Origin of the sequence: Streptomyces zaomyceticus (genome assembly GCF_014656215.1) — a bacterium.
Lineage (GTDB): Bacteria > Actinomycetota > Actinomycetes > Streptomycetales > Streptomycetaceae > Streptomyces > Streptomyces zaomyceticus.
This window is the reverse complement of sequence record NZ_BNBZ01000001.1, coordinates 112,999-170,669: the sequence shown is the minus strand read 5'-3', so window position 1 is coordinate 170,669 and position 57,671 is coordinate 112,999. Positions and strand designations below refer to the sequence as shown.

45 protein-coding genes and 3 tRNA genes (2 of these 48 only partly in view) are annotated in these 57,671 nt (G+C 72.3%); 21 read left to right on the top strand and 27 right to left on the bottom strand.

Features of this window, described 5'->3' with window-relative positions; genetic code table 11:
* The 5 genes from IE311_RS00760 to IE311_RS00740 form a co-directional block, all read right to left on the bottom strand.
* Positions 1-195, bottom strand: the start of a protein-coding gene (locus tag IE311_RS00760) for an MFS transporter (protein WP_189829520.1). It extends 1,290 nt beyond the left edge of the window; the window shows 195 of its 1,485 coding nt (coding positions 1-195); its start codon is at positions 193-195; its stop codon lies off the left edge, out of view.
* A gap of 78 nt (positions 196-273) precedes the next feature.
* Entirely contained in the window at positions 274-858 is a 585-nt protein-coding gene (locus IE311_RS00755) for a TetR/AcrR family transcriptional regulator (protein ID WP_189829519.1), read from the bottom strand.
* Positions 859-895: 37 nt separating this feature from the next.
* Entirely contained in the window at positions 896-1,249 is a 354-nt protein-coding gene (gene nirD, locus IE311_RS00750) for a nitrite reductase small subunit NirD (protein ID WP_189829518.1), read from the bottom strand.
* Positions 1,246-3,792 carry a nitrite reductase large subunit NirB gene (gene nirB, locus IE311_RS00745; RefSeq protein WP_373313714.1) on the bottom strand — a complete coding sequence of 849 codons (2,547 nt, stop codon included), beginning with the start codon at positions 3,790-3,792 and terminating at the stop codon, positions 1,246-1,248. Before nirB ends, nirD begins: the two co-directional genes overlap by 4 nt.
* A 1-nt stretch (position 3,793) precedes the next feature.
* Positions 3,794-4,993, bottom strand: coding sequence for an NAD(P)/FAD-dependent oxidoreductase (locus IE311_RS00740; protein WP_189829517.1), 1,200 nt, complete (start codon positions 4,991-4,993; stop codon positions 3,794-3,796).
* A gap of 208 nt (positions 4,994-5,201) precedes the next feature.
* Between IE311_RS00740 and IE311_RS00735 the strand changes: the two genes are divergently transcribed.
* Genes IE311_RS00735 through IE311_RS00725 form a run of 3 tightly spaced genes read left to right on the top strand, consistent with a single transcriptional unit; the run spans position 5,202 to position 7,837 of the window.
* Positions 5,202-6,707 (top strand): ferredoxin reductase family protein, encoded by a 1,506-nt coding sequence (locus IE311_RS00735; RefSeq protein ID WP_373313713.1) that lies wholly within the window; start codon positions 5,202-5,204, stop codon positions 6,705-6,707.
* The gene (locus IE311_RS00730; RefSeq protein ID WP_189829516.1) at positions 6,700-7,014 is read left to right on the top strand and encodes a hypothetical protein; all 315 of its coding nucleotides are present in this window, start codon (positions 6,700-6,702) and stop codon (positions 7,012-7,014) included. Before IE311_RS00735 ends, IE311_RS00730 begins: the two co-directional genes overlap by 8 nt.
* 37 nt (positions 7,015-7,051) lie before the next feature.
* Entirely contained in the window at positions 7,052-7,837 is a 786-nt protein-coding gene (locus IE311_RS00725) for a sulfite exporter TauE/SafE family protein (protein ID WP_189829515.1), read from the top strand.
* A gap of 4 nt (positions 7,838-7,841) precedes the next feature.
* Here IE311_RS00725 and IE311_RS00720 read toward each other — a convergent pair whose 3' ends face one another.
* The 3 genes from IE311_RS00720 to IE311_RS00710 all read right to left on the bottom strand — a co-directional run bounded on the left by IE311_RS00720 (position 7,842) and on the right by IE311_RS00710 (position 10,087).
* On the bottom strand, positions 7,842-8,459 hold the full coding sequence (locus IE311_RS00720; protein ID WP_189829514.1) for a class F sortase: 618 nt from the start codon (positions 8,457-8,459) through the stop codon (positions 7,842-7,844).
* Between the two features lie 85 nt (positions 8,460-8,544).
* Entirely contained in the window at positions 8,545-9,051 is a 507-nt protein-coding gene (locus IE311_RS00715; RefSeq protein ID WP_189829513.1) for a hypothetical protein, read from the bottom strand.
* A 274-nt stretch (positions 9,052-9,325) separates the two neighbouring features.
* Positions 9,326-10,087, bottom strand: coding sequence for an aminotransferase class IV (locus tag IE311_RS00710; protein WP_189829512.1), 762 nt, complete (start codon positions 10,085-10,087; stop codon positions 9,326-9,328).
* 189 nt (positions 10,088-10,276) lie between these two features.
* Here IE311_RS00710 and IE311_RS00705 point away from each other — a divergent pair, with 189 nt between their 5' ends.
* From IE311_RS00705 to cutA, 4 genes are read left to right on the top strand one after another with little or no spacing between them, the layout of a single operon-like run.
* Positions 10,277-10,906: an NADPH-dependent FMN reductase gene (locus IE311_RS00705; protein ID WP_189829511.1), complete on the top strand. Its 630-nt coding sequence runs from the start codon at positions 10,277-10,279 to the stop codon at positions 10,904-10,906.
* A gap of 12 nt (positions 10,907-10,918) precedes the next feature.
* Positions 10,919-12,652, top strand: a complete 1,734-nt coding sequence (locus IE311_RS00700) for an ABC transporter ATP-binding protein (protein ID WP_189829911.1) — start codon at positions 10,919-10,921, stop codon at positions 12,650-12,652.
* Entirely contained in the window at positions 12,649-14,658 is a 2,010-nt protein-coding gene (locus tag IE311_RS00695) for an ABC transporter ATP-binding protein (protein ID WP_229901652.1), read from the top strand. Before IE311_RS00700 ends, IE311_RS00695 begins: the two co-directional genes overlap by 4 nt.
* A complete protein-coding gene (gene cutA / locus IE311_RS00690) occupies positions 14,655-15,374 on the top strand; it encodes a divalent cation tolerance protein CutA (RefSeq protein WP_189829510.1) in 720 nt (239 codons plus the stop codon). The genes IE311_RS00695 and cutA overlap by 4 nt, the downstream gene beginning before the upstream one ends.
* A gap of 28 nt (positions 15,375-15,402) precedes the next feature.
* Here cutA and IE311_RS00685 read toward each other — a convergent pair whose 3' ends face one another.
* From IE311_RS00685 to IE311_RS00675, 3 genes are all read right to left on the bottom strand, one after another.
* Positions 15,403-17,511: a molybdopterin oxidoreductase family protein gene (locus tag IE311_RS00685; RefSeq protein ID WP_189829509.1), complete on the bottom strand. Its 2,109-nt coding sequence runs from the start codon at positions 17,509-17,511 to the stop codon at positions 15,403-15,405.
* A gap of 173 nt (positions 17,512-17,684) precedes the next feature.
* Complete coding sequence (locus tag IE311_RS00680; RefSeq protein WP_189829508.1) at positions 17,685-18,374, bottom strand: SanA/YdcF family protein; 690 nt, start codon at positions 18,372-18,374, stop codon at positions 17,685-17,687.
* A gap of 39 nt (positions 18,375-18,413) precedes the next feature.
* The gene (locus IE311_RS00675) at positions 18,414-19,136 is read right to left on the bottom strand and encodes an aquaporin (protein WP_189829507.1); all 723 of its coding nucleotides are present in this window, start codon (positions 19,134-19,136) and stop codon (positions 18,414-18,416) included.
* 179 nt (positions 19,137-19,315) lie between these two features.
* On the opposite strand from IE311_RS00675, the gene IE311_RS00670 reads away from it, so the two are divergent.
* The 5 genes from IE311_RS00670 (at position 19,316) to IE311_RS00650 (ending at position 26,217) form a co-directional block, all read left to right on the top strand.
* Positions 19,316-20,287, top strand: coding sequence for a sirohydrochlorin chelatase (locus IE311_RS00670; protein WP_229901651.1), 972 nt, complete (start codon positions 19,316-19,318; stop codon positions 20,285-20,287).
* 35 nt (positions 20,288-20,322) lie between these two features.
* Positions 20,323-21,705, top strand: a complete 1,383-nt coding sequence (locus IE311_RS00665) for a deoxyguanosinetriphosphate triphosphohydrolase (RefSeq protein WP_229901650.1) — start codon at positions 20,323-20,325, stop codon at positions 21,703-21,705.
* Between the two features lie 129 nt (positions 21,706-21,834).
* On the top strand, positions 21,835-23,094 hold the full coding sequence (locus IE311_RS00660; RefSeq protein WP_189829506.1) for an NAD(P)/FAD-dependent oxidoreductase: 1,260 nt from the start codon (positions 21,835-21,837) through the stop codon (positions 23,092-23,094).
* Positions 23,095-23,160: 66 nt separating this feature from the next.
* The gene (dnaG, locus tag IE311_RS00655; protein ID WP_189829505.1) at positions 23,161-25,059 is read left to right on the top strand and encodes a DNA primase; all 1,899 of its coding nucleotides are present in this window, start codon (positions 23,161-23,163) and stop codon (positions 25,057-25,059) included.
* 78 nt (positions 25,060-25,137) lie between these two features.
* On the top strand, positions 25,138-26,217 hold the full coding sequence (locus tag IE311_RS00650; protein WP_373313712.1) for an RNA polymerase sigma factor: 1,080 nt from the start codon (positions 25,138-25,140) through the stop codon (positions 26,215-26,217).
* Here IE311_RS00650 and IE311_RS00645 read toward each other — a convergent pair.
* From IE311_RS00645 to IE311_RS00625, 5 genes are all read right to left on the bottom strand, one after another.
* A complete protein-coding gene (locus tag IE311_RS00645; protein WP_229901649.1) occupies positions 26,214-27,407 on the bottom strand; it encodes a TerD family protein in 1,194 nt (397 codons plus the stop codon). The genes IE311_RS00650 and IE311_RS00645 overlap by 4 nt on opposite strands.
* A 63-nt stretch (positions 27,408-27,470) precedes the next feature.
* Positions 27,471-29,423, bottom strand: a complete 1,953-nt coding sequence (locus IE311_RS00640) for an ABC transporter ATP-binding protein (protein ID WP_189829503.1) — start codon at positions 29,421-29,423, stop codon at positions 27,471-27,473.
* A complete protein-coding gene (locus tag IE311_RS00635; RefSeq protein WP_189829502.1) occupies positions 29,423-31,156 on the bottom strand; it encodes an ABC transporter ATP-binding protein in 1,734 nt (577 codons plus the stop codon). The genes IE311_RS00640 and IE311_RS00635 overlap by 1 nt, the downstream gene beginning before the upstream one ends.
* Before the next feature lie 74 nt (positions 31,157-31,230).
* Positions 31,231-32,670 (bottom strand): FGGY family carbohydrate kinase, encoded by a 1,440-nt coding sequence (locus tag IE311_RS00630; RefSeq protein WP_189829501.1) that lies wholly within the window; start codon positions 32,668-32,670, stop codon positions 31,231-31,233.
* A 30-nt stretch (positions 32,671-32,700) separates the two neighbouring features.
* The gene (locus tag IE311_RS00625; RefSeq protein WP_189829500.1) at positions 32,701-33,012 is read right to left on the bottom strand and encodes a YtxH domain-containing protein; all 312 of its coding nucleotides are present in this window, start codon (positions 33,010-33,012) and stop codon (positions 32,701-32,703) included.
* 181 nt (positions 33,013-33,193) lie between these two features.
* Here IE311_RS00625 and IE311_RS00620 point away from each other — a divergent pair.
* The 4 genes from IE311_RS00620 to IE311_RS00605 all read left to right on the top strand — a co-directional run bounded on the left by IE311_RS00620 (position 33,194) and on the right by IE311_RS00605 (position 36,143).
* Positions 33,194-33,266, top strand: a tRNA-Asn gene (locus IE311_RS00620).
* Positions 33,267-33,271: 5 nt separating this feature from the next.
* Positions 33,272-33,344, top strand: a tRNA-Asn gene (locus IE311_RS00615).
* 166 nt (positions 33,345-33,510) lie between these two features.
* A tRNA-Ile gene (locus IE311_RS00610) sits at positions 33,511-33,587 on the top strand.
* Positions 33,588-34,319: 732 nt separating this feature from the next.
* Complete coding sequence (locus IE311_RS00605; protein ID WP_189829499.1) at positions 34,320-36,143, top strand: hypothetical protein; 1,824 nt, start codon at positions 34,320-34,322, stop codon at positions 36,141-36,143.
* A gap of 19 nt (positions 36,144-36,162) precedes the next feature.
* On the opposite strand, the gene IE311_RS00600 is transcribed toward IE311_RS00605, so the two are convergent.
* The 6 genes from IE311_RS00600 to IE311_RS00575 form a co-directional block, all read right to left on the bottom strand.
* Positions 36,163-36,861, bottom strand: coding sequence for an 8-oxoguanine DNA glycosylase OGG fold protein (locus IE311_RS00600; protein WP_189829498.1), 699 nt, complete (start codon positions 36,859-36,861; stop codon positions 36,163-36,165).
* Between the two features lie 176 nt (positions 36,862-37,037).
* The gene (locus IE311_RS00595; RefSeq protein ID WP_189829497.1) at positions 37,038-37,346 is read right to left on the bottom strand and encodes a hypothetical protein; all 309 of its coding nucleotides are present in this window, start codon (positions 37,344-37,346) and stop codon (positions 37,038-37,040) included.
* Between the two features lie 226 nt (positions 37,347-37,572).
* The gene (locus tag IE311_RS00590) at positions 37,573-38,904 is read right to left on the bottom strand and encodes a chloride channel protein (RefSeq protein WP_189829496.1); all 1,332 of its coding nucleotides are present in this window, start codon (positions 38,902-38,904) and stop codon (positions 37,573-37,575) included.
* A 218-nt stretch (positions 38,905-39,122) separates the two neighbouring features.
* Positions 39,123-40,547: a DUF2252 domain-containing protein gene (locus IE311_RS00585; protein WP_189829495.1), complete on the bottom strand. Its 1,425-nt coding sequence runs from the start codon at positions 40,545-40,547 to the stop codon at positions 39,123-39,125.
* A gap of 292 nt (positions 40,548-40,839) precedes the next feature.
* Positions 40,840-42,894: a phosphocholine-specific phospholipase C gene (locus tag IE311_RS00580; protein WP_189829494.1), complete on the bottom strand. Its 2,055-nt coding sequence runs from the start codon at positions 42,892-42,894 to the stop codon at positions 40,840-40,842.
* A gap of 232 nt (positions 42,895-43,126) precedes the next feature.
* Entirely contained in the window at positions 43,127-43,543 is a 417-nt protein-coding gene (locus tag IE311_RS00575) for an organic hydroperoxide resistance protein (protein WP_189829493.1), read from the bottom strand.
* Between the two features lie 115 nt (positions 43,544-43,658).
* Here IE311_RS00575 and IE311_RS00570 point away from each other — a divergent pair, with 115 nt between their 5' ends.
* From IE311_RS00570 to IE311_RS00555, 4 genes are all read left to right on the top strand, one after another.
* Entirely contained in the window at positions 43,659-44,141 is a 483-nt protein-coding gene (locus tag IE311_RS00570; protein WP_189829492.1) for a MarR family winged helix-turn-helix transcriptional regulator, read from the top strand.
* 62 nt (positions 44,142-44,203) lie between these two features.
* Positions 44,204-44,650 (top strand): GNAT family N-acetyltransferase, encoded by a 447-nt coding sequence (locus tag IE311_RS00565; RefSeq protein ID WP_189829491.1) that lies wholly within the window; start codon positions 44,204-44,206, stop codon positions 44,648-44,650.
* Positions 44,651-44,754: 104 nt separating this feature from the next.
* On the top strand, positions 44,755-45,951 hold the full coding sequence (locus IE311_RS00560; RefSeq protein ID WP_189829907.1) for an MFS transporter: 1,197 nt from the start codon (positions 44,755-44,757) through the stop codon (positions 45,949-45,951).
* Positions 45,952-46,106: 155 nt separating this feature from the next.
* Positions 46,107-49,796: a S8 family serine peptidase gene (locus tag IE311_RS00555; RefSeq protein ID WP_189829490.1), complete on the top strand. Its 3,690-nt coding sequence runs from the start codon at positions 46,107-46,109 to the stop codon at positions 49,794-49,796.
* A 72-nt stretch (positions 49,797-49,868) separates the two neighbouring features.
* Here the strand turns inward: IE311_RS00555 and IE311_RS00550 are convergent, their stop codons facing one another.
* The 4 genes from IE311_RS00550 to mreB all read right to left on the bottom strand — a co-directional run bounded on the left by IE311_RS00550 (position 49,869) and on the right by mreB (position 55,421).
* Positions 49,869-51,290, bottom strand: a complete 1,422-nt coding sequence (locus IE311_RS00550; protein WP_373313733.1) for an acyl-CoA synthetase — start codon at positions 51,288-51,290, stop codon at positions 49,869-49,871.
* Between the two features lie 136 nt (positions 51,291-51,426).
* Positions 51,427-52,662 carry an MFS transporter gene (locus tag IE311_RS00545; protein ID WP_189829488.1) on the bottom strand — a complete coding sequence of 412 codons (1,236 nt, stop codon included), beginning with the start codon at positions 52,660-52,662 and terminating at the stop codon, positions 51,427-51,429.
* A gap of 75 nt (positions 52,663-52,737) precedes the next feature.
* Entirely contained in the window at positions 52,738-54,267 is a 1,530-nt protein-coding gene (locus IE311_RS00540) for a GAF domain-containing sensor histidine kinase (RefSeq protein WP_189829487.1), read from the bottom strand.
* Between the two features lie 92 nt (positions 54,268-54,359).
* Positions 54,360-55,421: a rod shape-determining protein gene (mreB, locus tag IE311_RS00535; RefSeq protein WP_189829486.1), complete on the bottom strand. Its 1,062-nt coding sequence runs from the start codon at positions 55,419-55,421 to the stop codon at positions 54,360-54,362.
* A 252-nt stretch (positions 55,422-55,673) separates the two neighbouring features.
* Here mreB and IE311_RS00530 point away from each other — a divergent pair, with 252 nt between their 5' ends.
* Complete coding sequence (locus IE311_RS00530; protein ID WP_189829947.1) at positions 55,674-56,753, top strand: SCO2400 family protein; 1,080 nt, start codon at positions 55,674-55,676, stop codon at positions 56,751-56,753.
* 69 nt (positions 56,754-56,822) lie between these two features.
* On the opposite strand, the gene IE311_RS00525 is transcribed toward IE311_RS00530, so the two are convergent.
* On the bottom strand, positions 56,823-57,671 hold the 3' end of the coding sequence (locus IE311_RS00525; RefSeq protein WP_229901648.1) for an FG-GAP repeat domain-containing protein. 2,220 nt of this gene lie beyond the right edge of the window; only the last 849 of its 3,069 coding nucleotides appear in the window; its start codon lies off the right edge, out of view; its stop codon occupies positions 56,823-56,825.

The following is a 57,671-nucleotide window of genomic DNA, read 5'->3' as shown; positions in this document are numbered from 1 at the left end:
GATGAGCGTCATCTGCACGGCCCCGAGGAGCGCGAAGGCCCCGCGTGTGCGGCGCCCGCCGTTCGTGAACCCGCCGTTCGTGAACCCGCTGTTCGTGAGCCCGTCGTTCGTGAGCCCGTCGTTCGTGAGCCCGCCGTTCGTGAGCCCGTCGTTCGTGAGCCCGCCGGGCTCGCACGCGTTCGTCGTCGACGGCATTCCCCGCCCCCCCTTTATTTGACCGTACGTTCCAGAATGAGGGCCGAAGAAAGGGCGCCCCCCGTGGGCGCCCCTCCCTCAGTCCAGCAGGCTCAGCGCCTGTTCCGCCGCGTCCCTGACCCTGGCCGGGTCGCTCGACGCCTTCCCGACCACCCGGATCCCCTGGAGCAGCACCAGAAGCATCCGCGCCAGGGCCCGCGGGTCCCGGCCGGCCGGGAGCTCGCCCCCGGCGCGGGCCCGGGCGAGCGCCGCGTACAGCAGCGTCTCGACCTGCTCCCAGCTGAGCTCCACCCGGCGCGCCACCGCGGTGTCGTGCGGCCCCAGTTCCGCCGCCGAGTTGGTGACGAAGCAGCCGTTCAGCCGCTCTCCCTCCGTCGACGCCTCGGCGGCGAAGCGGCGGACGAGCGTGCGGACGGCCGGCAGGGCGGGGCCCGGCGCGGACAGCTCCTCGACCAGGCGCGGGTCGCGGGTCTCCAGGTAGCGGTCCATGGCCTTCAGGTACAGCTCGTGCTTGTTCCCGAAGGTCGCGTAGACGCTGGCCCGGCCGACGCCGAGGTGCTCCACGAGGTCCGACATCGTCGTCGCCTCGTAGCCGCGCGCCCAGAACAGCTCGAGGGCGGCCTGGAGCGCGGCGTCGGGATCGAATTCCTTGGTCCTGGCCACCAGAAGACCGTACGACTTTCTGAAACGATCGGTCAAGTTACTTGGTGCGCACCTGGTACACCGCCACCGCGACCTCGTCGTCGTCCAGGCACCGTCCCGTCTCCAGGTCGAAGCGCTGCTTCAGGAGGGGCGACGCCACGAACGGCCGCCCGTCGGCCGAGCCGACCAGCCCCCGGGAGAGCACCTGCGCCCCCGTGAACGGGTCACGGTTGTCGATCGCGTACAGCCGCCCCGCCCGGTCCCGGAAGACCGCCGCCTGCCGGCCGTCCGGCAGCAGCGCCGCCACACCCCGGCCCGGGGTCAGCCGGGACTCCTCGCACACCGTCACCCAGGAGTCGGGGGAGGGGGAGATCTCGAGCGTCGTCGTCGTGAGGGTCGTGAGGGTCGTCATCGGGAGGAAGCCCCTTCCAGCGTGCTGTTCGTCCTGCCGAGCGTCAGGATCGTGAGGTCCGGCTTGATCTGGTCGCGCTCCGGCACGAAGCGGACCGACGGGTCCGGAGCGTCCGGCGCGTTCACGAAGGAGACGAAGCGCCGCAGCCGGTCCGGGTCGTCGAGGGTCTGCGCCCACTCGTCCTGGTAGTCGTCCACGTGCGCCGCCATCAGCCCCTCCAGCTCCTCGCAGAGCCCGAGCGAGTCGTGCACCACCACGTCCTTGAGGTGGTCGAGGCCGCCCTCCAGACGCTCCAGCCAGGTCGACGTCCGTTCCAGGCGGTCCGCCGTCCGGATGTAGAACATCAGGAACCGGTCGATGAGGCGGATCAGTTCGGCGTCCGACAGGTCCTGGGCGAGCAGATCCGCGTGGCGCGGGGTCGCGCCGCCGTTCCCGCCGACGTACAGGTTCCAGCCGTTGGCCGTCGCGATGATCCCGAAGTCCTTCGACTGCGCCTCGGCGCACTCGCGGGCGCAGCCGGAGACCGCCGACTTGAGCTTGTGCGGGGCGCGCAGGCCCCGGTAGCGCAGCTCCAGCTGGATCGCCATCTTCACCGAGTCCTGCACGCCGTACCGGCACCAGGTCTGCCCGACACAGGACTTCACCGTGCGCAGCGACTTGCCGTACGCGTGCCCGGACTCGAAGCCCGCGTCGACCAGACGCGTCCAGATCGCCGGCAGCTGGTCCACCCGGGCGCCGAAGAGGTCGATCCGCTGACCGCCGGTGATCTTCGTGTAGAGGCCGAAGTCGCGGGCCACCTCGCCGATCACGATCAGCCGGTCCGGGGTGATCTCGCCGCCGGGGATGCGCGGCACCACCGAGTACGAGCCGTTGCGCTGCATGTTGGCGAGGAAGTGGTCGTTGGTGTCCTGGAGGGAGGCCTGCTCGCCGTCCAGGATGTAGCCGTTGTTGAGCGAGGCGATGATCGAGCCGACGGTCGGCTTGCAGACCTCGCAGCCCTCGCCGCCCCGCGCCTCCTGGCGCCCGTGCGAGTCGAGCAGCGCCGCGAAGGAGGTGATCCGCAGGGTGCGGGCGATCTCGTACAGCTCGCTCCGGCTGTACGAGAAGCAGCGGCAGAGCCCCTTGTCCGTGGGTGCCGGCAGCAGCTTCTCGATCACCTTCACGCAACTGCCGCAGCCCGTACCGGCCTTGGTGCACTTCTTCACCTCGGCGAGCGAGGAGCACTCGCCGATCGCGTGCTTCGTGACGTTGTGGCAGGAGCAGATGACCGCGTCGTCCGGCAGCGCCGACGGGCCGAGCGCCACCGGGGCGCCCGCACCGGCCGGAAGCACCAGCTGCTCGGGGGAGACGGGCGGCACGGTGCCGGTGAGCGGGCGGAGCAGACCGTACTGCTCGGCGTCGCCGACCAGGACACCGCCGAGGAGGACGCCCTCGCCGCTCACGACCAGCTTCTTGTAGACACCCGACCGGGAGTCGGAGTACACGACGTCGAGACAGCCCTCGGCCGTGCCGTGCGCGTCGCCGAACGAGGCGACGTCCACGCCGAGCAGCTTCAGCTTGGTCGACATGTCGGCGCCCGTGAAACCGTCCCCGGCCTCGTCCGCCAGGGCCGCGGCCACCGTCTGCGCCATCTCGTAGCCCGGCGCCACCAGGCCGTACACCCGCCCGTCGGTGGCGAGCGCGCACTCGCCGATCGCGAAGACCGCCGGGTCGGAGGTGCGGCACTGCTCGTCGACCGCGATGCCGCCGCGCTCCCCGACGGTCAGGCCGCAGTCGCGGGCCAGCTGGTCCCGGGGCCGTACACCGGCCGAGAACACGACCATGTCCGTGGCCACTTCGGAGCCGTCCGAGAGCTTCATGCCCGTCACGGCGCCGTCCGCCGTGACGACCTCCTGCGTACCCGTCCCGGTGTGGACGGTCAGACCCATCCGCTCGATCGTGCGGAGCAGCGCGGCGCCGCCGCCCTCGTCGACCTGCACCGGCATCAGCCGCGGCGCGAACTCCACGACATGGGTGTCGAGCCCGAGGCCCTTCAGCGCGCCCGCCGCCTCCAGGCCGAGCAGCCCGCCGCCGACGACCGCGCCGGTCGTCGCCGTCTTCGCGTACTCCTCGATCGCGAGCAGGTCCTCGATCGTCCGGTAGACGAAGCAGCCGCGGGCGTCCTTGCCGGGCACCGGCGGGACGAACGGGTACGAGCCGGTGGCGAGGACGAGCGAGTCGTACGCGAAGACCCGCCCGGACCGGGCGGTGACCGTACGGGCCTCCCGGTCCACCGACTCCGCCGGGTCACCCACGTAGAGCTCGATGCCGTGCTTCTCCATGAAGCCGTCCTCGACCATCGACAGGTCGTCGGGCGTCTTCCCCGAGAAGTACGAGGTCAGCTGTACACGGTCGTAGGCGGGACGCGGTTCCTCGCAGAGGACCACGATCCTGGCCCGCTCGGTGACTCCACGGTCGGCGAGCGACTCCAGGAACCGCTGGCCGACCATTCCGTGGCCGACCAGGACGATCGTCGGGGTGTGCGCGGTCATGTCAGCGCTCATGTCAGGAGCCTCCGTCGTGGGTGAGCAGGTGGAGCAGGGGGGCCTGCGGGAGGGCTTCGTCGCCCTCCCAGGCCCGGGCGAGCGCGCCGACCGCGGCCAGGTCGCCGAGGAGGACGCCCCCGACGAGCCGGTCCCCGCGGACGACGACCTTGCGGTACGCGCCCCGGGTCGCGTCGTTGAGCTGGACGACGTCGTCGCCGGGCAGCGCCGTGACCTCGCCGAAGGCGGCGAGGTCGAGCGGGGTGGCGCCGCCGAGGGTGAGACGGGTGAGGGCGCGGGTGCCGGTGTAGCGGGCGTCGGCGTCCGCGGCGGTCTCCGCCAGCAGCACCTCCGCCAGCGTGTCCGCCTGTTCCAGGGCCGGGCCCGCCAGGCCGTAGACGCGGCCCGCGTGTTCCGCGCAGTCGCCGACCGCGTGGATGTACGGGTCGGAGGTGCGCAGTGCGTCGTCGACCACGATCCCGGTGCCGACGTCGAGACCCGCTTCCCGGGCCAGCGCCACCCTCGGGCGGACCCCGCAGGCCAGGACCACGACCTGGGCGTCGAGCACGAAGCCGTCGGCGAGTTCGACCGCCGTGACCTCGCCGTCCCGCTGCCGCAGACCGCTCACCCGGCACTCCGTGTGCACCTCGACCCCGAGGGACTCGACGTGTTCGCGGAGCAGGGCCGAGGCGTGGACGTCCAGTTGGCGCTCCATCAGCCGTTCGCCCTGCTGGGTCAGGACCACCTCCGCGCCCAGCGCGGCAAGGGCCCGCGCCGCCGAGACCCCGAGGAGTCCGCCGCCGATGACCACCGCCCGCGCCCCGGGCCGTACCCGGTCGCGCAGCGCCAGGCAGTCGTCGAGGGTGCGGAAGGCGTGGACTCCCTCCGGCAGCTCCGCGCCGCGCAGTCCGCGCAGCGGCGGCAGCACCGGGTTGGAGCCGGTGGCGAGGACGAGCCGGTCGTAGCCGACGAGCGAGCCGTCCGCGCACTCCACCGTCCGCGCCGCCCGGTCGATCCGCACCGCCCGCACCCCGAGCCGTACCGGCTCACGGGTCTCGGGCAGGGCGATCACCTCGGGGGCGTACCGCCCGGCGAGGACGTCGGCGAGCAGCACCCTGTTGTACGGGGCGTGCGACTCCTCGCCGAGGAGGGTGACGGGCAGGCGCTGGGCGAGCCGGGCGCCCGCCGTTCCGCCCCCGACCACCACGATCCGTGTACTCATGACGGGAAGCGTGCGCGGCCGGTGTTACCCGACGGCATCCCGACTGTTTCCCGTACGGAACGCTGATCTCCGTCCCCGGCCCCGCCCGCTGTGAGGCCGGACGGGGCGGCCGTCAGGATTAACCGGTGGTCAGGCTCGGCTCAAGCCAGGCTTAAGGATCGGGGGGAGCGGGCTGAGCTGGGGGTTCCCGTATACGGGCGGACCTAGGGTGCCGGATGTGACCACCGAGGCCAGCCACCCTCTCTATGTCCCCCTCCGCCCCGAGCCGTTCCCCACCGCGCCGATGACCGTCCCGCCGATACCGGCCCCGCCCGTGCCGACGGCCCCCTTCCAGGCCGGTCCCGTGCCGTCCGGGCCCGTCCGGGCCGCGCCCGTACCGGCAGCACCGGCCGCGCCCGTACCGGCGCTCAGGCTTCCTCCCGAGCGGCTGCGGGACGCGGTCCTCGCCGGCGCCGGCGCCGTGGCCCTCGTCTGGGGCGTCCAGGCCCGGCCCTCCGCCCGGCTCGACGCCCTCTTCGCGACCGGCGCCCACCTCACCGGTCTCCTCGCCGGATACGGCGTCCTCGTCCTGCTGCTCCTCATGGCCCGCGTCCCCGCCGTCGAGCACGGCGTCGGTGCCGACCGGCTCGCCCGGTGGCACGCCCTCGGCGGCCGGTACGTCCTCGGCCTGATCGGCGCCCACGCGCTCCTCGCCCTCTGCGGTTACGCCGTCCACACCCACACCGACCTGGTCACCGCCACCGGGGACCTCCTCGCGTACGGGGCGATCGCCGCCGCCACCGTCGGCACCGCCCTGTTCGCCGCCGTCGGGATCACCTCGGCCCGGGCCGTACGGAGCAGGGTGCGACACGAGACCTGGCGGGCGGTCCACCTCGGCGCGCTCCTCGCCGCCGCCCTCGGTTTCGTCCACCAGCTCGCCGGACCCGATCTCGCGAGCAGCCTCCTCACCCGCTGGCTCTGGTCGATGGCGCACGGCACCGTCGCCGTCCTCCTCCTCTGGTACCGGCTCGTCGTCCCCGTCCGCGCCGCCCTCCGCCACGACCTGCGGGTCGTCGAGGTCCGCGACGAGGGCCCCGGGGTCGTGTCCGTCCTGGTCCGGGGCAGGGGAGTGGCCCGGCTCTGCGCCGAACCCGGCCAGTTCTTCCGCTGGCGCTTCCTGCGCCGCGGGCTCTGGGCGACCGCCCTGCCCTTCTCCCTCTCCGCGCCGGTCCGCGACGACACCCTGCGGATCACGGTCAAGGCGCTCGGCGACCACACCCGCCGCATCCGGCGGCTCCGCCCCGGTACCCGGGTCCTGGCCTCGGGCCCCTTCGGCGCCCTGACAGCCCATCGCCGCACCCGGCGCAAGGTGCTGCTGCTCGCGGGCGGCGTCGGGATCACCCCGATGCGGGCCCTCTTCGAGACGCTGCCCGGCGGCCCCGGTGACGTGACGCTCCTCTACCGGGCCTCGAACGAGAGCGGTCTCGTCCTGCGCGAGGAGCTGGAGGCCATCGCCCGCGAACGACAGGCCGCCCTCCACTTCCTGCTCGGCCGCTCGGACGACTCCTACGACCCCCTCGCGCCGCGCGCCCTGCGCGATCTCGTGCCCGACCTGGCGGCCCACGACGTGTATCTGTGCGGTCCGCCCGCGATGGCGAAGGCCGCCACCGCCAACCTGATCAGGGCCGGGGTGCCGGCCTCCCGCATCCACAGCGAGGACTTCGACCATGCGTAGAGCCGTGTCCAGAGCCGTGCCCGGAAACGTGCCCGGAACCGTGCCCGGAGTCGCGCCCCGTGCCGTGCCCGGAGTCGCGCGCACTGCCGTACCCGGTGCCGGGCGCAGAGCGGCCCAGGGCAGGCACGGCGCCCCGCGCGTTCCGGTCGTCGAGCAGGCCCGCCGCCGGCTCGCCGCCGCCCTCCTCGGCGCCGGCGCGCTCGCCGCCACCCTCCTCACGGCCTCCGTCACCCCGGCCGCGCCGCCCGCCCCCGACCGTGACCCGGGGGCGGCAAGCTCAGACCTAGCTCAACTCTCCAGGGATTGATGGACGGGGCAACGATCTCCTCCCTAGGCTCACGGGCATGCCCGAGATCTCGCTGACCACCCTCGTCCTGCTCTGTCTCGCCGCGCTCGTGGCGGGCTGGATCGACGCCGTGGTCGGCGGTGGTGGACTGCTTCTGCTGCCCGCCCTGCTGCTCGGGCTGCCGAACGTCCAGGCCGCCCACATCCTCGGCACCAACAAGGCCGTCGCGATCGTCGGCACCACCGGGGCCGCGATCACCTACGCCCGCAAGGCCCCCGTGCAGATCAGGACGGCGATACGGATCGGCCTGGCGGCACTCGCCGGCTCCATGGGCGGTGCCTTCTTCGCCGCCGGGATCAGCAGCGACGTCCTGCGCCCGGTCATCATGGTGGTGCTGCTCGCCGTGGCGGCCTTCGTGATGCTGCGACCCTCCTTCGGCGCCAAGGCCGAGGGGGAGGAGCGGGCGCCGCTGACCCGGGCCAGGATCGTGACCGCGATCGTCGTGGTCGGCGGCGGGATCGGTTTCTACGACGGCCTGTTCGGGCCCGGTACCGGCACCTTCCTGGTGCTGGCCCTGACCGCCGTGCTCCACCTCGACCTGGTCACGGCCTCCGCCACCGCCAAGATCGTCAACGTCTGCACCAACGCGGGCGCGCTCGCGATGTTCGCCTACCAGGGCAGCGTCTACTGGCAGCTCGCGGGCGTCATGGCGGTCTTCAACCTGATCGGCGGGACGGTCGGCGCGCGGATGGCGCTCAGCAAGGGCGCCGAGTTCGTGCGCGGGGTGCTGCTCGTCGTGGTGCTCTCGCTGGTCGCGAAGCTGGCCTTCGACCAGTGGGTGTGACCGGCTACTTGACCCCGATGAGGTGGCCGTACGCGACCACGTTCCCCTCGTACCCGTTCTTCTTCGAGAAGCCGCCGCCGCAGGTGATCACCCGGATCTCCGCCCGGTCCGCCTCGTCGTAGACCTTCCGGTCAGGGAAGTCCTTGTTCCCGTACACCTCGACCGCGTCGACCGTGAACACGGCGGTCCGTCCGTCCTGCCGGTCCACCTCGATCCGGTGGCCCTTCTTCAGGGCACCGAGCGTGTAGAAGACGGCGGGCCCGTCCGCGTTGTCGACATGGCCCGCGACGATCGCCGTGCCCTTGGCGCCGGGCGGGGTGCCGTCCTGGTACCAGCCGGCCATGTTCCGGTCCGAGGCCGGCGGCACGTCGAGCGAACCGTTCGAGGCCAGCCCGAGCCGCATCATCGGGGTGTCCACATCGGTCTCGGGGATGCGCAGCCGGACCGGCGCCGAGGGCGGCAGCGGGTCCGCGGCGGCGTCGGTGTGCACGCTCGGCCCGGCGGCGAAGGCCTGCGCGGCCGACGGTACGGGCGGGGTGACGTGCTCCGAGCCGTTCTGGACGAGCCAGATCCCGACACAGGCGGCCACGGCTATGCCCCAGCCCTTGCTCCTGTTGCTCACCTGGTTTCCCTCGGTCGGTTCGTGGTGTGGCCCTGCCCCCGCCGGGCCGTGTTCGGGCACGCGGCGGGGGCAGGACAGGCGGGTCTCAGTGCTCCCGCGCGCCGCTCGCCCGGCGCCGCAGGAACAGGACCCCGCCCACGGCAGCCGCGGCCAGCACCGCCGCACCTGCCGTGACCTGGGCGGTGTCGGGGCCCACACTGCCCCCGACACCGGTCTGGACATGGCCGCTCGGACGGCGGTGCTTGACGGTCAGGTCACCCCGGGCCGTCTTGCCGTTGTCGCAGGCCACGCTGATGCCGTAGGTACCGGCCTTGGCGTGCTCCGGTACGTGGAACTGTCCGACCACGACCTCCTTGTGCGTGCTCGGACTCAGCTGGAACTCGCCCGCGCCGAGCGAGTTCGCGTCCCCCACACCGCGACCGTGCTTGCCGCAGGCGAGCGTGTTGACGGTGACGGTGGCGCCGGGTTCGGCGTCGGAGGGGAAGAGTTCGAGCCACTCGGAGTTGCCCGCGAACGCCGAGGGGGCGGCGAGGACTCCGATCGCGGCGACCGTCAGCGCGGTACCGGTGAACAGGCGGACAGTGGTGCGCATGGGGGGCCTCCGGGGCGCGCGAGCGGTCGAGCGGGGCGGTCCTCCCGGGAGGGACTTCCCGGAACGGCCTTCTGTGACCGAGATAAGAGCCGCCGCGCGCCCCGCGCCTGCTGATGAGGCATCAGGATTGGGCCGTCCGATACGGTGTGTCGCCTGGATTTTCGGAGTTTGCGCAGGTCAGAGCGGATTTTGTTGTGTCACTGGGTGTCTCGTGCCGAACGGGTGACCGGGGTTCCCGGCCGGGGGGCCGTGCCGCCGCCGGGGCGCCGTACTCCTACAGCTCGTCCCACTCCACCGAGTCGTACGCCGTGTGCACCCGCCCCATCAGCTCCTCGTCCACCGCGAAGGCGACCTCGTCGATCGAGGTCACCGGCGCGATGGAGCGGGAATTCGTGACGAAAGCGGCCCGGTAGCCGGAGAGGTCGGCCAGGGTGACCGGGCGCCGGACCGATCCCAGGCGGGGTGCCAGCAGGGCCATGGTGATGCCTTCGAGGCAGGGCGCCGACGGCCAGACCACCGAAGTGCCGTCCCAGAAGGCGATGTTGGTGATCGCCCCCTCGGCGATCTCGCCGTACGGGGAGGTCAGCACGGCCTCGTCGTAGCCGGCGCGCCCGGCCGCCTCCCGGTGGTAGCTCTGGCCGAAGCCGCCCAGGTGCTTGATGTGCGGCGCGGGGCGCCAGTACTCGACTGTCGTCAGCCGCTGCGGCGCTCGGGGGCCGTCGGGGGCGGGTGCGGCGACGGTCACGGCGATACGGACGTCGGGGTACACGTACACCCGTACCGAGCCGTCCCGTACCCCCGCGGTCTCCAGGGCTCCGGCGATCAGGGCGCGGACCCGCCCGCCGTCCAGCTCCCGGTCGAAGAGCTCGCGGGTGGAGCGGTCGAGGCGGGCGAGGTGCAGGCCGAGGCCCTTCACCCGCCCGTCGCGCACCTGCATCGCCGTGAAGTGGCCGAAGCCGGTCATCAGCGCGGCGAGCAGCCCCGGGTCGGTGGCCGGGACGCCGTCGATCTCGATGTACGGGGGCGGAGTCGTCATGCGCTCACCGTACGTCCGGGAAAAGGGCGTTGGGCAAGGGCTCCGGGGAGGCCCCCCCCCGGGGGAGCTCCGGGAGAGTCCCCGGGGTCCCCGGGAGAGGCCCCGGGGAGGGTCTTGGGGAACGGGGTCCGCGAGGGAGGGAAATCACCGCTTGACCTCAACCAAACTTGAGGTACCACGATCCTCGACATGGACATCACGAACGCCACCACGGCCACCGTCACCCCCGCCACCGTCACCCCCGCCCCCCTCACTCTCGCCCTCGTCGTCGCCAGCGACCGCGAAGGCCGTTTCGCCCCCGTCATCACCGACTGGTTCCGCTCCCGCCTCGCCGAGCGCGAGGACTTCACCGTCACCGTCGTCGACCTCGCCGAGATCGACCTCCCCACCTCCCTCTCCCACCGCCCCTCCCCGGCCGTCACCGCCGAACTCGCCAAGGTCACACCGGTGCTGGAGGCCGCGGACGCCTTCGTCGTCATCACCCCCGAGTACAACCACTCCTTCCCCGCCTCCCTCAAGAACCTGATCGACCGGCACTACACCGAATGGCAGGCCAAGCCCGTCGGCTTCGTCTCCTACGGCGGCATGTCCGGCGGCCTGCGCGCCGTCGAGCAGCTCCGCCAGGTCTACGCCGAGATGCACGCCGTCACCGTCCGCGAGACGGTCTCCTTCCACCAGGCCCACGGGCTGTTCGACGAGGACGGACGGCACAAGGACCCCGCCGGCGCCGAGATCGCGGCCAAGGCGCTCCTCGACCAGATCGCCTGGTGGGGCACCGCCCTCAAGGACGCCAAGTCCGTCCGCCCGTACGGCGCGTGAGGAACCGTCATGATGCTGCTGCGACTCCTCGCGCCCCGCCTCCGGCCGTACCGGACCCTTCTCGTCCTCCTCGTCGCCCTCCAGCTCGTCCAGTCCCTGGCCTCCCTCGCCCTGCCCACCCTCAACGCCGGTGTCATCGACGAGGGCGTCCTGCGCGGCGACACCGGCCGGGTGCTCGGCGGCGGCGCCGTGATGATCGCCGTCACCCTGCTCCAGGCCGTGGTCGCGGCCGCCGCCACGTACACCGGAGCCAGGATCGCCATGGGCGTCGCCCGCGACCTGCGCTCCGAGGTCTTCCGCCGCGTCCAGGAGTTCTCCGCCCAGGAGCGGGGCCGGTTCGGAGCCGCCTCCCTCATCACCCGGACGACCAACGACGTCCAGCAGATCCAGACGTTCACGGTCCTCGTCCTGACCATGCTGGTCGCCGCGCCCCTCCTGTGCGTCGGCGGGATCGCCATGGCCCTGCGCCAGGACGTTCCGCTCGCCCTGGTCCTGCTCCTCTTCGTGCCCGTGATGACGGGGGCGGTCGGAGCGATCGTCCTGCGGATGCGGCCCCTGTTCCGGGGCATGCAGGAGCGCGTCGACGGCGCCAACCGGGTGCTGCGCGAGCAGATCACCGGCGTCCGGGTGGTCCGCGCCTTCGTCCGCGACCGGCACGAGCGGGAACGCTTCGGCGCCGCCAACGACGAGCTGCTCTCCGTCGGCCTGCGGGCCGGCCGGCTCCAGGCCCTGATGTACCCGACGGTGCTCATCGTCTGGGAGCTCACGACCGTCGCCCTCGTCTACGTCGGGGCCCACCGCATCGACTCCGGCACCTTCCAGCCCGGAGTGCTCGTCGCCTTCCTCGGCTATCTGCTCCAGACGGCGATGTCCGTGATGATGGTCCTCTTCCTCCTCATGAACATGCCCCGGGCGGAGGCCGGCGCCGAGCGTGTCCGCGAGGTCCTCGACACCCGCTCCTCGGTCGTCCCGCCGGCCGACCCGGTGCGGATCACGGACGGCCGGGGACAGCTGGAGGTGCGGGGCGCGGGCTTCCGGTACCCCGGTGCGGAGGAGCCGGTCCTCACGGACGTGGGGCTCGTCGCCCGGCCGGGCGAGACCACCGCGATCGTCGGCTCGACGGGCAGCGGCAAGTCGACCCTGCTCGGGCTCGTCCCCCGGCTCTTCGACGCGGCCGCGGGCGCGGTCCTGGTCGACGGCGTCGACGTACGCCGGCTCGACCCGGAACTGATGGCGCGGACGGTCGGACTCGTCCCGCAGAAGCCGTACCTCTTCTCCGGAACGGTCGCGACGAACCTGCGGTACGGCCGGCCCGGGGCGAGCGACGAGGAACTCTGGCACGCCCTGGAGGTCGCCCAGGCCGCCGACTTCGTACGGGACCTGGAGGACGGGCTGGACGCGCCGGTCTCCCAGGGCGGCACCAACCTCTCCGGCGGCCAGCGGCAACGGCTGGCCATCGCCCGGGTCCTCGTCGCACGCCCCCGCCTCTACCTCTTCGACGACTCCTTCTCCGCGCTCGACCCCCGCACGGACGCCCGGCTCCGCGAGGCACTCCGGGAGGAGACGGCGGACGCGACCGTCGTGATCGTCGCCCAGCGGGTCTCCACCATCCGCGAGGCCGACCGGATCGTCGTCCTCGACCGGGGCCGGAACGTCGGCACCGGCACCCACACCTCCCTGATGCGGGACAACGCCACCTACCGGGAGATCGTCCTCTCCCAGCTCACCGAGGAGGAAGCGGCATGAACACATCCACCACGGAGAGCCGGACCCCGAAGGGAACCCCCGACGGGCACGGCGGCACCCCCACCTCCGGGGGGCACGGCGGCACCGACGCCCCCGACGGGCACGCCGGCACCGCCCTCGACACCCACGAGCGGCCCTCCGCCGGGAAGTCCCGCACCACCACGGGAGCCCCCGCCCGCACCGGGCCACCCGTCCAGCAGCGCGGTCCCGGTCTCCCCGCCGCCGCCGTCCTCGAACGCTCCCTCTCCTTCCGGGCCTCCGGACTCCGGCTCCTGCGCACCCTCGCCCCCGACCGCTCCCTCCTCCTCGCCGTCCTCGCCACCGGTGCCACGGCCGTCCTCCTCTCCGTCCTCGGCCCGCTCCTCCTCGGCCGCGCCACCGACCTCGTCGTCTCCGGCGCCACCGGCCCCGCCGGGGTCGACTTCGCGGCCGTCGGCCGGGTCCTCGCCCTCTCCGTCCTGATGGTCGCCGGCTCGGCCCTCTTCACCTGGATCCAGCTCCGGATCGCCACCACCGTCGTCCAGCGGGCCGGGCACCGGCTCCGCGAACGGGCCCAGCACAAGCTGGCGAAGCTGCCCCTCGCCTACCTCGACCGGCAGTCGCGCGGCGAGGTCGTCTCCCGCACCACCAACGACATCGACAACATCACCCAGACCCTCCAGCAGGCCCTCAGCCAGATGATCAGGGCCGTCCTGACCCTCTTCGGCGTCCTCGCGATGATGTTCTGGATCTCGCCGCTGCTCGCCCTCGTCGCCCTCGTCACCGTGCCCCTCTCGGTCGCCGTCGCCGCCTTCGTCGGGCGGCGCGCCCAGCCGCAGTTCGTGAAGCAGTGGGCGGTCACCGGCAGGCTCGGCAGCCATGTCGAGGAGATGATCACCGGGCACACCGAGGTCGTCGCCTTCGGCCGCCGCGACGAGGCCGTCCGCCGCTTCGACGAACTGGGCGAGGAGCTGTACCGGTCGAGCTTCCGCGCCCAGTTCGTGTCCGGTTTCATCCAGCCCGCGCTGACCTTCGTGGGCAATCTGAACTACGTGGCCATCGCCGTCGTCGGCGGACTGCGGGTGGCGAGCGGCACGCTGTCCGTCGGTGACGTGCAGGCCTTCATCCAGTACTCCTACGAGTTCAACGGCCCGATCACCCAGGTCGCCGCGATGGCCAACCTCCTCCAGTCCGGAGTGGCCTCCGCCGAGCGGGTCTTCGACTTCCTCGACGCCGAGGAGGAGTCCCCCGACCCGGTCGAGCCGCACCGGCCGGCCGAGCTCCGCGGCAGGGTCTCCTTCGAGAAGGTCGCCTTCCGCTACGAGGACGGCAAGCCGCTCATCGAGGACCTGTCGCTCACCGTCGAGCCCGGCAGCACGGTCGCGATCGTCGGCCCCACCGGGGCGGGCAAGACGACCCTGGTCAACCTGCTCCTGCGCTTCCACGAGGTGACCGGCGGCCGGATCACCCTCGACGGCGTCGACACGGCGGGGATGACCCGGGAGGAGCTGCGCTCCGTCACCGGCATGGTCCTCCAGGACACCTGGCTCTTCGGCGGCACCATCGCCGACAACATCGCCTACGGGGCGCCCGGCGAGGTCTCGCGGGAACGGATCGTGGCGGCGGCGCGGGCCGCGCACGCCGACCGGTTCGTCCGCACCCTGCCCGAGGGGTACGACACCGTCCTCGACGAGGACGGCGGCGGTCTCAGCGAGGGGGAGAAGCAGCTGGTCACCCTCGCCCGCGCCTTTCTCTCGGACCCGGTGATCCTCGTCCTCGACGAGGCCACCAGCTCCGTCGACACCCGGACCGAACTCCTCGTCCAGCAGGCCATGTCCTCGCTCCGCGCCGGCCGCACCAGCTTCGTCGTCGCCCATCGGCTCTCCACGATCCGGGACGCGGACACCATCCTGGTCATGGAGGGCGGCTCGATCGCCGAACAGGGCAGCCACGAGGAACTCCTCGCCGCCGGGGGCGCGTACGCCCGGCTGCACGCGGCCCAGTTCGCCCGTACGGTGGAGACGTGATCGTCACCGTCCGCACCACCACCGACGCCCGCGCCAAGGCGGACGCCCTGGCGCACGGCGCCGTCGAGGCCCGGCTCGTCGCCTGCGCGCAGATCTCGGGGCCCGTCACCTCCGTCTACCACTGGCGGGGCGCGATCGAGACCACCGAGGAGTGGGAGGTGGTGTTCAAGACCACCGAGGCCCGCTACCCGGCCCTGGAGGCGCACCTCCTCGCCGCCCACGACTACGAGACGCCGGAGATCCTCGCCACCCGGGTGACCCGGGCCTCCGAGGGCTACGCGCGCTGGGTCGAGCGGGAGACCTCGGCGGCCCCGGTGGTCGAGAACGCGGCGGCCGAGCGGCGGCCGTTCTTCGTGTACGGGACGCTGCGCCCGGGCGCGTACAACCACGACCGGTTCCTCGCCGGCCGGATCGGCGCCGAGGCGGACGCCGTGCTGCACGGGGCGGTCCTGCACGACGGACCCGGCTATCCGTACGTCGTTCCGGCGGAGGGGGGCCGGGTGGTCGGCACGCTGCTGACGCCGGCGGACGACTCCTACGGAGAACTCTTCGGCCTGCTCGACCGGCTGGAGCTGCCCGTCGGGTACGAGCGGGTGGCGATGGACGTCGTTCGGTCGGGGGACGGGGCGCGGGTGTCCGCCTGGGTCTTCCTGGCGGCACCGGACGCGCCCCTCGGCCCGGTCATCGAGAGCGGCGACTGGTTCAGCCGCCCGTAGGCTGCCCCGCGCCGTCCCTTTCGGACCCCTAGGCGGTGTCCCCGACGCGCTCCAGACGTACCGCGCACACCTTGAACTCCGGCATCCGGGAGATCGGGTCGAGTGCCGGGTTCACCAGGGTGTTGGCCCGGCCCTCGCCCGCCCAGTGGAACGGCATGAAGACGGTGTCCGGCCGGATGGCCGTGGTGATCCGGGCCGGTGCGACGGCCCGTCCGCGCCGGGAGACCACCGCGACCCGCTCGCCCTCGGCCACCCCGAGCCGCTCGGCGACCCGCGGGTGCAGCTCCACGAAGGGGCCGGGCGCCGCGGCGTTCAGCTCGGCGACCCGCCGGGTCTGCGCGCCCGACTGGTACTGGGACACGACCCGGCCGGTGGTGAGGACCACCGGGTAGTCGGCGTCCGTCTCCTCGGCCGCCGCCCGGTGCACCACCGGCACGAACCGGGCCCGCCCGTCGGGGGTCGCGAACCGGTCCAGGAACAGCCGGGGCGTCCCGGGGTGGTCGTCGGCGCCTTCCGGGGTCGAGGGGCAGGGCCAGAAGACGCCCTGTTCCTCCTCGATGCGGCGGTAGTCGATGCCCGAGTAGTCGGCGGGGCCGCCGGCCGAGGCGCGGCGCAGCTCGTCGAAGACCTCCTCCGGTTCCGCGGAGAAGCCCTTCTCCCAGCCGAGGAGCCCGGCGAGCGCGTGCAGCACCTCCAGGTCGGTCCGGACCCCGGCGGGCGGGGTGAGGGCGCGGCGGCGGAGCAGTACCCGCCCCTCCAGGTTGGTCATGGTGCCGGTCTCCTCCGCCCACTGGGTGACGGGCAGGACGACATCGGCGAGTTCGGCGGTCTCGGAGAGCACCACGTCCGCGACGGCGAGGAAGTCGAGCGACCGCAGCCGCCCCTCGACGTGCGCCGCGCGGGGCGCGGAGACCACCGGGTTGGAGCCCATCAGGAGCAGGGACCTCACCTCGCCGCCGAGCGCGTCGAGGAGTTCGTACGCGCTCCGCCCGGGGCCCGGCAGCGACTCGGGGGACACACCCCACACCCCGGCCACGTGCGCCCGGGCGGCCGGGTCGTCGAGCTTGCGGTAGCCGGGGAGCTGGTCGGCCTTCTGGCCGTGTTCGCGGCCGCCCTGGCCGTTGCCCTGGCCGGTGAGGCAGCCGTAGCCGCTGAGCGGCCGGCCCGCCCTGCCGGTGGCCAGGCAGAGGTTGATCCAGGCGCCGACGGTGTCGGTGCCCTTGGACTGCTGCTCGGGTCCTCGCGCGGTCAGCACCATGCCGGTGGCGGCGTCGGCGAACATCGCGACGGCCTCCCGGAGCAGCGGCACCGGGACGCCCGTGATCCGCTCGACCTGCTCGGGCCAGTGGGACATCGCCCCGGCGCGCGCGGCCTCCCAGCCGGTGGTGCGCTCCTCGACGAACTCCTCGTCCACCCGCCCCTCGGCGACGACGAGGTGCAGCATGCCGAGGGCGAGCGCGAGGTCGGTGCCGGGGCGGGGCGCGAGGTGGAGATCGGCCTGTTCGGCGGTCCGGGTGCGGCGGGGATCGATGACGATCAGCTTTCCGCCGTTCTCCTTCAGCTCGGTGAGGTAGCGAAGGGCGGGCGGCATGGTCTCGGCGAGGTTGGAGCCGACGAGGATCACGCACCCGGTCCTCGGGACGTCCTCCAGGGGGAAGGGGAGCCCCCGGTCGAGCCCGAAGGCCCTGCCGTGCGCGGCCGCCGCCGACGACATGCAGAAGCGTCCGTTGTAGTCGATCTGCGAGGTGCCGAGGACGAGCCGGGCGAACTTGCCCAGCGTGTACGCCTTCTCGTTGGTGAGGCCGCCGCCGCCGAAGACCCCCACGGCATCGGGACCGTGGTCGGCGCGGGTCCGGCGCAGTCCGTCGGCGACGGCGGCGAGTGCCTCCTCCCAGGACGCGGGTTCCAGGACCCCCGTGTCAGGGCATCGGACCAGGGGCTCGGTGAGCCGGACCCGGGAGGAGAGTACGGAGGGGGCGGTGCGGCCCTTGCCGCACAGGGCGCCCCGGTTGACGGGGAAGTCGGTCCGGTCGACCACCTCGGCGGGCAGCTCCGGGACGCCGGTGGGGCGGAGCGACATGCCGCACTGCAGGGCGCAGTAGGGGCAGTGGGTGGGAACGGCGGTGACCTCGGACATACGGTCAGCGTGCGTCAGGCGTGTTACGCGGGGCGGCGCCGCTTATTACGGGCGCGGTGCCAGGCCCTCCGCCGGGCGCGCCGGGTGCCGTGAGCCCCGGCGTGCGGGCTCAGCGGGTGCCGTGAGCCCCGGCGTGCGGGCTCAGCGGGTGCCGTGAGCCCCGGCGTGCGTGCTCAGCGGGTGCCGGTGGGCGAGGCCAGCGCCTCGGTGACGCCGTTCTCCTCCGGTCCGAGGAAGTGCGGGTCGGGTCGCAGTCCCGCGTCGAGGGCGGCCTTGCCCGCCGCGAACAGCTCCCGGGTGGTGCCGTAGTACCAGGTGCGGTCGTGGGGTTCGGGGACCCCGACGCCGTAGGAGTCGACACCGGCCCGTCCGCACAGGGCGACGGCCCGCTTGATGTGGAAGTCCTGGGTGACGAGCACGGCCCGGTCGACGCCGAAGACCTTGCGGGCCCGGACGCAGGAGTCCCAGGTGTCGAAGCCCGCGTAGTCGCTGACGATCCGGTCGTCCGGCACCCCGCGCCCGGTGAGGTAGGTGCGCATGGCGCTGGGTTCGTCGTACGCGGTCCGGCTGTTGTCGCCGGTGACGAGCAGGACCCGGACCTTGCCCGTCCGGTACAGCTCGGCGGCGGTGTCGAGCCGGTGCGCGAGATACGGGGTGGGGCGCCCCTTCCACAGTCCGGCGCCGAAGACGACGGCGACGTCCCGGGCGGGCACGTCGGCGGTGGTACGGAGCTTCCCGGCGGCGGCGGTGTGCATCCAGGTGACGGGCATGAGCGCGAGGACGACGCCCAGCATCACGGCCTGGACGGTGCGGCGGCGGGCCCGGGTGGAGCGGGGTGTCAACCGGGTGAGCCGTGCCGGCATGCGGGAACCTCCGTGGATCGTGGATTCGGTGTCGGTCTGTCACCCCGTCCGACGCGCGTCGGCGGTATTCGGTTCGGCGGACGCCCCACGTGTTCCGTACAACACACCGGCCAGGACCATCCCGAGCAGCATCCCGAGGAGCTGGGCGGCGGCGAAGGCGGGCACCGAGGCGGGGGCGATCCCGGTGAAGGAGTCCGAGAAGGCGCGGCCGACGGTGGCGGCCGGATTGGCGAAGGAGCCGGAGGAGGTGAACCAGATCGCCGCGCCGGTGTAGCCCGCGACCGCGACCGGCGCGAGCGCGGGGCGGCCGATGTGGCGCAGGCCCTGGACGACGAGGACGAGACCGGCGGTGGCGACGGCCTCGCCGAGCAGCAGATGGAGTGCCGAACGCGACTCGGTGGCCCAGGCGCCGGGCGCCCGCCCGAACATCGCCTCGGCGAGCAGGGCGCCCGCGACGGCCCCGGCGAGCTGGGCGCCGATGTAGGCGAGGACCTCGCGCGAGCCGCCCTCGCGGCGCCCGGACCACCACTCGGAGAGGGTGACGACGGGGTTGAAGTGGGCGCCGGAGAGCGGGCCGATGAGGGCGATCAGCAGCCCGAGACCGATGGCGGAGGCCGCGGCGTTGGCGAGCAGCCGGACACCGATGTCCTGGCTCAGGGTGTCGGCGCGGATTCCGGAGCCGACGACGACGGCGACGAGGGCGCCGGTTCCGATGAACTCGGCGGCGACGCGCCGGGGGAGCGCGGGCGGGGACATTCTCATAGTGGAAAAGATATTCCGTGATTCGGAATCGGGAAAGGGGGCAGGGTAGGTGGGGGCACCCTGCCTGACAGTCGGCGGGCCAGGCCCGTGAGGCCGGCGAAACACACACGTGAGGGCGGGGAAAACAGACGTGACCCCCGTGCAACGGGCAGGCAACCTGGGACCCGCAGGATCGGTGCATGACGGAGCCGGACAGCACGTTCGCCAACGCCGCCGAGCTGCTCGGCAGGATCACCGAGCAGCTCGGAACCCAGCTCGGCCACCTGCGTCTGTACGGCCACCGGCCACGGAAGCAGGAGCAGGAGGTAACCCCGCCCATGAACATCACAGGCCGTGCCGCGCCCGCCCCCGCCGAGCCCGCCCCGGTGGGAATTGCCCCGGCCCGACCCGCCCTCGCGGGAACGGCCCCGACCGCCCCCACCCTCGTCGCCGTCGGCCACGGCAGCCGGGACCCCCGCGCCCGGGCCACCCTGAACCGGCTCCTCGACCGCGTCCGCGAGCTGAGGCCCGGACTCGACGTACGGCTCGCGCACATCGAGCTGAACACCCCGCTCCTCGACACCACCCTCGCCGGGCTCGCCGTCGAAGGCCGGGACGCCGTACTCGTCCCGCTGCTCTTCGCCCCCGGCCACCACGTCACCCACGACCTGCCCGCCGCCCTCGCCGCCGAGCCCGCCCTCCGCGCCCGCGTCGCCGAACCCCTCGGCGCGCACCCGCTGCTCGTCGAAGCCCTCGCCGACCGGCTCGCGCAGGCCGGCTGGGACACCGAGGACGGAACCTCCGCAGGCACCGGGGTCGTCCTCGCCTCCGCGGGCTCCCGCGACCCCCGTTCCGGCGCCGAGATCCGCCGTATCGCCGCCCGCCTCGGCGAGCGGCTCGGCGGAGTCCCCGTCGTCCCCGCCTACACCTCCGCCGCCGCGCCCACCGTCCCCGAGGCCGTCCGCGCCCTCGCCGCCCGGGGCCGCCACCGGGTCGCCGTCGCCTCCTGCTTCACCGCCCCCGGTCTCTTCGCCACCCGCGCCGCCGCCCACGCCCCCTGGATCGCCGCCGCCCCGCTCGGCGCCCACCCCGCCCTCGCCCGCCTCGTCCTGCACCGCTACGACGCAGCACTCCGCGCGACCACCCGGGAGCGGGAACTCGCCACCGTCTGAGCACTTCTGTCGGTCCCTCCGGTTACCTTCGATGCATGGAAGGCATCGCAAACAACACAGACGGCACAGACGGCACAGACAGCGCAGAGACCAAGGGCGGCCCGGACCTCACCGTCACCGCCGACCACACCGGCGCCACCGACACCCCCGGCTACGACTCCGCCGCGACCGACCGCTGGGCCGCCGAGCCCGACAAACGCCCCGGCCGCACCGCCTTCCAGCGCGACCGCGCCCGCGTGCTCCACTCCGCCGCGCTCCGCCGGCTCGCCGGCAAGACCCAGGTGGTCACCCCCGGCACCCGCGGGCGCGCCTGGGACGCCAGCCCCCGCACCCGGCTCACCCACTCCCTGGAGTGCGCCCAGGTCGGACGGGAGCTCGGCGCCGCCCTCGGCTGCGACCCCGACCTCGTCGAGGCCGCCTGCCTCTCCCACGACATGGGCCACCCGCCCTTCGGGCACAACGGCGAGCAGGCGCTCAACGACGTCGCCAAGGACTGCGGCGGCTTCGAGGGGAACGCCCAGTCGCTCCGCCTCCTCACCCGGATCGAACCCAAGCGCTTCGTGAAGGACGCCGACGGAGAGCTCGTCAGCGTCGGACTCAACCTCACCCGGGCCGCCCTCGACGCCGCCACCAAGTACCCGTGGCCCCGCGGCGGCCACCCCGAGGACCCCGGCTCGCCCAAGTTCGGCGTGTACGAGGACGACCTGCCCGTCTTCGCCTGGATCCGGCAGGGCGCCCCCGGCCACCGCAAGTGCTTCGAGGCACAGGTCATGGACTGGGCCGACGACGTGGCCTACTCCGTCCACGACTTCGAGGACGGCCTGCACGCCGGGCACATCGACCCCAACCTGCTCCTCGCCGAACCCGAGCGCGCCGACATCGCGTCCGTCGCCATCGGCCGCTACGTCCCCGAGGACACCGACCCGCGGGAACTCGCCGAGGCCCTCGACCGGCTCCTCGACCAGGAGTGGTGGCCGCACGGCTACGACGGCTCCGCCGTCGCCCAGGCCCGGCTCAAGGACGCCACCAGCGAGCTCATCGGCCGGTTCGCGCTGGCCGCCGAGGGCGCCACGCGGCACGCCCACGGCTCCGGCCGGCTCACCCGCTACGGCGCCGAACTGGTCGTCCCCCGCGAGACCCGCAACGAATGCGCGGTCCTCAAGGCCGTCGCCGACCGGTACGTGATGCAGCGCGCCGAGCAGGAGGCCCTCCGCGCCGACCAGCGCATCGTCGTCGCCGAACTCGCCGAAGCCCTCGTCGCCCGCGCCCCCGACGGACTCGAACCGCAGTTCCGCTCCCTGTTCGACCAGGCAAGCGACGACCGGGCCCGCAAGCGCGTCATCGTCGACCAGATCGCCTCCCTCACCGACGCCTCCGCCCGGGCCCTCCACGCCCATCTCCGGCCACACCACGGGTAGGCGCCACCCCGGGCCCTCTTCCGCCGCCACCCTCCGTGCGGGACGCTCGCATGCACGGCCCGAGGCGGAACGGCCCGAGGAACGCCCGGGGGCGTAGGTTGGAAGCGGTCGCAAAGAGGAGGAAACGACGTGGTCGACGCAGATCAGACCTTTGTCATCGTCGGCGGGGGCCTGGCAGGGGCCAAAGCGGCGGAGACCCTGCGTGCCGAGGGGTTCAACGGCCGGGTGATCCTCATCGGCGACGAACGCGACCACCCCTACGAGCGCCCACCCCTGTCCAAGGGCTACCTCACCGGCGCCAAGGAACGCGACAGCGTCTTCGTCCACGAGGCCGCCTGGTACGCGCGGAACGACATCGAACTGCACCTCGGGCAGTCCGTCACCGCCGTCGACCGCGAGGCCCGCACCGTGCGCCTCGGCGACGGCACCGTCATCCGCTACGACAAGCTGCTCCTCGCCACCGGCGCCGAGCCGCGCCGCCTCGACATCCCCGGCACCGAACTCACCGGCGTCCACCACCTGCGCCGGCTCGCCCACGCCGACCGGCTCCGCCAGGTCATCTCCTCCCTCGGCCGGGACAACGGCCACCTGGTGATCGCCGGCGCCGGCTGGATCGGCCTGGAGGTCGCCGCCGCCGCCCGCGGCTACGGCGCCGAGGTCACCGTCGTCGAGTCCGACCCCACCCCGCTGCACCGGGTCCTCGGCCCCGAGCTCGGCCAGCTCTTCGCCGACCTGCACAGCGACCACGGCGTCCGCTTCCACTTCGGCGCCCGGCTCACCGAGATCGTCGGCCAGGACGGCCTCGTCCTCGCCGTCCGCACCGACGACGGCGAGGAGCACCCGGCGCACGCCGTGCTCGCCGCGATCGGCGCCGCGCCCCGTACGGCCCTCGCCGAGAACTCCGGGCTCGCCCTCGTCGACCGGGCCGACGGCGGCGGCATCGCCGTCGACGAGTCGCTGCGCACCTCCGACCCCGACGTCTTCGCCGCCGGGGACGTCGCCGCCGCCCACCACCCGCTGCTGCGCACCCGGCTCCGCGTCGAGCACTGGGCCAACGCCCTCAACGGCGGCCCCGCCGCCGCCCGCGCCATGCTCGGCCGGACCGTCTCCTACGACCGCGTCCCCTACTTCTTCTCCGACCAGTACGACCTGGGCATGGAGTACTCCGGCTGGGCGCCCCCCGGCTCGTACGACCAGGTCGTGGTCCGCGGCGACACCGGCAAGCGCGAGTTCATCGCCTTCTGGCTCAAGGGCGGCCGGGTCCTCGCCGGGATGAACGTGAATGTGTGGGACGTCACAGACCCCATCCAGCAGCTCATCCGGGCCCGTACGGCCGTGGACACCGACGCCCTCGCCGACGCCTCCGTACCCCTGGAGAGCCTGATCTGACCGGGGTGAGTCACCCGCCCCCCGCGCCCCCGGGGGGCGACCCCCGGACCCCCGTACACTTCATGCGTGGCAGGCAGGATCAACGATGACGACGTGAAGGCGGTCCGGGACGCGGTCCCGATCGACGCCGTCGTGTCCGAGTACCTCCAGCTCCGCAACGCGGGCGGCGGGAACCTCAAGGGCCTCTGCCCCTTCCACGACGAGAAGTCGCCCTCCTTCCAGGTCAGCCCCAGCAAGGGACTCTTCCACTGCTTCGGCTGCCAGGAGGGCGGCGACACCATCGCCTTCGTGATGAAGATCGACCACCTCTCCTTCTCGGAGACGGTCGAGCGCCTCGCCGCCAAGGCGGGCATCACCCTGCGGTACGAGGAAGGCGGCTACAACCCCGGCCACCAGCGCGGAGAGCGCATCCGCCTGGTCGAGGCGCACAAGGTCGCCGCCCAGTTCTACATCGACCAACTCGACTCGCCCGAGGCCGAGATCGGCCGGAAGTTCCTCGCCGAGCGCGGCTTCGACCAGGCCGCCGCCGCGCACTTCGGCGTCGGCTACTCCCCGGCCGGCTGGGACCACCTCACCCGCTACCTCCGCGGCAAGGGCTTCTCCGACAAGGAACTGATCCTCTCCGGACTCTCCCAGGACGGCCGCCGCGGCCCCATCGACCGTTTCCGCGGCCGCCTCATGTGGCCGATCAAGGACGTCGGCGGCGAGATCGTCGGCTTCGGCGCGCGCAAGCTCCGCGACGACGACAACGGCCCCAAGTACCTCAACACCCCCGAGACCCCGATCTACAAGAAGTCCCAGGTGCTCTACGGCATCGACCTGGCCAAGAAGGACATCGCCAAGGTCAGCCGCGCCGTCGTCGTCGAGGGCTACACCGACGTCATGGCCTGCCACCTCGCCGGGGTCACCACCGCCATCGCCACCTGCGGCACCGCCTTCGGCGGCGACCACATCAAGATCCTCCGCCGTCTCCTGATGGACAACGGCTCGGCCCGGGTCATCTTCACCTTCGACGGCGACGCCGCCGGCCAGAAGGCCGCCCTGCGCGCCTTCGAGGACGACCAGAAGTTCGCCGCCGAGACCTACATCGCCATCGCCCCCGACGGCATGGACCCCTGCGACCTGCGGCTCGCCAAGGGCGACGCGGCCGTCGCCGAGCTGGCCGAGCCCCGCACCCCGCTCTTCGAGTTCGCCCTCCGCCAGATCGTGAAGCGGTACGACCTGGAGACCCCGGCCGGCCGTGCCGGCGCCCTCGACGAGGCCGCGCCCGTCGTCGCCCGCATCAAGAACATCGGCGCCCAGCACGAGGTCGCCGTGCAGCTCGCCGGCATGCTCGGCATCCTCGACACCCAGTTCGTCGTCAAGCGGGTCGCCCAGCTCGCCCGCTGGGCACGCGACCGCGGCGGCAAGGGCCCCGCGCAGCAGCAGACCCCGCAGCGCGGCTACGACACCACGGGCCCGTCCCCGGCCGCCGTCTCCTCCGGCCCCGCACTCAACCTGCGCAGCCCCGCCCACCGCACCGAGCGCGAACTCCTCAAACTCGCCCTCCAGCGCCCCGAACTGGTCTCCCCGGCCTTCGACGCCTACGGGGTCGACGAGTTCACCGCCCCGCCCTACGCGGCCGTCCGCCAGTGCGTCCAGGACGCGGGCGGCGCCACCGGAGCCCCCTCCGACTACCTCGACACCGTCCGCGAGGCCGCGCCCAACGACACCGTGCGCGCCCTCGTCACCGAACTCGCCGTCGAGACGATCTTCGCCAAGAACGTCGACGAGGCCTACGCCGGCGACCAGCTCGTCACCGTCCGCCTCCGCGCCGTCGACCGGCGCATCCGCGACGTCCAGGGCACCCTGGCCCGGCTCGGCGCCCAGGGCGACCCCGAGCAGCTCGCCGCCGTCCAGAACGAACTCTGGGTCCTCACCCAGTACGGGCAGTCCCTGCGGAACAACGGCGCCGCCGCCCTCTGACGCACGTTCCGTCACCCGGCGGTCTCAAAAAGTCACCGCACGCCCCTCGTGGGCGCACTGTGTCGTACCCCACACTGGGTGACGGTGTCGTCCCGCTGCCCTACGCCCCCGGACCGGCAGCGATCACCCCCCTGGAGGTCGCCCGCCGTGCAGACCCAGATCGTGTCCCAGGAACCGTCCACCGCCGCACCGGACGAGCAACCGGAGATACCGCCCCAGCGCCGACGGCCCGACCTCGGCGGCAACGGACCCTCCTCCGACCTCTTCCGCCAGTACCTCCGCGAGATCGGCCGCATCCCGCTGCTCAGCGCCGAGGAGGAGGTCGATCTCGCCCGCCGTGTCGAGGCCGGCCTGTTCGCCGAGGAGAAACTCGCCAACACCCCCGACCTGGACTCCCGGTTGGCGAGCGACCTGGACCGGCTCGTCGTCCTGGGGCGGATCGCCAAACGCAAGCTCATCGAGGCCAACCTCCGCCTCGTCGTCTCCGTCGCCAAACGCTACGTGGGCCGCGGCCTGACCATGCTCGACCTCGTCCAGGAGGGCAACCTCGGCCTCATCAGGGCCGTCGAGAAGTTCGACTACGCGCGTGGCTACAAGTTCTCCACGTACGCCACCTGGTGGATCCGCCAGGCGATGTCCCGGGCCCTCGCCGACCAGGCCCGGACCATCCGCGTCCCCGTGCACGTCGTCGAACTCATCAACCGGGTCATCCGCGTCCAGCGCCGCATGCTCCAGGAACGCGGCTACGAACCCACCGCCGAGGAGGTCGCCGCACAGCTGGACCTGGCTCCCGAGCGGGTCGGCGAAGTGCTCCGTCTCGCCCAGGAACCCGTCTCCCTGCACGCCCCCGTCGGCGAGGAGGACGACGTCGCCCTCGGCGACCTCATCGAGGACGGCGACGCCGCCTCACCCGTCGAGTCCGCGGCCTTCCTGCTGCTCCGCCGCCACCTGGAGGACGTCCTCTCCACCCTCGGCGAGCGCGAACGCAAGGTCGTCCAGCTCCGCTACGGCCTCGACGACGGCAGGCCCCGCACCCTGGAGGAGATCGGCCGGATCTTCGGCGTGACCCGCGAACGCATCCGTCAGATCGAGTCCAAGACCCTCAGCAAACTGCGGGACCACGCGTACGCGGACCAGCTGCGGGGGTATCTGGACTAGGTGAAGTCCCGGACGGTCATCGTCCACGGGCCCGTCGCGTAGTAGCGCAGCACCAGTGGTCCCGCCGAAAGGGGAACCGACCGCCGCAGCCTTCCGTTGGTGCTCATCAGCAACCGGTCGTCGCTCGGCACGGTCGTGCGGCCCTTCGTCTCGTACGTGTAGAGGCTGATGTACCCGTTCTCGATCTCCAGCGAGCCGTAGAAGTCGATCTGGAGGTCGGTTTCTCCGCCGGTGTACAGGAGCGCCTCGGCGCCGTATCCGTGCAGGACGGTCTCCACCCGGCGGGCCGCCGCGACCGGCTTCACCCGCAGCACCCACCGGCCCGGGGCGGTGACACGGAAGCGCAGCGGACGGCCCTCGGGGGCCTCGTGGATCTTGCTGCCCCGGAAGTCGGGCAGCGCGGTGGCGAAGAGGAAATCCTCGTCCTTGTTCCTCCTGCCGAGCGGATGGAGGGAGACCCACCCCTCTCCCTCGTGCGCCATCTCGACCAGGACGGGACCCGGAGGGACCGAGGCGTCGACGGTGATCACCTGGTGGCCGTGCCCCTCGGCGGTGAAGGGCTCGAAGACCGGGCCGAACTCCCAGCCGTCCACCAGCCGGTACGGCCGTTCCGGCGGGGGGAAGTACCCCGGCAGGTACCCGCCGGGAGCCGGAGCCCCGCCCGGGACCTTCACCACACCGGTGAGCGGCACCGGGCCCGCCAGCACCGGTACGCGCTCGTCCTCCGCGACCTCGACCCCGTACGCCGTGACGAGGCCCGGGAGCCCGGACCCGTATCCCTCCGCGAGAGCGTCGAACTTCCAGCCGCCCGCCTCCCGGTGGAAGGCGCCGAAGGCGACGGCGGGCACGTCCGGCGCCTCCGTCGGCGTGTACGACAGGACGGCCGAACCGTCCGGAGCGACCACGTCGAGCACCGGGGGCTCTCCGAAGCCGCCGTGCCGGCTCCAGCCGACGATCACGATCCGCTCCACCGCGGGCTCGACCTCGTTCAGGTCGAGGTCGAGGCCCGACGGGCCGAGCCGCACCGCACCCGACGGGTGCGCGGGCTGCCCTTCGAAGACCAGGTCCGCGTCCCCGCGGACCCGGCCGGACCCGTCGAGGAGCAGCGCGGCCGTCCGTGCCGCCGATATTCCTGCCCGGAGGGCGACGGACGGCACCCAATGACCCTTGTTCTTCTCCAAGTGACCCATGCCGCACATCATGCGACACGGGTCACCCGGAGTCGATCACCGCACGGCTGCCCGGCCGCGAGGTCAGTCGACCTCGGCGACCGCCTGCGCGAACTGCGCCGCGTACAGCCGGGCATAGGCACCGCCGGACGCCAACAGCTCCTCGTGCGTGCCCTGTTCGACGATCGAGCCGCCTTCCATCACCAGGATCACGTCCGCGTCCCGGATCGTGGAGAGCCGGTGCGCGATCACGAACGACGTGCGCCCGTGGGCCAGTCGGGCCATCGCCTTCTGGATGAGGACCTCGGTGCGGGTGTCGACCGAACTGGTGGCCTCGTCGAGGACCAGGATCACCGGGTCGGACAGGAACGCCCGCGCGATGGTGATCAGTTGCTTCTCGCCCGCGCTGACCCCCGCCCCGTCGTCGTCGATGACCGTGTCGTACCCCTCGGGCAGGGTCCGGACGAACCGGTCGGCGTGCGCGGCCCGCGCCGCCTCCTCGATCTCCGCCCGGGTCACCGCGCGCGTGGCGCCGTACGCGATGTTGTCGGCGATGGTGCCGCCGAACAGCCAGGTGTCCTGGAGGACCATGCCGATCCCGGTCCGCAGCCGCTCCCGGGACATCTTCGCGATATCCACCCCGTCGAGGGTGATCCGGCCGCCCGTCACCTCGTAGAACCGCATGAGCAGGTTCACCAGGGTCGTCTTGCCCGCGCCCGTCGGTCCGACGATCGCGACCGTCTGGCCCGGCTCCACCGAGAGCGACAGGTCCTCGATGAGCGGCTTGTCGGCCTCGTAGCGGAAGGAGACGCCCTCGAGCGCCACCTTGCCCTTGAGGTCGGACGGTTCCCAGTCCTCGGCCAGGGGCGCCCCCAGTCCGTCGGTCCCGGCGTCCGGCTCCTGCTCCTCGGCGTCGAGGAGCTCGAAGATCCGCTCGGCGGACGCGACACCCGACTGCACCAGGTTCGCCATCGACGCGACCTGCGTCAGCGGCATCGAGAACTGGCGCGAGTACTGGATGAAGGCCTGCACGTCACCGATGGAGAGCGTGCCGCTCGCCACCCGCAGACCGCCGACCACCGCCACCAGGACGTAATTTATGTTCGAGATGAAGAACATCACCGGCTGCATCACGCCGCTGTTGAACTGCGCCTTGAACCCGGCCTCGTACAGGGCCTCGTTCTGCTCGCGGAAGTCGTCCGCGGACTCCGCCTGCCGGCCGAAGACCTTCACCAGGGTGTGCCCGCTGTACATCTCCTCCACATGCGCGTTGAGCGCGCCCGTGGACTTCCACTGCTGCACGAAGTGCGGCTGCGAGCGCTTGCCGATCTTCGCCGCGACGAAGACCGAGACCGGCACCGTGACCAGCGCCACGAGGGCGAGCAGCGGCGAGATCCAGAACATCATCGCGAGCACGCCGACGATCGTGAGCAGCGAGTTGATCAGCTGGCCCATCGACTGCTGGAGCGTCTGCGAGATGTTGTCGATGTCGTTGGTCGCCCGCGACAGCACCTCGCCGCGCTTCGCCTTGTCGAAGTACGACAGGGGAAGCCGCGACAGCTTCGTCTGGACGTCCTCCCGCATCCGGTAGACCGTCCGGTTGATCACCTTGATCGACATCCGGGTGGAGACCAGCATCAGCAGGCCCGCCGCCACGTACACACCGAGGACCACGAGGAGCACCTCGCCGACGGCGGAGAAGTCGATCCCCTGCCCCGGCGTGAAGTTGACCCCGGACAGCATGTCCGCCATGCCGGAGTCGCCCGCGGCGCGCAGCCGCTCGATCGCCTCCGCCTTCGTACCGCCCTCGATCTCCCGTCCGACCACACCCGCGAAGACGAGGTCGGTCGCCTTGCCGAGGATCTTCGGGCCGACCACGGAGGCCGCCACCGACAGCACACCGGCGACGAGCATCACCCAGAGCGCACCGCGCTCGGGCGCCAGCTGCTTCAGCAGCCGTTTGCCCGAGCCCTTGAAGTCCATCGACCGCTGGTCGGGGCCGCCACCGGCCATCATGCGTCCGCCAGGACCGGCCATCAGGCTGCCTCCGCCTCGGTGAGCTGGGAGAGGACGATCTCCCGGTACGTCTCGTTCTCCGCCATCAGCTCCCGGTGCCGCCCGGTGCCGACGACCCGTCCCTCGTCGAGGACGACGATCCGGTCGGCGTCCCGGATGGTGGAGACCCGCTGGGCGACGATCACGACGGTCGAGTCGGCCGTCTCCCGGGCGAGTGCCGCCCGGAGCAGGGCGTCCGTCTCGTAGTCGAGCGCCGAGAACGAGTCGTCGAAGAGGTAGATCTCCGGCCGCTGCACCAGGGTCCGCGCGATGGCGAGCCGCTGCCGCTGCCCGCCGGACACATTGGTGCCGCCCTGGGCGATGGGCGCGTTGAGCCCGTTCTCCAGCTTCCGTACGAAGTCGGCCGCCTGGGCCACCTCCAGGGCGTGCCACAGCTCTTCGTCGGTCGCGTCGGGCTTCCCGTACCGCAGGTTGGTGGCCACGGTCCCGGAGAACAGGTACGGCTTCTGCGGGACGAGTCCCACGGTCTTCGCCATCAGGCCGGGGTCGAGCTTCCGGACGTCGACGCCGTCGACGAGGACCTCGCCGCCGGTGGCGTCGAAGAGCCGGGGCACGAGCCCCAGCAGGGTCGACTTCCCGCTGCCCGTGGAACCGATGATCGCGGTGGTCTCACCGGGCCGGGCCACCAGCCCGACGTCCACGAGCACCGACTCCTCCGCACCCGGGTACCGGAAGTCCGCGCTCCTGACCTCCAGGTGCCCGCGCCGGTCGAGCGTCGTCACCGGCTCCGCCGGCGGCACCACGCTGGACTCGGTCCCGAGGACCTCCTCGATGCGCTCGGCACAGACCTCGGCCCGCGGCACCATCATGAACATGAAGGTGGCCATCATGACCGCCATCACGATCTGCATCAGATAGGCGAGGAACGCGGTCAGCGCGCCGATCTGCATCCCGCCGCTGTCGATCCGGTGCGCGCCGAACCAGACGACCGCCACGCTGGAGATGTTCACGACGGTCATCACGACCGGGAACATCAGCGCCATCAGCCGGCCGGTCGCCATCGAGACATCGGTCAGCTCCGCGTTGGCACCGCGGAACCGCTCCTCCTCGTACCCGTCCTTCACGAACGCCCGGATCACCCGGTTGCCGGTGATCTGCTCGCGCAGCACCCGGTTCACCGTGTCGAGACGCTCCTGCATCGTCCGGAAGAGCGGCCGCATCCGCCGCACGATCAGGGAGACGGAGACCGCGAGGACCGGCACCACGGCGAGCAGCACACCCGAGAGCGGCACGTCCTGGCCGAGGGCCATCACGATGCCGCCGACACACATGATGGGCGCGGAGACCATCAGGGTGAACGCCATCAGGACGAGCATCTGGATCTGCTGCACGTCGTTGGTCGTGCGGGTGATCAGCGAGGGCGCGCCGAACTGCCCCAGCTCCCGCGCGGAGAACGACTGCACCCGGTCGAAGACCGCGGCGCGCATGTCCCGGCCCAGGGCGGACGCGGTGCGGGCGCCGTAGAACACGGCCCCGATGTTGCAGACGACCTGGACGACGGAGACGCCGACCATCAGGGCGCCGAAGCGCAGGATGTATCCGGTGTCCCCGTCGACGACACCGTTGTCGATGATGTCCGCGTTCAAGGTCGGCAGATAGAGGCTCGCGCAGGTCTGCAGGAACTGGAGCAGCACGAGCAGTGCGATGGGTTTTCGATAGGGCCCGAGGTGGGTTCGGAGAAGTCTTATGAGCACGGCTCCACTATCGCCCGCACCGCCGGGGCGTTACGACTCGGTTTCGGGGTGCGGGCGAAGCCCTGGGGAAGACTTTACGAACCGAACGCGCCCGGGTGGATCTGGTCCCGCGTCGCCACGTACTGCTGTCGCACCGCCCGGCCCGCCGGCAGGTCCTCGCCCGGCTCCAGGATCTGCGCGACCGCCCCCTGCCAGGCCGGGGGAGTGGACGGCGACAGCGTGCCCCGCGCCACCCCGAGCGCCCAGGCGGCCTGCCGGGCCGCACCGAGCGCCGCGTAGTCGGCCGGCTGGGGGACGACGACCTGCGCGCCGAACAGCGCGGGCGCGAGCGCCTGTACCGCCGGGAGGGCGGCCGCCGCGCCGAGCAGGAAGACCCGCCGCACCTCGACGCCCCGCCCGCGCAGCACGTCCATGGCGTCGGTGAGCGCGCAGAGCATCCCCTCGAACGCGGCCCGCGCGAGGTGTTCGGGCCTCATCGACTCGCGCCGCAGCCCGCTGAGCGTCCCGGCGCTGTGCGGAAGGTTCGGGGTCCGCTCGCCCTCCAGATAGGGCAGCAGGACGAGCCCGGAGGCGCCGGGCGTCGACTTCAGCGCGAGCGCGGAGAGCTCGTCCAGCGACTCCAGGCCCAGCATCTCGGCGGTCCCGCGCAGCGCCCGTACGGCGTTGGAGGTGGAGACGACCGGCAGGTGCAGGCCGGCGGCGTCGGCGAAGGAGGTGATCATGCCGTCGGGGTCGGTAAGGGCCTCGTGGTGGACGGCCATCACGGAGCCGGAGGCGCCGAGCGAGACCACCGCGTCGCCGGGGCCGAGCCCGAGACCGAGCGCGGCGGCCATCGTCTCGCCCGTACCGGCGGAGATGAGGAGCCCCTCGGGCGTGGTGCCGGCCGCCTCGGCCGGGCCGAGGACCTCGGGCAGCACGGCCTGGTGGCCGAGGGCCAGGTCCACCAGATCGGGGCGGTACGTGCCGGTGCGGGCCGACCAGTAACCGGTGCCGGAGGCGGCGCCGCGGTCGGTGGTGCGCCGGGCGGGCCGGCCGAGGAGCTGCCAGACCAGCCAGTCGTGCGGCTGGAGGACCATCGCGATCCGCCGGGCGTTCTCGGGCTCGGTGCGGGCCAGCCAGCGCAGCTTGGCGACCGGCTGCCCGGCGCCGGGTACGGAGCCGACGGCCTCGGCCCAGGCCTGGCGGCCGCCGAGCGATTCGACGAGATCGGCGGCGGCGACCTGGGCCCGCTTGTCGTTGCGGACGAGCGCGGGCCGCACCAGGCCGCCCTGCGCATCGAGCGGTACGAGCCCGTGCTGCTGCGCGGACACACCGATGGCCTCCACGCCCTCCAGGAGCCCGCCGGTGGCGGCCTCCCCGAGCGAGAGCAACCAGGTCTGCGGGTCGACGTCGACGGCCTTGGGTTCGCCCGGGTGAGGGGCGTATCCCTGCCGCAGTACGGCACCCGTGTCCGTGTCACAGACGACGATGCGTGTGAACTCCGCCGAGCTGTCGAGTCCTGCGACTATCCCCATGACACCTGATTCTGCCGCACGTGAGGCGGTTCAGGTGTTGCTGGTGCCCCAGTCGTCGTCCTCGACCTTCCCGTTGGCCCCGCCGCGCCCGGACAGCGCGTGGAACCGGTCGGTCACCGAGGTCGGCAGCCTGTCGCCCACCTTGTCGCCCACGACGTGCGCGGCCTTGCCCGCGACCTGCCGCCCGGTCTGCGCGGCGGACTCGGCGGCGTTGCGCACGGCCGGGTTCTGCGCGAGCTCCTTCGCGGACTTCTTCATCTGCTCGTAGCGCTCGCGCCCGGCCCGCGTGCCGACCACGTAACCGAGGGCGAGTCCTACGACGAACGTCAGCTTGTATCGCATGAGCTCCACCTTCCCTGGAGAGCTTCCCTGATGCATCCGCGACGCATCGCCGGTGCCCAGGTGGTGCCCGCGGCGATACCGATTGGCGGAGCACCCCCCTGCTTGCGCTAATGTATGTCTCGCAGCGAGCGAGCGCCCTCCCGGTTCAGCCGGACTGGGTACGTTCGGTGCGACGCAGCAATCCCCTGTAGCTCAATTGGCAGAGCAGCCGGCTGTTAACCGGCAGGTTACTGGTTCGAGTCCAGTCGGGGGAGCGCGATCCCCTGTAGCTCAATTGGCAGAGCATTCGGCTGTTAACCGGAGGGTTGCTGGTTCGAGTCCAGCCGGGGGAGCGAGTCGAAAGAGGACCCTTGAGGGTCCTCTTTCGCGTTTCCGGGAACCGTGCGGGGCGCGGTGCGGTCTTCATGGTCGAGCAGAGCCGATCATCCGAAGCAGGAGATCGTATGAGCGGCTATGCTGCGGCAGACGGCGCGCACACATGTACGCGCCTCACCGTACGGGGCGGTAGCTCAGCCGGTTAGAGCAGCGGACTCATAATCCGTCGGCCGTGGGTTCGAGTCCCACCCGCCCCACCACAGCCCGTGGCCGCAGGAAGGATTCTCCTGCGGTCCCGGGCTTCTTCGTTCCCACGGTGCGTCCCCGATGCCCCGGCGTGTCGTAGCGACACGCCGACATCACCCGGATGCCCGGCCCCCGGCGCGGGTGTGCCCCGCCGGCCGCGTCGCCGCTGCCGGGTGAAGACAGAGGAGCGAGCTCCGGTGATCAGCGCTGACGATTTCCTCACGCTGCTGGTGGAGAGGGTCCCCGAGGCCAGGCCCTTCGTGGAGGCGAAGTACGAACTCCGCGAAGGCGAGGCCCCGGCGCGGGAGGACACCGGAGTCGAGCTCTACGCGGATCTCATCGATCTCCTGACCAGGCCCGTCCTGCTGCCCGCCCTGGAAGAGGAGACGCCCGACGGCGCTGCTGCGGCGGTGTTTCGATCTGGTGGAAGACATCTACAACATCCCGGGCATTTATGCGCAAAGTGCTGTGGACTTCCAGGTCCTGGAGTGCCTCCTCGAGTCCCGCCGGTATCTGACGGCCGCGATCCCCTTCCTGAAGGGGAACAGTCGGGACGGAGTTTCGAGCATGGTCGAGGGCTACGAGGTCGAGGGCTACGAGCGCGGCCTTCCGCCCCTGAACCGAGACGGCCGGAGGGGAGGCGGCGCGGCCGAACGAGTTCGCGGGCCTCGGGGGACTGCCCCGACCCGAACCGGGGACCGGCACGCGCTGACAAGCCGGCTGCTGGTGGCCGGGAACAACCTGTTGTGTCCGCTGCGGTCATTAGGGTGCGGAGCGTGAGCGACGTTTCCAGGCCGCGACCGGCTGTCGATGATCTTGCCCCACTCGTTCCGGCGATCGTCCCCCTTGAAGGAGCCGATGAGGAGCTGGTGGCGATCGGGGAGCGGTACTGGGCGCTCGCCGGGTTCGCGCCCGAGCTCGGCACTCCCGTCTGGTGCGAGAAGGCCAAGGACATCGACACCGCCGGCTGGGGTCACCACATCTATGCCGTGGCCGCAGCCGGTGTACGAGCCGTGGTGGCCGGAAGGCTGTGTCCACAGTGCGGAGGTCCGCTCAGCTTGACTTCCCGAGCCGCCCTTCAGCAGGTTTGCGACGGGCGCGACCCCGCTTGCGCCGACTGCAATGAGTCGCTGACCGCCGCCGTGCGCGTCATCGTCGATCCTGCACGGAAGGCCAAGCGTGAAGCCGCCAGAGCAAGGGTTGAAGAGCGGAACGCCGTCGACTCCGCCCGCGCACGCTGGAAGCAGCTCCAGCGGGACGTCACGGCCGAGGAGTACGCCGCCGTCTTCCCCTCGAACGGGGAGGTGCCGGCCGCGGGGGTACGGGAGATGGTTGGCGCACTGGCACTGCTGCGGTACGCCCCGTCGACTTCTCCCATCACCGCGGCGGGTTCCTGGCCGGACCCGCTCCATCCGGACAGAGGGCAGATCGGCTCGCTTCTCGGAACGTTGATCCGGGCCGACCTCCTCAGGATCCATGCCTCCAGCCCCGCGACCGCGTTCGTCTGGCAGCCGGCGACTTTCGAAGAAGCCCTGCGCGAGGCCGAGGGCGATCTGGACGCCATTGGCACGCCCCGGCTGCCCGGCAGCTTCTACCCGCTGGCCGCCCACTACTACGCACCCCACGGTACGAGTGCGGGCAAGGCCGTCGAGGAGCTCGACGCTCATCTCATTGCCGCTCTGGCGCCCGCCGGGATGAACGAAGGCCGTCAAGAGGATCTGGTGGCCGTCGCCCGCGAGCTCATCGCCGAGGAGGCGCTCCGCTACTTCACCAACCGGCTGGATGACCTCAACCTCCCGGCCGTGCCTGAGAACCACGCTGCCAGGCTCACCGAAGCCGCTTACGGGGTGGCCGAGCACAGGCCGCTCGGAGAGATCTACAACCTTGTCTGGCGTGCCACCCGTGCGGCGGCGGAAGCCGCACAGAAGAACCCCCGGGCCCCCCGCGCCCACATGAGCACGTACGCCGTCAACCGGTTCGAGACCGATGCGCAGCGGGCGACCGCCGACGCCGACTGGGAGCTCAAGCCTTTCAACGCGATCACGGGGCAGGGTCCGGCAGCCATGACGAGGGCACTGTTCTACAACGTCCTCGCCAGCGACCCGATCGAGACAAGTCTTCCGCAGCTCAGGGAGGCGCTGCCCGAACCCGTCGTCGATCCGGGAGCAGCGGATTCCGCCCCGACAGGCGAGGGGGACGAGCTTGCTGCCATGGTCGCCTGGCTCAACTCCCGGCCCGATGACTGGGATCCGTACCTCGTTGCCGCCGGCCTCAGCATCCTCGCGGAACGACGCGAGGACTCCCCGCAGTGGCACTACGAGGGCAAGATCCTCGCGCGCGGAGCGGCGCAGCTTCTCCGGCTCCACGAGCGTCTCGCCCCGGCCGTCGGAGTGAGGGAAGCCGCCCTCGCCGTCTTCGCCGCCACGGCGATGCTCGTCCACCCCGTGACGATCGACGGCACGGAACTCTCCAGCGGCTCCTGGATCCTCGACAGGCTCCGCACGTTGTTCCCTACCGCCCCGGCCGCGCGGACCGGCGAAGGGGAACACGACGGGTCGGACGAGACCTGAGGACGACACCTTGCACGTGCTACGTGGTGCCAGCTCTGACCTGCTTACCTCGTTCGAACAGCTTCCGTTCCACCATGTCCGCTTCGACTCCGAACCGTTCGGCCCATGAGTGGGCCAGATCCAGATAGTTCGCGTACTTCTTCGAGTCCCATCGTTCGTCCGGAGCCCAGCTGTGAGGCGACAGCTCGTCGAGTGCCAACGCGACGTTGCTGTCGATGATCAGGGGCAACAGTCCGCCCGTGGGGTGACCGGCTGAAGCGAAGTACAGCAGCTTGCTGAAGAACGCCGGCCCAAGGTGCTTCACCCGAGCGTCTCGGTCGTTCAGCACCAGATAGGCGGCGACAGGGTCTCCGCGATCAATCTCGGTCGTAGCCGCGGTGATCCGATGATCCAGCCAATCGAGGTCGTTCTCGTGGAAAATCCGCACGCGGCGGGCGATCGACCGAGTGCTGGTTCCAGTGCCCCACACGAGAGTGGCGATCAGAAGATCTCGCCGTCCTTCCGGTGTCTCGGAGTGCTCGGCCATCCGGAACACCGTCTGGCGGTCCACGATCGGCCATCGCCCCGCGCGAGGCAGCGCGGACAAGGGCTTGGGCCACCACTGGTCGTTCGGCAGCCGAGTGGTCCACTGGTCGGGGTTGAACGGAATGGCCTGCTTCAGGATGTACGTGTCGCGATCCGGGAGCGGATCGCGAAACAAGTCATCCAGCTTGGTCATACTGTGTCGCGCCCTATGGGTGTCGCACTGCCGAATACCGCACCACCGGAGTGGCTCGGCGGCCCGCGGCTGGGTCTGGAGCCCCCCGGTCCGGCGGACCGGCGGGGGAGCCGGCGCTTGTGTCACCGGATGATGCCGGCCACTGACCGCGTCGGTAGCCGTCGTCCGGCGCCCCCTCACTCCTCATGCGGATTCAGGTGGGTCCAACGGTTCCCGCCCTGGTGCCGCATCTGCATGCCGGAGTAGGGCTGGCGGGGGCTCGGCGGAGTGGCCCGGTCCTCCCCGATGGTGGTCACCACGACCGCGCTGGGGTGCACCTCGTAGGTGACTGCCAGGCGGTGCCCGTCCTTGGACCTCCAAACTCCGTGCCTGTCGGCCTTCTGCGCGATCTCCAGCAGCGCCTTGCCGACGTCGGCCTTCCGCCCCCCGGGCAGGGCGCCGAACTGCACACGGGCGGCTTCGGCGAAGATCAAGTCTCGTATCACGCACTCTCCCGATACGCGAAGGACCCGCCTGTTACAGGCCCCTGGATGAACGTTAGTTGACGTCTCATCAGAAGTCAGCGGGATGCATACCCGATGTCCCGTGGAGAACTGGATTCAAGCCCAGGTGCTCGCTCTCGAAAAGACCGAGAACCACCCAGGGGCGCCCTCGAAGCAGAGGTCTGCGGTGGAGGGAGGCGCAGCGCGTCCGAGCTCCTTCGCGGGCGAGTCACTTCGAGGCCGCGTGCTTCGGCAGTAGTTCCGTCGTGACGAAGGCGATCACCGCCGCGAGGATCACGACCGGGATCATCGCGGTGCCGCCCAGGAGCAGGGAGACGAGGACCACGCTGCTGACGGGCAGCCGGAGGGTGGCGGCTGCCGCGGCGGCCATGCCCGCCGCCATGCCCGGCACGAGGCCCAGGCCGGGCAGCGGGGCCACCAGGACTCCGGCTGCGGCCCCCAGGAAGAGGGCGGGGAAGACGAGGCCGCCGCGCAGGCTGCCCAGGCAGAGGGCGTACGCGGTCCCCTTGAAGAGCAGGACGGCGACCAGCGCCCCCACTCCCCAGGCGTGCGGGTCGGTGGCCAGCTGCCCCAGGGTGGCCTGGCCCGACAGGGCGACCTCGGCGGGGCTGCGGCCGGTGATCAGGGCGTAGAGGGCCGCGCAGGCCGCCGCGGCCGCGGCGCACAGTACGGTGCGGCTCACCACGCCCGCGGAGACGAGGGCGGCGACGCGCCGGGCGGCCCCCAGGACCGGGTGCAGCAGGACGGCGACGGCGAGGGCGAAGGGAATCGCCCAGAGCACGTCCCCCACGTCCAGACGGGGGAGCGGCATGGGCAGATGGAGGCTCAGGGCCCCCGTCTCCAGTCCGGTCCAGTGCCCGATACCGGTGAAGACCAGGGCCCCGACGCCGCTGGAGAGCAGGGCGGGGAGCATGACCGCGAACAGCTGCGGTCCGCCTGCCCCCACCACCTCCATCAGGAGCACCGCGGCGACCAGCGGGTTGCCGAAGATCGCCGCGATGGCGGCCGCGGCGCCGGCCGCCCCCAGCAGCGCGGTGCTCTTGGGGGTCGCGGGAACGCGTGCGAGGTCGCGGAAGAGCAGGGCGAGACCGCCACCCAGGGCGATCAGCGGTGCCTCGGGTCCCAGCACGGCACCGAGGGGCAGGCTCGCGGCCGCGGCGAGCAGGACGCCCGGCAGCATGACCGGTGAGGCCCCGCCCGCGTGGAGGCCCGACGCGGGCACCTGCCCGCCCCGGCCGGGCAGGTGCGCGGCGACCAGTCCGACGACGACTCCCGCGATCGGGAGCAGGGGGAGCGGCCACCACCACGGCGGGGTGTCCCAGCCCAGGCCGTGCGGCAGATCCGCCCACACGAGGTGTTCCGTCTCGTGCAGTCCGACCAGGAACCAGAACGCGACGAGCGAGACCGGTACGCCGATGAGGGCGGAGAAGACGAGGGCCTTGAGATAGCCGGGGGCGAGGAGCAGGTCACGCAGCCGGTCCGCCTCCAGGGGCTGCTCCCCGCTGCCGGGGGCCGCGGGGTGGGTGTCGTTCTCCGCCATGGAAGGCCTTTCGCCGTGCGGCTCGGAGCCGGTGCGGGATCCCCGCGCCGGTGAGCGGCGCGAACCGGAGGTCGTGTCGGGCCGCGACCGCCCGTTCGCGGAGGGCCCGGCGGAACGGACTGCGTCCAGCGTGCGCCGCCCCGGAGCTCATCGCACTCGGGGCGGGTGCAGGCGGCCGGGCCGGTGCCCGGCGGTGACCGGGACGGCCCGCGCTCCGTTCAGGTGACGTCCTCGGCGGGCAGCCGGCCCGAGCGCACGGCGTCGACCAGGGCCCGGTGGTCCCGCTCGTTCTGGTCGGCGTAGGTCTCCGCGAAGCTCGTGAGCGCGCGGTCGAACGACGGGCCGCGGCCCAGGTACGCGGCGATCGCGATCCGGTCGCCGGACCGGGCGTGCGCGCGCGCCAGCGTCTGCCCGCACACGTCGCCGAAGGCCCTCATGCCCTTGGGGCGCATCCCCTCCGGGACGACGATGCCCTTCCAGTCGCGCAGCTGGCGCACGTAGAAGTCGCGCCGCCTGCCGTCGATCCCGTCCACGCGCTCCCAGCCGAGGAAGATGTCGCTGGTGGCCTGCATCAGCCGTTGGCCGGAGACGACGCGCTCGCCCTGGTTGCGGTAGGCGCTCGCGCCGACGTACGGGGCGAGTACGGAGGTGTCCGCCTCCTTGGCCTGGAGGAAGAGCGGGTCCTGGTCGTCCCGGCCGAGGAAGAGGAAGATCCAGCAGCGGGTGCCGACACTGCCGACTCCGACCACCTTGCGGGCGATGTCCGTCAGCCGGTAGTCCGCGAGGAGCGTGCGCCGGTCGGACGGCAGGGTGGTGGCGTACCGCTCGAACAGGTGGTGGAACCTGCTTTCGAGGGCGGTGCGCTGGAGGTCCGGCAGCAGATCGCCGATCGGCACGAGCAGTGGGGGGTCCGCCGCGATCACGGGCTTCCCGTCGACCGTCTCGGTGAGCCGGTCGAAGGCCTGGAGGCTGTCGCGGGTACGGGCCTTCGCCATGGCGCGGGCCAGATTCTTCTGCCCGCGCTTGCGGAGCAGGGTCGTACCCAGGGCTTCGAGGCGTTCCGCGTCGATCTTCGCGTACCAGACGTCGAGGGTGCGCATGCCCGCGAAGCGGATCATCGACTCGCGGTACGAGCGGACGGTCTCCTCGACGATGCGGGCGCGTTCGGCTTCGTCGAAGCCGTTCGCCCGGGCGGCGATGACGAAGCTCGTCGCCAGCCGTTTGACGTCCCACTCCCAGGGGCCGGGGAGCGTCTCGTCGAAGTCGTTGATGTCGAACATCAACTGCCGCTCCGGCGAGGCGAGGAGACGGAAGTTGAGCATGTGCGCGTCTCCGCACAGCTGGGCCGTGAGCCCCGAGCGGGGTGTTCCGGCCAGGTCGGAGGCCATGATCGCGGCGGCGCCGCGGTAGAAGCGGAACGGGGACTCCGTCATGCGGCCGTAGCGGATCGGGACGAGCTCGGGGACCCGTGTCGCCGACTGCGCCTCCAGGATCTTCAGCGGGTCGGGCCGGTCGGTGGGCGGCCGGTACTCGGCGTGGCCCGACCTCGGCGAGTGCCGCCGGGCCTTCCTGCCGAGCGCCGCACGTTCCTTCGGTGTGGCGTCGCGTGCCGAGCGCAGCGCCGTGGTGGCCTTCCGGGGCATCGGAACCCCTTCCTGCTCGGTCCTTCCGGAGGTGCCGGGACCGTCCGGTGCGGCCCGGGTGGTCACCTCGCGGCGTGCGTTCCCCCGGCGGGCGGGGCTCCGGGCCGTCGGTGGTCCGCTCGGGCCTTCTCGGTCCGTCGGGCCCGGGCGCCCCCTCCGATTATCACGGCCGACGGGGCGGGATGCTCGGCGGCGGACCACCGCCCCGCTCCCGCCCCGTCGCGACCGATGCCCGGGGGCCCGCACGCGCCGCGGGGACGCGTACGGGCCCCCGGGCGTTCCGCCGGGGTGGTCAGTACGTGAGGATGGCCGGGTCCGAGACGCTCGCCGTGCCCGTCTCCACGTGGCCGGCGAGGCGGCGGACGTAGTCCGTGCTCGCGGAGGACGTGACGGTGACGTCGTACCAGTGGTGGGCCGCGGAGACGTCGACGCTGTGGGTGACCGTGGCGCCCTTCGCGACGGTCAGCGTCTTCTGGCCGCCGCCGTAGGCGTTGACGAGGGTCACCGTCGCGGTCGTGCCGGCGTTGGTGAACGTCAGGTCCAGCGTGCCCGTGCCGGTGTTGTGGCGGGCCGCGACTTCGGGGACGGCGGTCTTGCCGGGGGAGCGGAAGCGGCGGACGAAGCCGTTGGGGCCGTGGACCGTGAGGTCGGTGAGGCCCTTCGAGTACGTGGTGTTCCAGGTGTCGGAGATCGAGGCGCCGGCCCCGGTCGTGTACGTCCAGGGCGCGTCGGTGCGGTTCGCCGAGGTCACGTAGAACTGGGCGCCCGCCGAGGGGCCGCCGCCGAAGGTGAGGCGGAACTTGCCCCCGGTGGTGTCCGCGGCGCCGTCCACGTACGGCGCGTACTTCAGGGGACGGGTGCGCTTGCCGCCCGGCTCCTGGCGGGGCATGGTGCCGGAGGCCGGGGCGGTGGCGAGGAAGTCGGGGTGACGGTCGCGGTCCGGCGGGTAGTAGCCGGCGGTCGAAGGCAGCGCCGCCGCCGAGGTGTCCGTCCGCGTGAAGTCGAAGGCGGAGGTCAGGTCGCCGCAGACGGCCCGCCGCCAGGGCGAGATCTGGGGCTCCTGGACCCCGAAGCGCTGCTCCATGAAGCGGATGACCGAGGTGTGGTCGAAGGTCTCGGAGCAGGTGTAGCCGCCCTTGGACCAGGGGGAGACGACCAGCATCGGGACGCGCGGGCCGAGGCCGTAAGGACCGGCGACGTAGCCGGCCTTCCCCGGGAAGTGGTCGAGCGCGGTCGCGACCGTGGACAGGCCCTGCGCCGTGGAGGCGGGGACGTACGGCGGGACGACGTGGTCGAAGAAGCCGTCGTTCTCGTCGTACGTGATGAACAGGGCGGTACGGGCCCACACGTCGGGGTTCGAGGTCAGCGCGTCGAGGACCTGCGAGATGTACCAGGCGCCGTAGTTCGCGGGCCAGTTGGAGTGCTCGGAGAAGGCCTCGGGGGCGGCTATCCAGGAGATCTTCGGCAGCCGGCCGCCCTGGACGTCGGCGCGCAGCCGGTCGAAGAAGCCCTCGCCGGCCTTGGCGTCGGTGCCCGTGCGGGCCTTGTCGAACAGCGGGTTGCCGGGCTGGGCGTTGCGGTAGGTGTTGAAGTACAGGAGCGAGTTGTCGCCGTAGTTGCCGCGGTAGGCGTCGTTGATCCAGCCCCATGATCCGGCGGCGTTCAGCCCGTCGCCGACGTCCTGGTAGATCTTCCAGGAGACCCCGGCCGCTTCGAGGCGCTCGGGGTAGGTCTTCCAGCCGTAGCCGGCCTCGGCGTTGTTGAGGACGGGTCCGCCGCCGGTGCCGTCGTTGCCGGTGTGGCCGGTCCACAGGTAGTAGCGGTTCGGGTCGGTCGAGCCGATGAACGAACAGTGGTAGGCGTCGCAGATCGTGAAGGCGTCGGCGAGCGCGTAGTGGAACGGGATGTCCTCGCGGGTGAGGTACGCCATCGTGGCCTTGCTCTTGGCCGGAACCCAGTTGTCGTACTTGCCCTTGTTGAAGGCGCTCTGGCCGCCCGCCCAGTCGTGGTTGAGGCCCTGGAGGAACTCCATGCCGAGCTTCGCGCTCTCCGGACGGAAGGGCAGCGTGACCTTGTTGCCGTCTGACTGGTTCCAGACCGACTTCCCGCTGGGGAGGGTGACCGGGCGGGGGTCGCCGAAGCCGCGGACTCCCTTGAGGGCTCCGAAATAGTGATCGAAGGAACGATTCTCCTGCATCAGGACGACAATGTGCTCGATGTCCTGGATCGTTCCTGTGGAGCCTTGCGCCGGGATGGCGGCGGCACGCGCGATGCTCTCCGAGAGCATCGTGAACGCGGCGGTGCCGCCCGCGAGTTGAAGGAACCGGCGGCGGTCGAGGTCGGCCATGGGGGAGTTCTCCTCCGGGTCGGTACGGGCACGGGTGGGGGTGCGCGTGCGTCGGCCGGCAGGCGGGACGACGGGCGCCCCAAGGAGAGCGCCCGTGAACCACCGCCCGGCGGCCGTTCCATGACTGCCCGTCGTACGGCAGGCGAATCCCTCGCGCCCGAACGGGAAAACCCACAAGCGAACACCCCCGGCGGTCGATGACCACCGGGGGCGTACGTGAAGCGACAGAAAACTACTCGACGACGAGGTCGACCTTGATGTTGCCGCGGGTCGCCTTGGAGTACGGGCAGAAGGCGTGGGTCTTCTCCAGGAGGGACTTGCCCGCCTCGCCCTGGAGGTGGTCCGGGAACTCGGCGCGCATGATCACCGCGAGGCCGAAGCCGCCGTCCGCGGGGTCCTTGCCGATGGAGACCTCGGCCGTGATCGACGCGTCGGAGATGTCGATCTTCTCCTGGCGGGCGACCAGGTTCATCGCGCTGGCGAAGCAGGCGGCGTACCCGGCGGCGAAGAGCTGCTCGGGGTTGGTGCCCTGACCGTTGCCGCCGAGGGCCTGGGGGTGGGCGAGGGGGAGGTCGATGTGGCCGTCGGAGCTGACGGCGCGGCCCTCGCGGCCGTTGGCGGTGGCGACAGCGGTGTAGATCGCGTCCATGGTTTCCGTTCCTGTCCTCGGGGTGCGTGTGCTGCGGTGGCTCTCTATTGATAGCGCACTATTCAGTTGTGCACAACTTAATCGCGTGTGAGGTGTCCTCGCGTATCCTGGAGTCATGGAGACGCTCGACACGGTTCCGGACGAGGACTTCCTCCGGCTCGACCACCAGATCTGCTTCTCGCTGCACGCGGCGACCCGCGCCTTCAACGGCGTCTACCGCGAGGCCCTCAAGGAGCTCGGGCTCACCTATCCCCAGTACCTCGTGATGCTGGTGCTCTGGGAGCACGGGGAACTGCCCGTCAAGGGGATCGGCGAGCGTCTCCGGCTCGACTCCGGAACCCTGTCGCCGCTGCTCAAGCGCCTGGAGGCGGGCGGATACGTCGAGCGGCGCCGCAGCCCCGAGGACGAGCGGTCCGTCACCGTCCGGCCCACCTCCGAGGGGACCGCCCTGAAGGAGAAGGCCCGGGGGGTGCCGCGCAGGATCGCCGCCGCCACCGGCCTCGACCTGGCCGACATCCGCGACCTGCGGGAACGGCTCGACGCCCTGGCCGTCCGGCTCGACGGCGTCGACCCGGACGAACTGAACGTCTGCCGCTAGGCCGCCTCCGCGTTCATCAAAACGTAAGGAGCGACATCCGTAATCGCCCCTATACTCGCCCCATGTCAGAGTTCACCGTCCGGCGTGCCACCGCCGACGATTCCAAGCGGCTCACCCGGCTCGTCCGGACCTCCCGTGCCTATCGGGGGGACTACGCCGCCATGGTCGAGGGGTACCAGGTCGGTGGCGCGTACATCGAGCACCATCCCGTCTTCGTCGCCGTCGACGGCGACGACCGCGTGCTCGGGTTCTACGCCCTCCTCGTCGACGACGCCGAGCTCGACCTCGCCTTCGTCGCCGACAGCGCCCAGGGGCGCGGCATCGGACGGCTGCTCATGGAGCACATGACCGGACAGGCCGAGGCCGCCGGGCTGCGCACCGTGCGGGTCGTCGCGCACCCTCCCGCCGAGGAGTTCTATCTGCGCACCGGCGCCGTCCGGACCGGAACCGTCCCGCCCACCGGCCACATCCACTGGGACCGCCCCGAGCTCCGGTACGACATCGCGTGACCGCCACCCAGCCGCAGCCGCGGCCCGAGCCCCCGTCCCGGCCGCAGGCCGAGCCGCCGCCCGAGGCGCAGGACCGCCGCAGGCTCTTCGCCGATCTCACCCCGCTGAGGACCTCGGCGCACTACCGCCGCCTCTGGTTCGGGAGCACCGTCTCCTGGGTCGGCCAGGGCATGACGGCCCTCGCCGTCTCCCTCCAGGTGTACGACATCACCGGCTCGCCGTTCTCCGTCGGGCTCGTCGGCCTGTTCTCGCTCGTGCCGCTCGTCGTGTTCGGGCTGTACGGCGGCGCCATCGCCGACACCGTCGACCGCCGCAAGCTCGGGCTCTTCAGCGCCTGCGGCTCCGCCGTGCTGTCGATCGCGCTGGCCGCCGCCGCGTTCGCGGGCTTCCACCGGGTCTGGTTCCTGTACGGGATCGTCGCCCTCCAGGCCGTGTGCGCCGCGCTCAACTCGCCCGCCCGCACCTCGATGATCCCCCGGCTCCTGCCGCCCGAGCAGCTGCGCGCCGCCAACGCGCTGAACTCGATGGTCATGACCTTCGGCACCCTCGTCGGGCCCAGCCTCGGCGGCCTGATCGTCGGCCTCGCCGGCTACCAGACCGCGTACCTCGTCGACGCCGTCGCCTTCTCCGCGAGCCTCTACGCGATGTGGCGGCTGCCGTCCATGCTCCCGGACCGGAAGGGCGACAAGCGCGCCTCCGTCCTCGACGGGCTGCGCTTCCTCGCCACCCGCCCCAACCTGCGCATGACGTTCTTCTCGGACTTCTGCGCGATGATCCTCGCCCACCCCCGCGCCCTGTTCCCGGCCGTCGCCGTCCTCTGGTACGGCGGCGACGCGAAGACCACCGGACTCCTCGTCGCCGCGCCCGCGTTCGGCGCGCTCCTCGGCGGGGTGCTCTCCGGCTGGCAGGGTCGTATCCGCCACCACGGGCAGGCGATCCTGATCGCCGTGGCCTGCTGGGGCACCGCGATCGCCGTCTTCGGACTCACCCGGAACCTCTGGCTGGGGCTGCTCCTGCTCGCCCTCGCCGGCTACTCCGACACCGTCTCGATGATCTTCCGGAACACGATGATGCAGGTCGCCGCGCCGGACGAGATGCGGGGCCGGCTCCAGGGCGTCTTCATCGTGGTGGTCGCGGGCGGGCCCCGGCTCGGGGACTTCCTCGCGGGCTCGGTGGCCGATCTGACCTCGCCCGCCGTGGCGGTCACGGGCGGCGGAATCGCCTGTGTCCTCGCGGTCGGTGTCCTCGCCCTGTACGGGCGCAATTTCCGCCGTTACGACGCCCTCGACCCGACTCCGTGAGCAATTCTCCCCGAACGGACCGTCCTGTTCTGGCGGTTGGCCGCCACGGCGCATAACCGCCAGGAGCAAGGGGCGTCAACCACCCCTCCCAGGGCCAAGACTCCTCGCGGCACCCGGAAACACCCCCGACCCCGGGTCCGCGAGGAGTTCGCACGATGACGTCGAGGACCACGCCCTTCGACAGAGGAAGGGCCGCGCTGATCGCCGCGGGCATCTCCCTCGTGATGCTCTCGGCCGGGCAGACCGCCGCCGCCGGGACCACCACCGCCTCCCCCGTACCGGACACCTTCAAGGGGGCGGCGGCGAGCACCACCGTCACCCTCGTCACCGGCGACCGCGTCACTCTCACCGACCTCGGCGGCGGGCGGCAGACCGTCACCGTCGACCGGGCCGAGGGCGCCACCGGCGCGATACGCAGCCAGATCGCGAACGGCCGGGTCACCGTCATCCCCGACGAGGCCCGCCCCTACCTGGCCTCCGGCGCGCTCGACCCGCGCCTCTTCGACGTCACCGGCCTCGTCGAGCAGGGCGTCACCGGGGAGTTGCCGCTGATCGTCACCTACGGCGGCAAGGGCGCCCGTACCGCCGCGGCGACCCCGCGCGGTGCCGAGACCGTCCGCGCGCTGCCCAGCATCGGCGGCGCCGCCGTCACGGCGACCGACCCCGCCGCCTTCTGGAACGGCTTCACCGCCGCCCCGAACGCGCGGGCCGCCGCCCCCGCCAAGGTCTGGCTCGACGGCCGGGTCAAGGCCGCCATGGCCGAGTCCAACGAGCAGATCGGCACCCCGAAGGCCTGGGAGGCCGGGCTCACCGGCAAGGGCGTGAAGGTCGCCGTCCTCGACACCGGCGCCGACCTCGCCCACCCCGACCTCGCGGGCCGGGTCACCGAGTCCAAGTCGTTCATCGCCGGCCAGGAGGTCGCCGACCGCAACGGCCACGGCACGCACGTGGCCTCCACCGTCGGCGGCAGCGGCGCCGGTTCGGACGGCAAGGAGAAGGGCGTCGCCCCCGGCGCCACCCTCGCCGTCGGCAAGGTCCTCAGCGACGAGGGCTCCGGCTCCGAGTCGGAGATCATCGCCGGCATGGAGTGGGCCGCCAAGGACATCGACGCGAAGATCGTGTCGATGAGCCTCGGCTCCCGCGAACCGAGCGACGGCACCGACCCGATGGCCCAGGCCGTCAACACGCTCACCGCCGAGACCGGCGCCCTCTTCGTCATCGCCGCCGGAAACTCCGGTGCCCCCGGCTCCATCGGCTCGCCCGGCGCCGCGGACTCCGCGCTCACCGTCGGCGCCGTCGACTCCGCCGACGAGGCCGCCTACTTCACGAGCCAGGGCCCCCGCTACGGCGACCAGGCCCTCAAGCCCGACCTCTCGGCGCCCGGCGTGGACATCCTCGCCGCCCGCTCCCAGCTGGTCGCCGGCAGCGGCCTCTACACCTCCATGAGCGGTACGTCGATGGCGACCCCGCACATCGCCGGCGTCGCCGCCCTGCTCGCCGAGCGGCACCCCGACTGGACCGGCGCCCAGCTCAAGAACGCGCTGATGTCCTCGTCGAAGACGCTCGACGCCTCCTCGTACGCGCTCGGCTCCGGCCGGGTCGACGTGGCCGCCGCGATCGCCGCGAACGTCACCGCCACCGGCTCCGCCGACCTCGGCTTCTTCGGCTGGCCGTACGAGTCGAACAAGCCGGTCACCAGGACCGTCACGTACACCAACTCCTCCGACGCCCCCGTCGAGCTGAACCTCGCCGTCGAGGGCGTGCCGGCCGGTGTCGCCACCCTCGCCGACACCACCCTCACCGTCCCGGCCCACGGCTCCGCGAGCACCACCGTCACCGGTGACGGCTCCAAGGCCCCCGTCGGCCAGTCCTCCGGCCGGGTCACCGCGAGCGCCGCCGGAACCGCCGTCGCGCACACCGCCCTCGGCCTGGTGAAGGAGGAGGAGCGCTACACCCTCACGGTCCACGTCAAGGACCGCGACGGCGCCCCCACCGCCGCCCACCTCGGGGTGCAGCAGCTCGTCGAGGGCGTCGACCCCTTCCCGGCCGCGGTCGGCGAGTCCGGCACCCTCGAACTCCGCCTCAAGCCCGGCACGTACACCGTCGACAGCTTCCTCGACGTGCGCGGCTCCCACGGCGAGGACTCCCTCGGCCTCGGCTTCCTCACCGAGCCGGAGATCACCCTCGACCGCGACCGGGAGATCACCCTCGACGGACGGCAGCTGCGCGAGATCCGCGCCGAGGTCGAGAAGCGGACCGAGACCCGGCAGCTCCTCATGGAGTTCGACCGGAAGGCGAACGGCGCCTCCTACGGCGGTGCCGTCCAGGTCCCGCCCATGTACGACTCGATCTTCGCGGCGCCCACCCGCAAGCCCGCCACCGGCACCTTCGAGTACCGGACCGTCTGGCGCCTCGGCAAGCCGATGCTGGAGGCGAGCGTCGACGGCACCCGCCTCTCCGGCGTCACCCCGCAGGCCGGCGCCACCCTCCTGGAGGGCGGCCACCGACTCGGTCTCGTCGACGCGGGCACCGGAACCCCCGCCGAGTACGAGGGCAGGAACGTCACCGGCAAGGCCGTCCTCGTCCGCCTGACCGCCGGCGCAGACCCGAAGCAGCTCGCGCAGACCGCCCAGGACGCCGGTGCCAAGGCCCTGTTCGTCACCGACGACCAGCCCGGCCGGCTGATGAAGTTCTTCGGCACCGCCGACTACGAGGACCGGCCGCTCGCCGTCGCCACCCTCAACACCGCCGACGCCCGGCGCCTCGCCGCCGGCGCCGCCCGCGGCAAGCGCGTCGACCTGACCGGCACCCGCTTCACCCCGTTCACGTACGACCTCTCCGAGGGACACCCGGGCGCCATCGGCAAGGACCTGGTCTTCCGTCCCGACGAGGACGAACTGGCCACGATCCGCTCCACCTACTCCATGCCCACCAAGCGCAAGGAGCTCGGCGGCGAGTTCCGCTACTCGATCACCGACACCTTCCGGATCGGCTTCGGCTTCAAGGAGTGGATCTCCTTCCCGACCGAGCGCACCGAGTACGTCTCCACCGGCACCGGCCAGCGCTGGCACGAGTCCGTGGACCTCGGCGAATCCCTGGAGCAGCGCGGCGGCCAGTCCGTCTACCGCGGCGGCAGCACCGTGAAGCTCGACTGGTTCGGCCCCGTCTGGCACCCCTGGCTGGGCACCGGCCTCGGCTGGGGCCAGCAGCGGGTCGGCAACGACCTGCGCTTCAACACCCCCGGCTGGGGCGACTCCGGCACCGACCACACCGGCTTCGGCAACGTGTGGGGCGACGACTCGATGACCCAGTTCACCGAGGTGTACGTCAACGGGACCCGCGTCGACCGCAAGATGAGCTCCGGCGCCTACGCCTGGGACGCGCCGGCCGAGGAGGCCACCTACAAGGTCGTCACCGACACCACGCTCGACCCGGCGCGCTGGCGGCTCGCGGGCAAGGGCCACAGCGAGTGGACCTTCCGCTCCGCCGAGACCCCGAGCGACCGGATCACCTACCTGCCGATGCTCAACCTCGGCTTCGACGTGGACACCGACCTCAACGGTGACGTCCGCGCCGGACACAAGCTGTCCGTCGGGATCTTCGCCGAGTACGTGAAGGGCGCCACCGGCACCGGCACCATCACCGGCGGCACCCTGGAGGTCTCCTACGACGAGGGCAAGACCTGGAAGAGCGTCACCCTCAGGAAGGACCGGCACGGCGCCGCCTGGAACGGCGAGCTGCGCGTCCCGTCCGGTGCGGGCTCCGTCTCGCTGCGGGCCGGTGCGAGCGACGACCGCGGCGGCTCGGTGAAGCAGGAACTGATCCGCGCGGTGGGCGTGAAGTAGCCGGCGTCACCGCTCCGGACACGGGCCGGGCCCCCTTCCGCTACTCGCGGGAGGGGGCCCGGCCCCGTTCGCTCAGCCTCCCGCCGGCAGCGCCTTCTTGAGGACCTTGCCCATGTCGTTGCGGGGGAGCGCGTCGAGAAGGCGGACCACCCGGGGCCGCTTGTGCGGGGCGAGCTGGCCCGCCACATGGCCGGCCAGCTCCTCCGCCGTCGGAGGCCTCGAAGCGTCCTCCGGAACCACCCAGGCCACGATCCGCTCGCCGAGGTCCGGGTCGGGCTCTCCGGTGACGGCCGCCTCCCGCACCCCGGGATGGTCGAGGAGAGCGTTCTCGATCTCGCCCGCGCCGATCTTGTAGCCGCCGCTCTTGATCAGATCGGTCGCCTTCCGGCCCACCAGCCGCACCGCGCCGTCCGCCTCCCTGACCGCCATGTCGCCGGTGCGGAACCAGTCGCCGTCGAAGGCCTCCGCCGTCGCGTCGGGCCGGTTCAGGTAGCCGGAGAACAGATTCGGGCCGCGCACCTGCACCTCGCCGACCGTCTCCCCGTCGAGCTCCTCCAGGACCGAGCCGTCCTCGTCGACCAGCCGCAGGTCCACGCCCGCGAGCGGCGGACCGACGGTCCCGGGGCGCGGTGCGCCGCCCGGCAGGACGCTGGTGTTCATGAGCGTCTCCGTCATCCCGTACCGCTCGACGACCGTCCGGCCCGTCGCCGCCGCGATCCGCTCGTGGTCGTGGACCGGCAGCGCCGCCGAACCCGACACGAGAAGCCGGGCCCCGGCCAACGCCCCGGCCAGGTCGGCGTCCTCGGCGAGCGCGTCCGCGAGCCGGTGGTACATGGTCGGTACGCCGAACAGCATCGTGCCGCCGCCGCCCAGCTCCCGCGCCACGCCCTCCACCGAGAACGCGCCCAGGTGCCGGACCTCGCCGCCCCGCCGCAGCGGCCCCAGGACACCGAGGATCAGCCCGTGCACATGGAACAGCGGCAGCGCGTGTACGAGGACGTCGTCCGACGTCCACGACCAGGCCCCGGCGAGCGCGTCGAGCGAGGCGGCGATCGCCCGCCGGGACAGCAGCACGCCCTTCGGCGGACCCGTGGTGCCGGAGGTGTAGACGATCAGGGCGGGGGACTCGGCGTCGGCGGACTCCGTCACCGCCGGGCCGGTCGCGGCGAGGTCCACATCGATCCGGGTGAGCCCCGAGAGCCCGGCGGGCAGGACGTCCTCGGGGCCCGCGAGCACCGCGGTGGGCTTGCTGTCGTCGAGGATGTGCGCCAGCTCGCGCTCCCCGGTCCGCGGATTGAGCGGTACGGCGGGCACGCCCGCCAGCAGCGCCCCGACCACCGCGACGGCCGTGTGCGCGGTCGGGGTGGCCCAGACGGCGACCCGACCGGCGCCCCCGACCCGCCCGGCCAGGGCTCCGGCGGCCCGTGCCAGCCGGTCGTAGGTGAGGGCGTGGGGGCCGCAGCGGAGGGCGGGACGGTCGGAAGGACCGATCATTGCGGGAAAGAGCACGGGCACCGGTGGTACTCCTCGGGGTCGGGGGTCTACCACCCCGCATTGTGCCGCCGCGCCACCGCCGGCCTCCCCGTTCGCGCCACCGCCGCCCACCCCGTCGCGGACACGCGGGGCCCCGTCAGGGGCGGGCGGCCGTGACCTTCGACGGCTCCGGCGTCGGGCCCTCGCTCTCCGGCCGGATTCCGCGCATCCGCCCCCACGCGTACACACAGCCCGCGAGCGCCAGGTCGGAGAGGAGCATGAAGCCGATCGAGTACGAGTCCTTGGCGCTGTAGATCGCGCCCATCACCAGCGGCGGAAGGAAGCCGCCGAGCCCGCCCATCGCGCCGACGATGCCGGTCACGCTGCCGACCTTGGCCTGCGGGGTGACCTGGGAGACCAGGGCGAAGACGGAACCGCTCGCGGTGCCGAGCCCGGCCGCCATGACGAGCAGCGCGATCGTGCCGCCCGGGTTCAGCGGCGGATCGAAGGCCTGGACGATCGCGAACAGGGCGACCACGCCGAGCGCCGCCGCCGTGACGAGCGCCGGGTGGATCCGGTCCGAGAGCCAGCCTCCGATCGGCCGGAAGACGACGGTGACCAGGGCGAATCCGGCGGCCTTGGTGCCCGCGTCCGTCGGGTCGAGCTCGTACCAGGTCTTCAGATACGTGGGCAGGTAGACGCCGAACGCGACGATGCCGCCGAAGCCGATCGCGTACAGCGCCGACAGCTCCCAGGTCACCCGCAGCCGGCCCGCCGCACCGAGCCGGGTCGCCAGGGAGGCGGTGGGCACGGGCCGGTCGGGCCGGTCGGTGATCAGGAACGTGGCGAGCACCGCGTACACGGCGAGCGCGATCGCCACCACGAGGAACGGCAGGTTCTCGCCGTGCTTCGCGATGCGCGGGGTGAAGTACCCGGAGAGCGCCACGCCGCCCATGCCCATGCCGAACACACCGAGCGCCAGACCGCGCTTCGCGGGCGGGAACCAGGAGTTGACCAGCGGGATGCCGATGGCGAAGGTCGTGCCGCCGAGACCGAGGAGGAAGGCGACGATCAGCATCAGGCCGTAGCTGTCCTTCACCACGATGAGCAGCAGCACCGGAATGATCGTCAGCGCCGAGACCAGCGGGAACATCAGCTTCGCGCCGTACCGGTCGGTCAGCGCGCCGGCCGGGATGCGGCCGAGCGAGCCCACCAGGACGGGGACCGCCACGAGCAGCGACTGCTCGAAGGAGCTGAGTTCGAGGCGGTCTCCGTACCAGCTGGCGAGGGGCGCGATCAGGTCCCATGCCCAGAAGGTGAGCGTGAAGCCGATGGTGGCCGTCACCAGGTTGCGGTAGGCCGCCGCTGTCGGGGGCTTGGTCTCGGTGTCCACGTCTCCAGTCAAGATCGGGGCGGGGGGCGCGGCGCGCGGGACTGCTCCGTCCGGGTGCCCGCCGCCGACCTGCGCTCACGGCCAGGTCACCGTCGCCGGCGGCGTGCCGTCGTCCGTGACCCGGAGCAGGGCGCCCCTGTCCCCGGCCGACACCTCGACCGTGATCGCGCCGATCCCGGACCGCCGGTGCGCCGCCGCGAGCGCCCCGCGCAGCACGGCGAGGAGCTTCCCCGCCGTCTCCTCGTCGATGAGGGTGTCGACGGCGCCGGAGAAGTGCACGGACGGCTGGAAGCCCAGCAGGACGGCCGCCCCTCCGGTCTCCCGCAGCACCTTCCCCCGGAACGAGGTCGGCGCGTCGGCAGGGGGCTGCTGGAGCGCGAAGATGGTCGTACGGACCTCCTGGATCGTGGAGTCCAGCTCGTCCACCGCCCGCCCCAGCAGCGCGTTCTCCTCGGAGGACCCGGCCGCCCGCCGACGGGTGGACTCCAGCATCATCTCCGTGGCGAACAGGCGCTGGACGACCAGGTCGTGCAGATCCCGCGCGATCCGGTCCCGGTCCTCGTACACCGCGAGCCGCTCCCTGTCGTGCCGCGCGCCCGCCAGGACCAGCGCGAGCGCCGCCTGCGAGGCGAACTGCGAGGCGAGGAGCCGGTCCACCGCCGAGTACGGCTGGTCGCCGCGCCGCCGGGGGAGGGCGAGGGTGCCGATGAGCTTCCCGCCGCTCTGCAGCGGCAGCATCATCGACGGGCCGAAACGGGACCGTACATGGGTGGTCATCCGCGGATCGGTCGCCGAGTCCTCGACGAACACGGGCTCGCCGCCGAGCAGCTGGACGAGGACGGGGGATCCCGGCGCGATCGTCGTCCCCACCAGGTCGCCCGGGTCGTCCGTGGTCGACGCGGCGACGATCTCCATCCCGCCCTCCGCGGTGGGCTGGAGGACCACACCGGCCGAGGCGCCGGCGAGGACACGGGCCCGCTCGGCGACGGTCGTCAGGGCGTTCTCGGCGGACGCGCCGGTGAGCAGCGCCGTGGTCACCGCGGCCGCGCCCTCGATCCAGCGCTCCCGCTGCCGGGCCGTCTCGTACAGACGGGCGTTGCCGATGGCGATCCCGGCCTGCGAGGCGAGCACCCGCAGCAGGGAGAGGTCCTCCTCGGTGAAGCCGCCGCGGCGCTTCTCGGCGAGGTACAGATTGCCGAACACCTCGGTGTGGACCCTGATCGGGACGCCGAGGAAGGTCCGCATCTCGGGGTGCCCCTCGGGCACGCCGGAGGAGCGGGGGTCGGCCCCCAGGTCGTCGACGCGCAGCGGCTGCGGGTCCTGGACGAGGACGCCGAGCAGCCCGGCGTGGCCGTCGGGGAGCCGGCCGGCGCGCCGCCGCTCCTCGTCCGTCATGCCGGAGGTGAAGAGTTCGGTGATGCGGCGGCGCTCGGGGTCGACGACCCCGAGCGCGCCGTAGCGGGCCCCGGTCAGCTCGGTGGCGGAGTCCACGATGTGCTGGAGAGTGGTGCGGAGTTCGAGGTCCGTGCCGACGCTGAGGACCGCTTCGAGCAGCATGGGCAGGCGGGGTACGCCCTCGTCCGTACTCTCTTCCATGATCGTCATGGTCTCATTGTCGTACGAATGATGGGGTTTCGTCGCCTTGTGTCCCCCCGTGTGCGTCCCGAGGAGCGCGCGCGGGAGCACGTGAAGAGACGTCAGTCCTCGTCGGCGAACGGGTTCCGCTCGGCGAGCGGGTCGAGGATCATCGGCTGGACCTTGCCCTCCAGCATCGCGCCGAGGCCCAGCACCGCGCACACGTCCGGCCGTTCGGCGATGTGGACCGGCATGCCGGTCGCCTCGCGCAGCATCTGGTCGAGCCCCGGCAGCAGGGCGCTGCCGCCCACCATCATGATCCCGCGGTCGGCGAGGTCGGCCACCAGATCCGGCGGGCAGTCCCGCAGCACCTTCCCGATGCCGTCCAGGACCGCCGTCAGCGGGGTGTGGATCGCCTCCCGCACGGCGGCCGTGTCGACGGTCACCGAGCGGGCGAGTCCGGTGGCGACATCACGGCCGTGGATCTCGGTCCAGGCCGGTCCGTGCGGGGTCAGACCGTTGCCGCTGAGGGCCAGTTGCAGCGGGCGCACCGACTGGCTCGGCAGCATCAGCTCGTGGTGGTGGCGCAGATGCTGGATGACCGCGTGGTCGATGGCGTCGCCACCGACCGGCATCCGCTCCGCCGTGACGATCGAACCGAGCGAGAGCACCGCGACCTGCGTGGTCGCGGCCCCGCACACCAGGATCATGGTCGCGGTGGGCTGCTCCACCGGCAGCCCGCAGCCGACGGCGGCCGCGATCAGCGTGTCGACCAGCTCGACCCGGCGGGCCCCGAGACCGACGAGGGTCTCCACGGCGGCCCGCTGCGCGAGCGGGTCGCTGTCGTGCGGGGTGCAGGCGGCGGCCCGCAGCCGGGGCTTGCGGCGGAGCTGCCGGCGCAGCTTCTCGCCGAGGAGATGACGGAGCATCCGCTGCGCCATGTCGATGTCGACGACCGTGCCGCCCGAGACGGGGCGGACGACCCGGATGTAGTCGGGGGTGCGGCCGGTCATCTTCTCCGCCAGCGCGCCGACGGCGATCAGCGCTCCGGTACGGGTGTTGACGGCGGCGACGCTCGGCTCGTCGACGACGAGTCCGGCGCCCTTGACGAAGACCCGGGTGCGGGCGGCACCCAGGTCGACGGCGACATGGCAACGACGCAGCTGCTCAAGGCTGACGGTCACGGCGGATCCTCCGGAGTGCGGTGCTGGCACGGGCGAGGCGGTTCGCGATTCGCGGTCCTCCTCGCATCGTCCGACCGTCCGGGGCGCGGCGCGCGCTGGGCTGAGCCGCCCGGGGCCCGCTCCGAGGGGCGCGGCAGGACGTACCGAAGCGGGAGAATCACGACGCACCGCCGCCGACCTGCGGTTTCCTCACAGAATCCTCACGTCCGCGCCTACCTGCGACCGTCCCGGGCCGCATAGCCTGCGGGCCCCATGGACTACTGCCACGCGTGCCGGCGGCATCTCAACGGGGCCCTCGCCTGTGCCGGGTGCGGGACTCCCGTCGAGGAACTGCGGTACGAGACCCCCCACATACCCGTCCAGCAGGTCCGGCCGGTCCAGCCGTCGTACCCGGACCCGCAGGCGTACGCGGCCCGGCCGTCGTACCCGGACCCGCAGGTGTACGCCGGCGAGCCGCCGTACGCGAACCAGCCGCCGTACGCGAACCAGGCGTCGTACCCGGGCCCGCAGGTGTACGCGAGCACGCCGTCCCACCCGGACCGGCAGTCGCACGGTCCCGTCGGACCCGAACGCCTCGGGTCGGACTCCGCCGGATCCGATTCGGCCGGGCCCGATGACCTCGTGCCCGAGCACGTCTACGAACTGGACGTCCTGGAGCCGCCGCGCCCGGCCACCGGCGGCCGCCGCGCCGCCCGCTCCGCCGCTCAGGGCCGCTCGGAACGGGGCCGCTCCGCCGCGCGTCAGGGACGGCGCGCACGCGGCCGCCGGGGCCGCACGGTCCTGGTGGGAACGCTCGGCCTGGTGCTCGCGGCCGGGACGCTGAGCCTGGCCCGGCTGGCCCTGGAGGAGCCGGAGACCCTGGGCGCCGCCTCGGCGGTGGAGGATCAGGAGGTCACGGAGTCCCCACTGGCCCCGGAGCCGCTGGAGAGCACCGCCCTCCCGGACGGCACCGGGCCGTCCCCGGTCTCGGCAACCCCGACCCGCCAGCGGCAGGTGAGCGCGGACACGGGCCAGGGCAGGGACGTGGGAACGGGGTCGGGCGCGGGAGCGGGCTCGGGTCCCGGTAAGAGCCTGGGCCCGGGTACGGGCAGCGGCACGGGTTCGGGTACGGGAGAGGGGAACGGGGACGCCCCGCAGGGGTCGCCCACCCCCGACGCCCCGACGACCCGGCCCCCGACGCCCACGGTGACGCCGTCGGCCACGAACGGCGACCCGACGGGTTCCCCGACGGCGACCCCGAGCGGCCCCGCACCCTCGACGACACCCCCCACGCCGACCCCCACCCCGACCCCGAGCCCGACCTGCACACGCTTCCTCTGGTGGTGCGTCTAGGCAGGACGGAAGACGACGCGTCCCCGGCATCCATGGATGCCGGGGACGCGTCGTCCGTGAGGGGGCGTGCTAGCTCAGGTCCTGGAACCCGTCCCAGCCGCCGGTGCCCACCATGCGTCCCGAGCCCAGGGCGTTCGGGTAGAAGAACAGCGTGCCTTCACCGGTGGTGGACCAGATGTCCGCGGTGCCGTCCCCGTTGGCGTCGGGCACCGCCGTGAACAGCGGCCGGTTGGCCGGGGTCCAGCTCGTGCCGATGACCGAGGACGTGGCGCCGTTGCCGAGGCCGATGCCGTCCTTCCCGGCGCCCGGGTAGAAGCGGAGCTCGCCCGTGGTGCCGTTCCGGGCGATCAGGTCGACGTCGCCGTCCTTGTCACGGTCGCCGGGAGCGGCGAGCGAGAAGCCGGCCCAGCCGCCGGTGCCGACGAGGACGGGCTGCCGGTTGTCCAGGTAGTGGTCGGCCGAGCCGAAGTAGAGCCAGAGCTGCTGGCCGTCCTTGACCAGGAGGTCGGGGTGGCTCGGGACGTCGATCACGCCGTCGGCGTTGGTGTCCAGCGGGCCGTCCACGTCTCCGATCGCGAGGATCTCGGAGGCGTTCCTCCAGTGGTTGTTGTCGTCGATGAACAGCTTGAGCCGGATCTTGTCGTACTGGCAGGCCTTGGACACGCCGTCGGCCTGCTCGTTGCGCGCGGAGCACGCGTGGCCGAAGCCGTTGTTGGGGTGGATCGTCAGTGCCTTGCCGTCGCTCGCGGAGTCGAGCGCGACGAGATCCTCGTAACCGTCCTGGGTCCAGTCGCCGCGGCGGGTGATGGAGGCTCCGCCGAAGTCCTGGTCGGAGGCCAGGACGGCGGGTGCCGCGGTGCCGGAGCCGTTGCCGCCGTAGAACCACAGTTCACCGTCGGTGCGGACGCCGTAGAAGTC

Coding starts and splice junctions, on each gene's coding strand:
- nirD (WP_189829518.1), bottom strand. CDS start 1,249: ATGACGACCCTCACGACCCTCACGACGACGACGCTCGAGATCTCCCCC.
- nirB (WP_373313714.1), bottom strand. CDS start 3,792: ATGAGCGCTGACATGACCGCGCACACCCCGACGATCGTCCTGGTCGGC.
- IE311_RS00740 (WP_189829517.1), bottom strand. CDS start 4,993: ATGAGTACACGGATCGTGGTGGTCGGGGGCGGAACGGCGGGCGCCCGG.
- IE311_RS00730 (WP_189829516.1), top strand. CDS start 6,700: ATGCGTAGAGCCGTGTCCAGAGCCGTGCCCGGAAACGTGCCCGGAACC.
- IE311_RS00725 (WP_189829515.1), top strand. CDS start 7,052: ATGCCCGAGATCTCGCTGACCACCCTCGTCCTGCTCTGTCTCGCCGCG.
- IE311_RS00715 (WP_189829513.1), bottom strand. CDS start 9,051: ATGCGCACCACTGTCCGCCTGTTCACCGGTACCGCGCTGACGGTCGCC.
- IE311_RS00710 (WP_189829512.1), bottom strand. CDS start 10,087: ATGACGACTCCGCCCCCGTACATCGAGATCGACGGCGTCCCGGCCACC.
- IE311_RS00705 (WP_189829511.1), top strand. CDS start 10,277: ATGGACATCACGAACGCCACCACGGCCACCGTCACCCCCGCCACCGTC.
- IE311_RS00700 (WP_189829911.1), top strand. CDS start 10,919: ATGCTGCTGCGACTCCTCGCGCCCCGCCTCCGGCCGTACCGGACCCTT.
- IE311_RS00695 (WP_229901652.1), top strand. CDS start 12,649: ATGAACACATCCACCACGGAGAGCCGGACCCCGAAGGGAACCCCCGAC.
- IE311_RS00685 (WP_189829509.1), bottom strand. CDS start 17,511: ATGTCCGAGGTCACCGCCGTTCCCACCCACTGCCCCTACTGCGCCCTG.
- IE311_RS00680 (WP_189829508.1), bottom strand. CDS start 18,374: ATGCCGGCACGGCTCACCCGGTTGACACCCCGCTCCACCCGGGCCCGC.
- IE311_RS00675 (WP_189829507.1), bottom strand. CDS start 19,136: ATGAGAATGTCCCCGCCCGCGCTCCCCCGGCGCGTCGCCGCCGAGTTC.
- IE311_RS00670 (WP_229901651.1), top strand. CDS start 19,316: ATGACGGAGCCGGACAGCACGTTCGCCAACGCCGCCGAGCTGCTCGGC.
- IE311_RS00665 (WP_229901650.1), top strand. CDS start 20,323: ATGGAAGGCATCGCAAACAACACAGACGGCACAGACGGCACAGACAGC.
- IE311_RS00645 (WP_229901649.1), bottom strand. CDS start 27,407: ATGGGTCACTTGGAGAAGAACAAGGGTCATTGGGTGCCGTCCGTCGCC.
- IE311_RS00640 (WP_189829503.1), bottom strand. CDS start 29,423: ATGGCCGGTCCTGGCGGACGCATGATGGCCGGTGGCGGCCCCGACCAG.
- IE311_RS00630 (WP_189829501.1), bottom strand. CDS start 32,670: ATGGGGATAGTCGCAGGACTCGACAGCTCGGCGGAGTTCACACGCATC.
- IE311_RS00625 (WP_189829500.1), bottom strand. CDS start 33,012: ATGCGATACAAGCTGACGTTCGTCGTAGGACTCGCCCTCGGTTACGTG.
- IE311_RS00600 (WP_189829498.1), bottom strand. CDS start 36,861: ATGACCAAGCTGGATGACTTGTTTCGCGATCCGCTCCCGGATCGCGAC.
- IE311_RS00590 (WP_189829496.1), bottom strand. CDS start 38,904: ATGGCGGAGAACGACACCCACCCCGCGGCCCCCGGCAGCGGGGAGCAG.
- IE311_RS00585 (WP_189829495.1), bottom strand. CDS start 40,547: ATGCCCCGGAAGGCCACCACGGCGCTGCGCTCGGCACGCGACGCCACA.
- IE311_RS00580 (WP_189829494.1), bottom strand. CDS start 42,894: ATGGCCGACCTCGACCGCCGCCGGTTCCTTCAACTCGCGGGCGGCACC.
- IE311_RS00575 (WP_189829493.1), bottom strand. CDS start 43,543: ATGGACGCGATCTACACCGCTGTCGCCACCGCCAACGGCCGCGAGGGC.
- IE311_RS00570 (WP_189829492.1), top strand. CDS start 43,659: ATGGAGACGCTCGACACGGTTCCGGACGAGGACTTCCTCCGGCTCGAC.
- IE311_RS00565 (WP_189829491.1), top strand. CDS start 44,204: ATGTCAGAGTTCACCGTCCGGCGTGCCACCGCCGACGATTCCAAGCGG.
- IE311_RS00555 (WP_189829490.1), top strand. CDS start 46,107: ATGACGTCGAGGACCACGCCCTTCGACAGAGGAAGGGCCGCGCTGATC.
- IE311_RS00550 (WP_373313733.1), bottom strand. CDS start 51,290: ATGATCGGTCCTTCCGACCGTCCCGCCCTCCGCTGCGGCCCCCACGCC.
- IE311_RS00540 (WP_189829487.1), bottom strand. CDS start 54,267: ATGACGATCATGGAAGAGAGTACGGACGAGGGCGTACCCCGCCTGCCC.
- IE311_RS00530 (WP_189829947.1), top strand. CDS start 55,674: ATGGACTACTGCCACGCGTGCCGGCGGCATCTCAACGGGGCCCTCGCC.